Consider the following 57,671-nt stretch of genomic DNA (forward strand, 5'->3'; position numbering starts at 1 on the left):
GGGCATCGCGCTGGCGTGCGCGGCGGACGGGGAGAAGCTGACCGCCGAGTGCTTCGGCGACAGCGTGGTGTGGGTGCCGTGGCGGCGGCCGGGTTTCCAGCTCGGCCTCGACATCGCCGCCGTGAAAGAGGCCAACCCGCAGGCCGTCGGCTGCGTCCTCGGCGGCCACGGCATCACCGCCTGGGGCGACACCTCCGAGGAGTGCGAGCGCAATTCGCTGCACATCATCCGCACCGCGGAGGTGTTCCTCGCCGAACGCGGCCGCCCCGACCCCTTCGGTCCGGTACTGGACGGCTACGAGCCGCTGCCGGAGCCGCGACGGCGGGAACGGGCCGCGGCCCTGGCCCCGCACGTGCGCGCCCTGGCGTCGGCCGACCGGCCCCAGGTGGGGCACTTCGACGACAGCGAGGTCGTGCTCGACTTCGTCTCCCGGGCCGAGCACGGCAGGCTCGCGGCCCTCGGCACGTCCTGCCCGGACCACTTCCTGCGCACCAAGGTGCGCCCGCTGGTCCTGGACCTGCCCGCGACCGCGTCCCTGGACGACAGCGTCGCGCGCCTGAAGGAACTGCACACCGCCTACCGCGTGGAGTACCGGGCCTACTACGAGCGTCACGCCGGGCCCGACTCGCCGCGGATGCGCGGGGCGGACCCGGCGATCGTGCTGATCCCCGGTGTGGGCATGTTCTCGTTCGGCAAGGACAAGCAGACCGCCCGCGTGGCCGGCGAGTTCTACGTCAACGCCATCAACGTGATGCGCGGCGCCGAGGCCGTCTCCCGATACGCCCCCATCGACGAGTCGGAGAAGTTCCGCATCGAGTACTGGGAGTTGGAGGAGGCCAAGCTGCGGCGGATGCCCGAGCCCCAACCCCTCGCCACCCGCGTCGCGCTCGTCACGGGAGCCGGCTCCGGCATCGGCAGGGCCATCGCCCGGCGGCTCGTCGCCGAAGGCGCCTGCGTCGTCGTCGCCGACCTGAACGCCGGCAACGCGGTCGCCGTCGCAGAGGAGCTGGGCGGACCGGACCGGGCCGTCGCCGTCACCGTCGACGTCACCGACGAGGCGCAGATCACCGCCGCGTTCCAGGAAGCGCTGCTCGCCTTCTGCGGGGTGGACCTGGTCGTCAACAACGCCGGGATCTCCATCTCCAAGCCGCTGCTCGAGACCACGGCGCGGGACTGGGACCTCCAGCACGACATCATGGCCCGCGGCTCCTTCCTGGTCTCCCGTGAGGCAGCCCGCGTGATGACGGCCCAGCAACTGGGCGGCGACATCGTCTACATCGCTTCCAAGAACGCCGTGTTCGCCGGGCCGAACAACATCGCCTACTCCGCCACCAAGGCCGACCAGGCCCACCAGGTACGGCTGCTCGCCGCCGAACTCGGCGAGCACGGCATCCGCGTCAACGGCGTCAACCCCGACGGAGTGGTGCGCGGTTCCGGCATCTTCGCCGGCGGGTGGGGCGCCCAGCGGGCCGCCACCTACGGCATCGAGGAGGACGAGCTCGGCGAGTTCTACGCCCGGCGCACCATCCTCAAGCGCGAGGTGCTGCCCGAGCACGTGGCGGCCGCGGTCTTCGCCCTCACCGGCGGCGACCTGACCCACACCACCGGACTGCACATCCCCGTCGACGCCGGCGTCGCCGCCGCCTTCCTGCGATGAACCGCCGCCCTTCCGCGACGGACCGCCGCCTTCCCGCGACGAGCCGCCGCCCTCCCATGACGAGCGGACCGGCGAAGTCCTTCGCGGCGGTCGACCTCGGCGCGTCCAGCGGACGCGTCATGGTCGGCCGCCTCGGCCGCGGAACCCTCGAACTCACCGAAGCACACCGGTTCCCCAACCGGCCCGTCCGCGCCGGCACCACGCTCCACTGGGACGTCCTCGCCCTGTACGCCGGCGTCCTGGACGGTCTGCGTGCGGCCGGAGAAGCCGCCGGCGGACGGCTGGAGTCGGTCGGCATCGACAGCTGGGCCGTCGACCACGGCCTGCTCGACGCGGACGGACGACTGCTCGGCAATCCGGTGCACTACCGCGACGCCCGCACCGAAGGCGTCCCCGAGAAGGTGTGGGCCGACCTGCCGGCCGACCGGCTGTACGCGGCGACCGGCATCCAGCACGCGCCGTTCAACACGCTGTACCAACTCGTGGCGGCCCGGGGCACGGCGCAGCTCGCCGCGGCCCGCCGCCTGCTGCTGATCCCCGACCTGATCGCCTACTGGCTGACCGGGGAGCAGGGCACGGAGCTCACCAACGCCTCCACGACCCAGCTCCTCGACCCGCGTACCGGCGACTGGGCCCGCCCTGTCGCCGAGAGCATTGGCATCGACGTCGCGCTGTTCCCGCCGCTGCGACGGCCGGGCGATCCGGCCGGCACGCTGCTGCCGCACGTCCTCGAGGAGACCCGGCTGAACGGCCCGGTGCCCGTCACCACCGTCGCCTCCCACGACACGGCGTCGGCGGTCGCCGCCGTACCGGCGGCCGCCGGCGAACGCTTCGCCTACATCTGCACCGGTACGTGGTCGCTGGCCGGCCTCGAACTCGACTCGCCGGTGCTGACGGAGGCGGGTCGCCGGGCCGCCTTCACCAATGAGCTGGGCATCGACGGCACCGTCCGCTACCTGCGCAACATCATGGGCCTGTGGCTGCTCCAGGAGTGCCTGCGGGAGTGGGGCGACCCGGAGCTGACGCCGCTGCTCGACGCCGCCGCCGCGATCCCCGGCCCGGCGTCCGTGGTGGACGCCTCCGACCCGGCGTTCCTCGCACCCGGCCGGATGCCGCAGCGCATCGCGGAGGCCTGCCGAACCTCCAGGCAGCCGGCGCCGCGCACGCCCGCCGAGACCACCCGCTGCATCCTCGACTCCCTCGCGCTGGCACACCGCCGGGCGGTCGAGGACGCCCAGCGGCTCGCCGGCCACCCGGTCGACGTCGTCCATGTCGTCGGCGGCGGAGCGCGCAACGCACTGCTGTGCCGGCTGACCGCGGACGCCTGCGGGCTGCCGGTGGTGGCCGGCCCCGCCGAAGCGGCGGCGCTCGGCAACATCCTCGTCCAGGCCCGCGCCCACGGTCTGATCGGCGACCGCGACGAGATGCGGAGTCTGCTCGCCCGCACCCAGCACTTGACCCGCTACGAGCCGTCGGGCGACCGTGCCGCATGGGACGCCGCCGCCGAACGGGCCGTCCGGAGATGATGGTCCGGCCGACGGCGCCGCCGACGACCGTCGCGCCGGGGCCGGCCGGGCAGAGCACGGCCCGTCCCGTGTCCCGCCTGCCGACGAAGGAGCCGCATTGCGTGTCGCCCTGTTCATCACCTGTGTCAACGACACGCTCTATCCGGAGACCGGCCGGGCCGTGGTGCGGCTCCTGACCCGGCTGGGTGTCGACGTCGACCACCCCCTCGGCCAGACCTGCTGCGGCCAGGCGCACTACAACACCGGCTACCGGCACGAGGCGGAGCCACTGGCCCGGCACTTCGCCGATGTCTTCGGCGCCTACGACGCGATCGTCACACCGTCGGGGTCCTGCGCGGCGATGGTGCGCGAGCTGTATCCGCGGATGGGTGAGCGGGCCCGGGCGGAGGGCCGCGGCGACACGCTGGCCCGCACACTCGCGCCCGTGGTGCCGAAGACGTACGAACTCACCGAGTTCTTGGTGGACGTCCTGGGCGTCACGGACGTGGGCGCCCACTACCCGCACACGGTCACCTACCACCCGACGTGTCACGGACTGCGCGGTCTGGGGCTCGGTGACCGGCCCCGGCGTCTCCTGGAAGCGGTCGGCGGCCTCGAGCTGGCCGAGCTGCCCGGGGCGGAGGAGTGCTGCGGCTTCGGCGGCACGTTCGCGGTCAAGAACGCCGACGTGTCGGCCGCGATGGGCACCGACAAGGTCATGAACGCGGCATCGACCGGCGCCTCCGTGCTGTGCGCGGCGGACAACTCGTGCCTCATGCACCTCTCGGGGACGATGTCCCGGCTACGCGTCGGCATGCGCCCGGTCCACATCGCCGAGATCCTGGCGAGCACACGAGAGGAGCCTTCGGCATGAGCGGCACGTTCGTCGGGATGCCCGCGTTCCCCGAAGCGGCGCGCGGCGCCGTACACAACGCCACGCTGCGCGCCAACCTGCGGCACGCCACGACCACGATCCGCCGCAAACGGGCCGACGCCGTCGCCGAGTTGTCGGACTGGGCGGCCCTGCGCGAGGCCGGCAAGCAGATCAAGGACCATACGCTCCGTCACCTCGACCGGTATCTCGGGCAGTTGGAGGACGCCGTCACCGCCGCCGGCGGCACCGTCCACTGGGCAGCCGACGCCGACGAGGCCAACCGCATCGTCACCGGCCTGGTGAAGGCCACCGGCGAGACGGAGGTCGTCAAGGTCAAGTCCATGGCCACCCAGGAGATCGGCCTCAACGAGGCACTCGAGGCGGCCGGCGTCCGCGCCTACGAGACCGACCTGGCCGAACTGATCGTGCAGCTCGGCGACGACAGGCCCTCCCACATCCTGGTCCCGGCGATCCACCGCAACCGTGGCGAGATCCGCGACATCTTCCGCGCCGAGATGACCCGATGGGGCCGCCCCGCCCCCGACGATCTCACCGACACACCCGCCGAGCTGGCGGAGGCCGCACGGCTGCATCTGCGCGAGAAGTTCCTCCGCGCGAAGGTCGGCATCTCCGGCGCCAACTTCATGGTCGCGGAGACCGGAACCCTCGTCGTCGTCGAGTCCGAGGGCAACGGACGCATGTGCCTGACCCTGCCGGAGACACTGATCTCCGTCGTCGGGATCGAGAAGACCGTCCCCACCTGGCGCGACCTGGAGGTCTTCCTCCAGACGCTGCCCCGCTCCTCGACCGCGGAGCGCATGAACCCGTACACCAGCATGTGGACCGGCACCACCGACGGCGACGGACCACGCGCCTTCCACCTCGTACTCCTCGACAACGGGCGCACCGACACGCTCGCCGACGCCGTCGGCCGCCAGGCGCTGCGCTGCATCCGCTGCTCCGCGTGCCTCAACGTCTGCCCCGTCTACGAGCGCGCCGGCGGGCATGCTTACGGCTCGGTGTACCCCGGCCCGATCGGCGCGATCCTCAGCCCCCAACTGCGCGGCACGGACAGCGACATCGACGCGTCACTGCCCTACGCGTCGACACTGTGCGGCGCCTGCTACGAGGTGTGCCCGGTCGCCATCGACATCCCTGAAGTGCTCGTACACCTGCGGGAACGGGTCGCCCAGGGCGGTCAGGTGACCCGGGCGGGCACCAAGGTCGTCCTGAAGCCGGCCCGGGGCCACGCCGCCGAGCGCGCCGCCATGCGCGCCACGCGATGGGCCCTCACCCACCCCGGCGCGGTGCGTGCCGGCCAGCGACTGGCGTCCCGCACCCGGCGCTTCCACCCCAGCCGGCTCCCCGGCCCCGGCAAGGCGTGGACCGCGACCCGCGACCTGCCGGCGGTGCCGCCCGAGTCGTTCGGAGACTGGTGGAAACGCACGAACGGCGGAACACGCGACGAAAGGGGCGGAAGCCGTTGAGCAGCAGAGACCTGATCCTCGGCCGGGTGCGGCACGCCCTGGCCGACCTGGCGGACGACCCGGCGCCGTACGCACAGGCCGTCGAGCGCACCTACCTGCGCGAGCACGGCGAACGCACCGTCGGGCAGACCGTCGCCCTGCTCGCGGAGAACCTGGCGGACTACCGGGCCGTCGTCCACCGGTGCACCGGCCCGGAGGTGGCCGGCACAGTGGCGCGGCTGCTGTCCGCCCGGGGAGCGCGGACGGTCCTCGTGCCGGCCGGCCTGCCGCCCGACTGGTCGGCCGACGTCACCGCCGACCGCGTCCCGGACAGCCTGTCGAGCACCGCGTACGACCTGGACCGGGCCGACAGCGTGATCACCGGCTGCGCGGTCGCCGTCGCAGAGACCGGCACGATCGTCCTGGACGGCGGACCCGGCCAGGGCCGCCGCCGCATCACCCTCGTGCCCGACCACCACATCTGCGTCGTCCGCGTCCCCGGCCAGGTCGTCTCCTCCGTGCCCCAGGCGCTGGAACGCCTCGACCCGGCACGCCCCCTGACCTGGATCTCCGGCCCGTCGGCCACCAGCGACATCGAACTGGACCGGGTCGAGGGCGTCCACGGTCCGCGCACTCTCGAGGTCCTGCTCGTGGACGAGCAGCCGACGCCTTTGGACCACGGCTGACAGGTCCTGCCGCCGGCGAGCGCCTCCGCCACTTGGGCCCCAGAGGTGGCGGAGGGCGCAGCCGGGGGATACCGCTGAGGCATGGCTGGGATCGAACTGCACACAGCAGCATTCAACGACCACGCACTCGTCCCGCGACGTTACGCACGGGACGGCGACAACATCTCCCCACCCCTGACCTGGTCCGGCGTGCCCGACGGCACGGCGGATCTGCTCCTGCTCTGCGAGGACCCCGACGCACCCTCCGGCACCTTCGTCCACTGGCTCGTCACCGGCATCGACCCGGCCGACGGATCCGTGGAAGCCGGCGAAACACCCCCGGGCGGCACGCCCCGGACCAACGGATTCGGGGACACCGGCTGGGGCGGACCGCAACCACCCGTGGGCGACGAGGCACACCGGTACTTCTTCCGCCTCTACGCCCTCCCCGAGCCCGTGACACTCCCCGACAAGGCCACCGCCGACGACGTCCACCGTGCCGTGGACAAGACACAACTGGCCAGCGGCACGATCGTCGGCCTCTACCAGCGCTGACCGGAACGGCGCCGTACACCGCAGGACCGGTCCCCGACGACGGGGACCGGTCCTGCGGCGTGCGCGGCCGGCAGAGGTGCCTGGACCGGCTCAGGTGCCGAGGCGCGAACGCAGCAGCTCCTTGCCGAGCTCGGCCCCCTTGCGGCTGTCGGCCTGCGCCTTGCGGAACAGCTGGACGATCTCGGTGTCGTTGTCGCGTTCCGCGTCCTTGATGTAGGTCTCCATCCGCAGCGCGTTGTTCAGGCACGCCTCGACGTACCAGATCAGGTTGTAGTGCTTGTCCTTCGTGCCGGTGATCTCGCCGGTCTCGCTGGTGCTCATGGTGTTCGGTTCCCTTCCTTGTGCGATTCACGTGGTGAATGTGGTTGTGCGGTTCGTGCGGCGGTCGGAGAGACGGGAGAAGGCGGTGCGACCGGGGCCGGTCTCAGTGGTGACGGCCGGTGATCAGGTCACGGGCCCGGTCCACCAGACCGGCCCCGGGGGCGAGGATCCTGTTCGCGGGAGGCGTGTCCGGAGCGGCGGGATGAGGCCGGGTCGGCGCGGTCTTCTTCGCCCGTCGGATCTTCTCGCCCAGGTCGGCCAGCGTTTCAGGAGTGCAGGCGTCCGCCAGGAGCGGGAAGAGCCGGTTCTCCTCGTCCCGCACATGCTCGGCGACCTCGAGCTTCAGCTTCGCGACCAGATGGTTGAAATCGATGTGGTCGGGTTCGAGGCCCTCGAGCTCCTTCAGCATCCGCTCGACGCCGGCATGGTCCTCGATCTCCTTGTCGGCGAGACCGTCACCCCCGTCGACGTGGCGGCGCACTGCCGGATACAGGTACTCCTCCTCGGCAACGGCGTGCCGCACCAGTTCCACCGTCAGCTCGTCCACGAGCTCCCGGCGGCGCGCGTCCGCGACCGGCTGCATCTCGATCCGGGCGAACAGCGCGTCCACCTCTCGGTGGTCCGCCGTGAGTTCCTCGATGACGTTCCCGCCGTGTCCCATGCCGGTCCCTTCTTGATCCTCGGCCGGAGCCGAGCAGATCGGTTCACCGTGGCAGCGCGAGTACCCATAGTCCTGGCCGACACGCACGCGACCGGTGAAGCAGGGCAATTCGGGCGACATCGTCGTCCGAGCGGCCGCGCCGCCCGCCCCTGCCCGGGGACCGCCGGGAAGCGCGACACGCCCGGTCACCCACAGGAACCATTTGCGAGTCCGACCGTCCACCTGCGCCTCCCGCGCGACATGCCCCGGTATCGCCCGGGAGGCGACCTCCCGACCCTGGCAACGCTCCGAAGCGGAATGCATACCCTGAGGTGGGCCGCGCCGACTTCACGGGCGGCAGCTTTGATCACGGGGGCGGTATGGGTTTCGGCTTCGGGCAGCTTCATGGTGGGCAACTGCCCCTGGAGCGCACCAGTTTCGTCGGCAGAACCGGGGAGATCGCCCTGGTCCGGCGGACCATCGGGCAGTCACGGCTGGTCACACTGGTAGGACCGGCCGGCGTCGGGAAGAGCCGTACGGCGCTGCGCGCGGCGGGCGGGATGAGGGAGCGGTTCCCCGACGGTGTATGGCTGGTCGAACTCTCGGCGCTGAACGATCCGGAACTCATCCCCGCGATGCTCGCCGCGGTGCTCGAGCTGCCCGAACAGTCGGGCATGGAATCGCTCGCCGCCGTCGTCGCCCACCTCCAGGGACGGAGGCTGCTCCTGGTGCTCGACACCTGCGAGCACCTGGTCGACGCCTGCGCGATGCTCAGCGACACCCTGCTGCGCGAGGCGGCGGACGTGTCGGTCCTCGCGACCAGCCGCCAGCCCCTCGACGTACCGGGCGAACACACCGTGCCGATCGCGCCGCTCGCCGCCGACGACGCGCTGGAACTGTTCGTCCAGCGCTCGGCGGCGGTCGTCCCGGGATTCACGGCCACCGACTCCAACCGGGAGCAACTGCGGGCGCTCGTCGGACGGCTGGACGGGATTCCGCTGGCACTGGAACTGGCGGCGGTGCGACTGCGGGCCGTGCCACTGGCGGAACTGGTGACCCGGCTCGATCACCGGTTCGAGGTGCTCACCGGAGGCCGGCGCACGGCGCTCACCCGGCACCAGACACTGCGCACGGCCATCGGCTGGTCGTACGAGCTGTGCACACCGGCGGAGCGGCTCCTGTGGGCACGGCTGTCCGTGTTCGCGGGCTCTTTCGAACTGGCGGCGGCGGAGCGCGTGTGCGGCGGCGGTGAACTGCCGTTCGACGCCGTGCTGGAGACGCTCGTCGGACTCGTCGACAAGTCCGTGGTGCAGCGCGTCGGCGAGCAGGGAGAGCGCTACCGGTTGCTCGACTCGATCCGTGAGTACGCCGCCGACCTGCTCACCGCCTCCGGCGGCACCTGCCGGGTGGCGGAGGAACACCTCGCCCACTACCACGAGCTGGGCCGGCGCCTGTGGGACGAACTGATCACCGACGCCCAGGCCGGCCTCCACCGGAAGGTCCGGGCCGAGATCGCGGACCTGCGCGCCGCCCTGCACTACGCGTACGCGACCAAGGGCCGGGCCGCGCAAGGGCTGTCGCTGGCGGTGAAGCTCGCGCCGTACTGGCGCGCGGCCGGGATGCTCTCGGAGGGCAGGTACTGGATCGACAAGGGCCTCGGCCTGGTGACCGAGGAATGCTCGGAGCGCGCCTGGGGTCTGTTCATGACCGGGGTGTTCGCCGTGTGGACCGGAGACCTCATGGCGGCGTCCGAGCGGTTCGAGCAGGCGGACGAACTGGCGCGGCGCTGCGGCGAGGAACGCGTGGCGCTGTTCGCCGCGCCCTACCGCGGAGCGATGCGCGCGCTGTGCGGCGAGGTCGAAGAAGGACTCGCCGCGCTGGAAGAGGGCCGGCGGCGGATCGTCGCGAGCGGGGACGCCCTCGGCATCAGCATCGTCCACTACGAGGGAGCGCTGTTACGGGCCGTCCTCGGGGACGCGGACGGCGCCCTGCGACTGTGCGAGGCCGGCCTGCGCCATCTCGAGGGCACGGGAGAGCGGCAGTTCTACGCGTCCACGCTGGTGGTGCAGGGCCTGATCCTGTGGCTGGCCGGGCGGCACGAGGAGAGCGCGATCCCGCTGCGCAAGGCGCTGGACGCCGTGAGCGAGATCGGGGACGTACTGGTCGCCGCGCTGTGCTGCCTCGGTCTCGCCTGGCACGCGGCTCAGCAGGAACGTCACTCCCAGGCTGCCTGGCTGCTGGGGTACGCGGAGAGCGCGCGCCGCCTGAACGGCGACCCGGTGACGATGCTGCCGTCGCTGTCGGAGGAACAGGAGGCCGTGCAGAGAACGGTACGTGCGGCACTGGGCAGCGAGGAGTTCGAGCGCTGGCACGCGGTAGGGGCACACATGTCGGGAACCGAGATCCTGCGGGCCGTGCAGGCCGGCACGGACGTGCCTCCGTCGGCGGGACGTGTACCCGGCGCGCGGAACGCGGCAACCGCGGCGGACGTCCTGACACCGCGGGAGCGGGAAGTGGCCGCCCTGGTGGCCCAGGGGCTGTCCAACCGGGAGGTCGCCGAGCGGCTCGTGATCTCCAAACGGACCGCGGACACACACGTCGAGCACATCCTCACCAAGCTCGGCGTCACCTCGCGCGCCCAGATTCCCACCGTGCCGGACCCGTAGCGGCAGAGAGAGCGGACGTCCCCCCCCCGCGCTCCACGCCGCGTACATAGGCGCTGTGTACGTATGCCGGCCCGGTGTTCCCCGCCGTCTCCGCATACGGATCTTGCCCGGCGGCGGATGCGCGGGGCCGGCGTCGTCCGGAAGGATCGGTCCGTCGCCCGTACAGCCGGCAGCAGGCCGGCGCCACGAGTGGGGCGCCGGTACCCGGCGCGTCCAACTGCCCGCCGAGGCACGGGCGTACCGCGCCGCGACCCCCTCCTCGCGGTGCGGGCGAGCGTGTGGCTGCCCTCGTCGGCGGGGCAGCCGCACGTTGATTCACGGCGGACGGCCGTCCGGTTCCGCAGGCGCCACGGGTGGCCACCGTCACCACCCGCGGAGCCGGGACCACTGTCCGCCGGGCCCGGCGCCGACCCCCGCGTCCTGCCGCCGGGGCCCGGCAACGGCTCCGGGCCCCGGCGGACCCGCTCAGAGCGCGGCGCGCTCCACGGGGATCCACAGCTCCGCGTCCGCCTGCGCCCCGTCCGCCGACAGGCTCACCCGCAGGATCTCGGGCCCTGGCCTGCTCCGGTACGGGTTCGAGGGGAACCACTGCGTGAACACGTCCCGCCACAGGAACTGCAGGGCCTGCGGGAACGAGCCCGAGCTCTCGAACACGGCCCACGTCCCCGCCGGAACGGCGAGGACATCCGTGCCCTCCGGCGCCTCGGCACGGGTCACCACGCCGTGGTAGTAGTCGAGTTCCGTCCCCTCGGCCCGGCTCGGGTCGAGGTCGTCGCTCACCGCGACGATTCCCCTCGGCTCCTGGTCGGACAACTCCGCGAGCCGCCGCACCGTCTCCTTGTCGATGCCCCGGATGAACTCGGCGATGGCCGGGTTCACCCCCTCATGGACAAGAGGCACACGGGCCTTCATTCCGACGACGCGGAACTCCTCCCTGTCCACAACCCTGTACCGCATACTGCCGCTCCCTTCGACGGTGAGACGGAAGGACAACCGCTGCTGGGACCGCAGAGCCGCACCGGTCCGCCGGGCCTCGCCCGGACCGACGCCGTGCACGGCGCGGAACGCCCGCGCGAACGCCTCCCCGGAGCCGTAGCCGTAGCGCACCGCGATCTCCAGGAGCGTCCGCCTGCCGGCGAGCACCTCTGCCCCCGCGACGGTCAGCCGCCTGCGCCGGACGTACTCCGACAGTGACATCCCCGCGAGCGCGGAGAACAGCCGGCGGAAGTGGTACTCCGACGTCATCGCGACGCGCGCCAGGTCGGCCACGTCGATCTGCTGATCGAGACGGCTCTCGATGTGCTCCATGGCCTGGTTCAGCCGCTCCAGCACCCCGGCCTCCCTCCCTTGACGACACTCACGCTAGGAGGACCCCATCCTGTCGGACCCGACATCCTGTGCCCGGTCCGGTCGGGTACGGCGAGCCCTGATCGGCCCCGGCCCCGCCCATGGTGCGGCCGGCATCGGGACCTGGGCCCGGCCCCGGCCCCGGCCATGGTGGGTCCGGCATCGGGACCGGGCCCCCGCCTACGGTGGATCCCGCGTCGGTCGGCGGGCGCCCGTCGTACGCCGGGCCCGGCCGCGCCCACGGCGAGCCCTGGTCGGCCCGCCCCCGGCCCGCCTCCGGCCCCGGCCCCGGCCCGCCCCCGGGTCCGGGTCCGGCCCCGCCCCCGGTGGATCCGGCGTCGGGACCGGGGGGCGGCGGATGCGGCACCGAGACCGGGGCTCGGTTGACCCGGCGTTGGGACCGAGGCATGGCGAACCCCGGCGTCGGGCCCGCGACACGGCGGATCCGGCATCGGAACCGGGGCGCGGCCCCGGGGCCCGGGGCGGGCTCGCTCGCGCGGCCCCGGACCCGCCCCGCTCGCGGCCCCCGGCCGGGGGCGAGCCCGCTCGCGGTCCCGGGGGCCGGTCAGTACAGCGGCGCGTGGCTCCGGCGCGGCCGGCGCCGGCCGGACCACCGGCGCGGTCGGCGGACGCCCGTCGTACGCCGGGCCCGGTTCACCGTGGCGCCCTGCTCGCCGCGGCCGGGGCCGCGGGCACGCCGGTCCGTGGCAGCGGCGCGGCCGGCAGGCACAGCCGCCCCGGGATCCCGGCCTCGATGTCGGCCATCAGCCGGCGCAGGGCGGCGGCACCGTGTACGTCGGGCAGCCCTGGTTCGAGGGAGGCGAGCGTGCGGTGTGCCCGCCGCCAGGCACGGGCGCTGCGGCCGTGCCGGTGGTCGACGAACGCCCGGGCGTACCGGGCGACGACGGACGCCCAGGCGTCCTCGCGGACACCGGGACGGGTCAGGGCGCGCCGGGCGCTGCGCCGGGCGGCAACGGGATCGAACATGGCCTCGGCCACGGCGACGGCGGCCTGGCTGACCGCCGGTGAGGGGCCGCCGGCCGCGTGCGGCGGGACGGTGTCCGCGGCCTCCTGGAAGTGCCGGGCGGCGGCCTCCGCGTCCTGCTCCTGCAGCGCCAGCGTCCCCTGGACATGGGCGACACGGCCGATGGTGGCGTCGTCCCCGGCCATCACCGCGGCCGACCACGCCCGGCCCAGCAGCACCCGGGCCGTCTCCGGATCGGTCCCCGCGCTCAGCCACGCCGCGAGCCAGAGAGCACGGGTGACCAGGGGATCGTCGGCATCGTTCAGCGGCAGCAACCGCAGGAGGTACTCGCGGCCTTCCTCGGCCCGGTCGTGCACCACCCACCAGAACCACAGATTGACGACGGTCTCGAGGGCGTCCGCGGAATGCTCCGGCCGGTCCAGGGCGTACTCCACCATGGCCCTCAAGTCGTCCTGTTCGTCCAGGACCAGCCTCATCGCCTGCGTCTGGCCCCCGGTGCTCCACAGGCTCTCCGCGACGGCGGCCACACGCCGGCAGTGGACCACGAGCCGCTCGGCGGCCACCTGGAACTCGCCCGCGTCCCTCAGCCGCTCCTCGCCGAACTCACGGGCGGCCCTGGTCATCCGGTAGCGCGGCTCGCGCACCCCGCCCGGGTCGCCCACCGCTTCCAGGACCCCCGCCGCCGTCAACCGGGCCAGGCAGCCCGGCACCTGCCGGGCCTCGACGCTGCCCCCGGCGCACAGGAACACCGCCGTCCCCTCCGCGAAGGGGCCCGCGAAGACGCTCGCCCTGGCCCACACGATCCGCACCTCCCGCTCGCACAGCACATATCCGGCCCCGACCGCCTCCCGCAACGACCGGTGCCGCCGCAGGACGGGCCGAGGACTCGTCAACCACCCCTGCTGTTCCCTCAGCAGACCGGCGAGCTCGTCCACCGAGTGACGCACCGTCTGTTCGGCCGCCATCTCGATCGCCAGCGGCACACCCTCCAGCAGCCGGCAGACCTCCGCGACAGCCGGCAGGTCCGCCTCCTCGGCGCGGAAGCCCTCGTCCGCGGCCCTCGCCCGGTCGAGGAAGAGCTCCACCGCCGGAGCCCGGCCACCTCCGCCCACCGGTTCCTCGCCGCTCAGCTGCGTCAGGCGAAGGACGCGCTCGTCACCGAGTCCCAGCGGCCGGCGTGCCGTCACCAGCACCCGCACATCCGGCACCGCCATCAGCAGGTGCTGCACCAGGCCGATGCACTCCGTGTGGACGGGATCGACGTCGTCCAGGAACAGAAGGGTCCGCCCGTCGGGCAGGCCGCGCACCACTTCGGCGACACCCACCGTGTCCTGGGCCGGCCGGGCCCCGGTCAGGGCCAGCACCACCGTGGCCGCGAGGGCCCCGGACGACGCCGGACCGCTGCCCTGCCAGCGCACCTCGACGACGTGCTGCCACGGTCCGTCCGTCACAGAGGCCGCGACGGTGGCGGCCAGCCGGCTCTTCCCCATCCCGGCCCTCCCGGCCGTCGTCACCAGTCGGTGGCCGGTCAGGAGTTCTCGCAGGGCCGCGGCGTCCTGCTCCCGGCCGACCATGTGGCCGGGCCTCCGGACGCTGGAAGCGGGCAGGGCCTCGGGGCCGCCGACGCTTGTCCACACTGTTGTCGCTCTCCGTACCTTTTTCGACTGCGATCGACGGGCGACGCCACGGCCCAGGGGTCGGCAGCCCCGGGCACAGAACCGTCACTGCTGCGGCGCCACGGCAACCCCAACGCACCACCCGGCGACGAGTGGCGCTACCCGGCGCAGGATCACACCCCACAACGATTTGTCGAACTGCCGTACGGCACATACCTATTGGCGTGATGACAAACGTAGGTACGACAGTCCGGTGAATACGTATACGAGGCGGGGTGAGTACGTGTACCGGACTTTCCGGGATGCCTTCTCCGTGAGTTCCGGCACAGCGACGGGCTTTCAATAGGGGGAAGGCGTCGGAAGACGCGTTCCGGAGCGTTCCGTCCCGCCTTGCGGGCGGGTACCGAACCCTTTGCCGATAGCGGAGCCGTGATTGGCGTCTTCGAAGCGTGGAGAGTGTTCTGCGTGACCGAACCGACCACCGCAGAAAGGGGACGGATTTCCGTGCGACACCGATACCGGCCCGTGGAGGGTGTCCGATCTTGAAGTCGCTTCACGAGAGCAGCGCGTGGCCGGATCTCGGCTGCTGCCTGCTCGACCGCAATGTATTGACCGCGGACTGGATCCCGGCCTTCTCCCACGTGCGCCGGGCGGCGTTCCTGCCGGACGTGATCTGGCCCTACGACACGGGAACCTGCGGTTCGTTCCTGGTGGACCGTGCGCGGGACCCGCGGGAATGGCACGCCTACGCCGATGCCAACGTGCCCATCGTCACCCAGTGGGACGACGGTCGCCGCCACGGCGACCGCACGGCCGGTGAGGAATCCACCAGTTCGGCGTCCATGCCGTCGGTCGTCTTCGCCATGCTGCGCGATCTTCAGGCGTTACCGGGAGACCGGGTCCTGGAGATCGGCACCGGCACCGGATGGAACGCCGCCCTGCTCGCCCACCGGCTCGGTGCCGAGAACGTGACCAGTGTCGAGGTGGACCCGGACGTCGCCGATGCCGCGCGGCGATCGCTCGGCCGATTCGGGCTCCCGGTCGACGTCGTCACGGCGGACGGCACGGCCGGCGCCCCGCACCGGGCGCCGTACGACAGGATCATCGCCACCTGCGGCGTACGTGAACTCCCGTACGCCTGGGTGGAACAGACCCGGCCGGGCGGGACGGTCCTGGTGCCCTGGGGCACGTGCCACGGCACCATGGACGCCACGGTGCGTCTCGTCGTCTCGGACGATGGGCGCAGCGCTGCGGGCCGGTTCCTCGAGCCGGTGGAGTTCATGAAGCTCCGCTCGCAGCGGCCCGCCTGGCCACGGCACGCGGACTACGTCCCGGCGGACGGCCACGGTGCGGAGCGGTCCACCACGACGATTACGGAGAAAGCTTTCGGCACCGGCCGGTTCGACGACGCCCACTTCGCCGTCGGCCTGCAAGTGCGGGACTGCGTCCGGTCCGTGGCGCAGGAACGCGACGGCAGGAGACCCGTGTGGTTGTACAGCCTGACCGACCGTTCCTGGGCCGTGGTCGTCTTCCGCGACGACGGGCAGGACGCCGTCGTCCATCAGGCGGGGGCAAGGGCGTTGTGGGACGAGGTGGAGGCCGCCTGGCACTGGTGGGACCTGTCCGGCCGGCCCGGGATCGGACGGTTCGGGCTCACGGTGTCGCCCGAAGGCCAAACCGCCTGGCTCGACAGCCCGGACCATCCGGTCCCCGTCGTGGGCTGAGGAACTCGTCGGCCGTACTTCTGGCCCTGTGGCGGTCGGCGTTGACAGTCGGCATCACGTTGGTCATTCTTCGGAGAGCGCTCTCCGAAGAGCGTCTCAGAGGTCGAAGAGGGGCCCTATGGACGAGGAAGACCTCACCCGCCTGCTGGACAAGCTCGATCTGCGGCAGAAGGTACGTCTGCTGACGGGTGCCACCACATGGCGCACGGCCGCCGAACCGGCCGTCGCGCTGGGAGCGATGACGATGTCCGACGGCCCTGCCGGTGTGCGCGGGGAAGCCTGGGACGAGCGTGAGACGTCCGCGTTGCTGCCGTCCGCCACCGGGCTCTGCGCGATGTGGGACGAGGATCTGGTCGAGCGGCTGGGACAACTGCTCGCCGCCGAGGCCCGGTGCAAGTCCGTGCACGTCGTGTTGGCACCGACCCTCAACATCCATCGCTCGCCCCTGGCCGGCCGCCACTTCGAGTGCTTCTCCGAGGACCCGGTACTCGTGGGCCGTACCGGGGCCGCGCTGATCCGGGGCATCCAGTCGGCCGGTGTCGCCGCCACGGCCAAGCACTATGTGGCCAACGACTCGGAGACGGAACGGCTCACCGTGGACGTCCGCGTCGAGGAAAGGGTTCTGCGGGAGCTCTTTCTCGCCCCGTTCGAGTACGCCGTGGAAGCGGGCGTCCATGTGGTCATGTCCGGCTACAACGGCGTGAACGGCGACACCATGACGGAGAACGCTCTCCTCGCGGAGCCGCTGAAGCGCGAGTGGGGATTCGACGGGCCGGTCGTCTCCGACTGGGGCGCGGTGCGCTCCACCGTCGCATCCGCCCTCGCCGGCCAGGACCTCGCGATGCCCGGACCTCACAGCCCGTGGGGCGACGCCCTGCTCGACGCGGTCACCGGCGGAACGGTCGCCGAGGAGGTCGTGGACGACAAGGTCCGCCGCCTGCTCAGGCTCGCCGGACGGGTCGGCGCCCTCGGCCCGGCCGAGTCGTCCTCATCCCGATCTCCGGCGTCACCGGCCTCGGCCGCGCCATCCTGTTCGCCCGGCGCGGCCCCCTCTCCGATGTCCCCCGCCCCGCGCGATCCTCTGCCCGAGGACGACCGCAGGCGGCTGCTGCGTCGCGCCGTGGTCGCCGGCTCCGTCCTGCTGGAGAACCGGGGCGTGCTCCCGCTCGCCACCGACGCCCTGACGACGGTCGCGCTGATCGGCGACCATGCCGCAACCCCCCGGTGCCAGGGCGGTGGCAGCGCCGGGGTCTTCCCGCAGAGCGTCACCGGCCCGCTCGACGGGATCAGGGACGCGCTCGGGGATGCTGTGGGCGTCGTCCACGTGCCCGGTCCCGCGGTCTTCGCTCCGCCGCCGCTGGACCCCGCCGACTGCAGCGACCCCCGGACCGGATCGCCAGGGGTCCTTCTGCGCGTGCTGGACAAGGAGGGCCGGGAGCTCTGCGCCGAGCGCCGCATGTCCGGTCGTCAACTGGAGCCGCCACAGCCTCCGGGGGCGCACACCGTCGAGATCAGCGCCCGCCTCCTGCCCGGCACCGGCGGCGAATGGACCCTCGGCGTCGGCGGTTTCGGGCGCATGAGTCTCACCGTGGACGGCGCTCTGCTCCTGGACGGTGAGTTCCCGCGGGAAACGGACGATCCGGCCGTCGTCCATGTCAACCCGCCCTGCCACTACGGCCGCGTCTCCCTGGCGGCCGGAACGCCTGTGCACGTCGTGGCCCGCCGGGAACTCGCCCCCGACACCGGACGGGCCGTTCTGGTGAGCGCCGCGCCGCCGCGTCCGGAACCGGCTCAGGCCGTCGCGGACGCCGTGCGCGCAGCCCGCGACGCGGACGTCGCGGTCGTCTGCGTGGGCACCACGGAGGACAGCGAGTCCGAGGGCCGGGACCGCGAGGACCTTGCCCTGCCCGGCGGGCAGAACGCCCTCGTCCGGGCGGTGGCGGCCGCCAACCCGCGCACCGTGGTCGTCGTCAACGCCGGCAGCCCCGTGGAGATGCCCTGGCGCAAGGAGGTCGGAGCGGTGCTGCTGTCCTGGTTCCCCGGCCAGGAGGGCGGGGCGGGCCTCGCCGACATGCTCTTCGGCGCCGCGGAACCGCGAGGACGCCTGCCCACGACCTGGGGCGCCCGCCTGGCGGACGTGCCGGTGACCGCGACCACGCCCGACGGCGGAGTCCTGCATTACGCGGAGGGCCTGCACATCGGCCACCGGGCGTGGTTGCGCGAGGGACGCGAGCCGGCGTACTGGTTCGGACACGGCCTCGGCTACACGACATGGGACTACCGGGACATGACGGTGGATCCCACGGATCCCACGGACCCCGTCGAACCCGCTGGGCCGGGTGGCGCCGACGGTCTCACCGTGCGGGTGCGCCTCCGCAACACGGGCGGACGCGGCGGCCGTGAAGTCGTCCAGGTGTATCTGTCGAAGCCCGACTCGGTGGTCGAGAGACCGGCAAGGTGGTTCGCCGGTTACGCGGCGGTCGAGGCGGCCCCGTCGGAGAACGTCACCGCGGTCGTGCACGTCCCGGGACGGGCCTTGCGGCACTGGTGCGTACGGGAGCGGGCCTGGCGGCTGGAACCGGGCGTCTTCCAGGTGCTCGTGGGGCCGTCGGCGGGCCGGATCGCCCTCTCGGGGGTGGTGGCGGCGGGAGACCGCGGATCCGGTTGATCCCGGCTCGGGAGAGCGCTCCCGCACGCACGACGGGCCTCGATAGGGTACGGGCATGACGAGACAGACCCCCACTCTCGAGGACGTGGCCCGGGCGGCGGGCGTCTCCCGCGCAACGGTCTCGCGGGTCGTCAACGGCATCCGGAACGTGGACCCTGCCATCCAGGAGATGGTGCGTGACGCGATCCAGCGCACCGGTTACACCCCGAACCGGGCCGCCCGGTCGCTGGTGACCAAGCGGGCGGAGACCATCGCGCTCGTCGTGTCCGGTGCGGGAGACGAGTCCGAGAGTGAACAGAACGCTTTCGCGGCACGGGTGTTGGCGGATCCGTTCTTCGGCCGGGTCGTCAGCGGCGTGGTCGGATTCCTGCGTCCCCGCTCCATGTATCCGGTGCTGATGTTCGCCGAGACGGAGAACGCCAGGGGCGAGGTCGTGTCGTATCTGCGGCAGGGAAGCGCGGACGGGGCGCTCATCTTCTCCACTCACGCCGAGGATCCACTGCCCACGCTGCTCGCCGAAGAGGACCTGCCCTGCGTGTTGTTCGCCAGACCGCTCGCGCAGACACCGGTCAGCTATGTGGACGTGGCGCACCGCGACGGCGCACGGCTCGCGGCCGAGCACCTGCTTGCCCGCGGCTGCCGTCGGGTGGCCACCGTCACCGGGCCGCTCAATCTGCCCGCCGCTCAGGACCGGCTGGCCGGCTTCCGTGACACCCTGGCCCGCTACGGCCACCCGTACATCCCGATCGCGGAGGGCGGCTTCACCACGGAGAGCGGTACCGCCGCGATGGGGCGACTGCTGACGGAACACCCGGACATCGACGGGGTCTTCGCGGCCAACGACCTCATGGCCCTGGGCGCCGTCGAGACGTTGCTGGCGACGGGACGGCGGGTGCCGGAGGACGTGGCGGTGATCGGCTTCGACGACTCAGGGTTCGCCGCCGCCTGCCGGCCGCCCCTGACCACGGTCCGGCAGCCCATGGAGGAGATGGCGGCGACCATGGCGCGCCTGCTCCAGGAGCAGATCGAGGGAACGCTCTCCGAACCGACGTCGGTGATCTTCGACGCGGAGCTCGTCGTCAGGGCCTCCGCGTAACGGCGTCGCGGGGAGCCCGCGGAACGGTGCGTCGCGTGCGGCGGCCCGGCCCGTCCCGCGGTCAGGGAGCGGGACGGGCCGGGCGGTCTGAGGGAAGCACCGTCGGAGGGGAGTACGGTCAGGGCAGCCGGTAGTCGGCGGTCAGTGCCGCACCGGCCTCGGGGTGGCTCTGGTCGTAACCGCGGGCGTCGCACTGCAGCCCGCCCACGATGCAGTGATCGACCATGGCCTTCAGCGTCGGCTCGTGCCATGCGTTGAAGAAGTCGTAGTGGAACGAGTGGGCGCCGCCGCCGGCCAGTCTCACCTCGGACATGTCGCCGTCCACCGGGAACGCCATCTTGAACTCGACCATGGGCAGCGCGACCGGGTGACTCGCCGGGCAGACATTGTCGTTGGTGCCGGGCTTGACCACCGGATACGCCATGTGGCTCTGGTGGTCGGGTGTGTCGAGGTGCAGGCCGCTCCAGCAACTGGGCGCCTGCATACGGATGTTGAGCTGGGTCCCGGCAGGGCAGTGCTGCGGGAAGTCGACGTTGCCGAAACTGTCACCGCACTCCCAGCCCTCGACCCAGCCGGGGTGGGCACGGAACTGCTCGCGGCTCTGCGTCGGGTTCCCGACCACGTACCGCAGGCCCTTGGGGAAGGGACGGACGCTGGTGTAGTCGGTGACGCCGGCCTTGTAGTAGATGACCTGGTCACCGACCGGAAGGATCTTCCGGTCAGCGTCGTAGAGCGACGGCATCCAGTACGCGGACGGGTCCCCGGGGACCTTGCACGTCGTGGCTCCGCCGGACAGGGACGCCGTGGTGCTGGACGCGTCCGTCGAGCGGTTTCCCATGAAGGTGTGGTCGTGCGACCGGCCCGGCTGCCCGGGGTAGACGATCGGGTCGACCGGCGCGGTATGGGTCACCGCGCAGTTGGCCTGGAACTCGTGGAAGTAGCGCGGCGGCGGGGTCCGGTGCGACGGGGTCACGCCCGTCACCGGCGGGTTCGCCGGGATGTAGCCGTCGCCGTCGGGATCGTCACCGGACGCGAGCGCCGAACCGCTCATGGTGTGCCCGGCGTGCTCGGCCGACAGGGGCTCGGCCGCCACGGGGGCCGGGCCGGCGGGGTCGGCCGCCGACGCGAAGGACACCGTGCCCAGCAGGCAGGCGGTCAGCGCCGTGCTGACGAGCAGTGCGGACAATGACTTCGGACCGACTTTCACTGTGACCTCCGGGATGAGAGGGGTGGGGGAGGGGTGCGACGCCGTGCCCGGGCCCAGGTCAGCTGTAGACGCCGAACTCGTGGAGCGAGTAGCCCCAGCCGGTGCCGCGCGCCGTCAGATGAAGACGCACATGCCGGGCGGTCTCCGACACGTCGATCGAGTCGATGTCACCGTTGCCCGTGGTCGTGGAGTGCACCGTGCGCCAGTCGGTGCCGTTGTCGGACATCTGCACCTCGTAGGACGTGGCGTACGCCGGGTCCCAGTGCAGCTGGAGCTTGCGGATGGCGGTCCGGGCGCCGAGGTCGACCTGGATCCACTGCGGGTCGCTCCAGTCGCTGGCCCAGCGGGAGACCGCGTCACCGTCCGTCGCCTTGGCGGGTGTGCAGGGGCAGTCGCCGTACTCCCGCTGGTAGGAGCCGGCCGTCGTGGGCTTGTTCAGCGCCACGTTGGTGCCGCTGACCGGGGGCGCGACGACCTTGACGGACCTGGTCTCGATGCCCGCGTTGCCGCGCCCGTCCTCGGCCTGCACGTACACCTTCCAGACGCCGAGCTTCTCGGGGGCGGTGACGGCGAACGTACCGTTGCCGGTGGCCCGCCACCGGGCCTCCACGAGCCGCTTGTCGCCGTTGGCGTAGTTGCCGCTCAGGAGGATCTTGTACGTGACCGGATCGCCGTCCGGGTCGCGGACGTCGGCGCGGACGGTGAACTCGCCGCCGGCCGGCGCCGACGAGGCGGGTGAGACGGACATGTCGCTGATGACCGGTGGGGTGTTGTCGCCGGCCGTGGACCCGGTGTAGGCCTTCTTCACGGCGTAGTACGAGAGCCTCTTGTGGCCGCCGGGGAGCAGGTTGAACCAGACGCCGCCGAAGTCGTACTCGGTGCCGTAGTGGAAGAGCGTCGCGCCCAGGGCGACGCCCCGGTGTCCCACGGTGCAGTTCCAGGCGTTGGTGTAGCCCTCGGCCTTCTGCACGTCGGTCGGCTCGTCGGGGACGCCGTTGGCGTCGTCCGGGACCTCCCACTCACCGGCCGGGCCGGTCTCCGTGATGATGTACGGCTTGGTGTAGCCGCCCTGCTCCCAGTCCTCCTGGACGCCGCAGATGTCGCCGTAGGCGTTCATCGAGTACAGGTCGAGGTCCGGTGCGTTGCGCTTGTAGTAGGGCCAGGCGCCGGTCCACGCGTCGGTGGAGGTGACGGGGTGGTCCGGGTCGATGGTGTGGATCGCCTTGGCGACGTCGTTGACGAAGGAGGTGTACGCGTTGCGCTGCGCCTCGAGCCGGGTGCCGCTGTAGCAGTTCTGCAGCCCGAGCACGGACTCGTTGCCGACGTTCCACATGAGGGTGGCGGGGTGGCTCTTGTAGGCGTCGACCCACTTGGTGAATTCGGCGAGCATGGTGTTCTTGTACGTCGTGTCCTCGACGTAGTCGGCGCAGCCACCGCTGCCGGGGCCGCCGCCGGGCTGCAGCCAGAAGCCGTTGACCACGCGGATGCCGTGGGCCGCGGCGGTGTCGAGCAGCGGCCTGGTCGTCGCGTCGGTGCCCCAGGTGCGGACGGTGTTGACGCCCATCGACCTCACGTCGGGCATGTAGCGGGGGGCGTCGGCGACGGACGGTCCCCAGGTGAGCCCCTTGACGGTGTAGGGCTGTCCGCCGACGGTGAGCTGCCAGTCGCCCTGCGAACCGGTCACCTTCACCGCGCCGCCGGTGGCGGGCGGAGTGCCGTCCGTGTCTCCGAAGACCTGGAACTCCCAGAGGGAGTAGCCGTATCCGCCGGGGCGGGCGGTGCCGAGCATGCGGACGTAGCGGCCCTTGCCGGAGACGGCGAGGTCGTCGGTGCCGCCGTCGCCCTGGGCGACCGTCCTGAGGTCCGTCCAGTCGGTGCCGTTGTCCGACGCCTGGATCCGGTACTCCTTGCCGTACGCGGCCTCCCAGTGGAGCACCACCCGGCTGATGTCCGCGCTCTTGCCGAGGTCGACCTGGATCCACTGCGGGTCGCTCCAGGAGCTGGCCCATCGGGTGCCGGTCAGGTTGCCGTCGACCGCGGCGGAGGCGGCGTACGCCTCGCCTTCGTGCGAGGAGGCCGTGGCGGGCCGGCCCTGGGACAGCAGTGTCTCCGCGGCTTCGGCGCTCGGCGCTGTCGCGAGGGTGACGGTGGACGCGAGTACCGCGCCGAGGGTGAGGAGCAGCGTTCCGGCGCGTGGTCGGCCGGACACGGCTGAGGGGGGTCTGAACACGTCGGCTCCTGGCGGGGGGATAGGAGGCAAGCCCGACATCCCGTGGTCGGGCAGGATGGGAGAGCGCTCTCCGAGACTGGCGCGGTGAGCTGACCCTGTCAATGTCTTGAACGCCGACCGGTAGGAAATCGGCGCCGATCGACCGCTTGCCGCCATGAGGTGAACCGAGCGGCACGGCCGCCGACCGGAGTGGTCCCCGCCGGCCGCAACCCGTTCCACGGGGCGTCCACGGGACGTCGACCGGAACTCTGTTCGGCGTCATTCGGACACCGGTACGCTGCGCCGCAGTTGCGGACTGTCGCGGAGGCGCGCGGATGGGGGATCCGACGTTCGGGGTCCTGGGATCGCTCCAGGTGCGGGTGGACGGCATTCCGGTCCGCCTCGGCGGGCCGAAGCCGAGAGCGGTGCTCGCCACGCTGCTGCTGCAGCCGAGCGGCTTCGTCTCGCTCGACCTGCTGACGGAGGTCCTGTGGCCCGGTGGGGCGCCGCGGTCCGCCGTGGCCAATGTCCGCACCTACGTACGCACCTTGCGCCGGGCGCTGGCCGCGGCGGGCGCCGCCACCGACCGGCTGAGAACGGAGCCGTCGGGCTACGCGCTCGACATCGAACCCGGTGAGCTCGACATGCTGCTCTTCGAACAGCGCCTGGACCGGGCCCGCGGAGAGCGCGACCACGGCGACGACGCAGCCGCGCTGCGCGCCTACGAATCGGCCCTCGGTCTCTGGCGCGGCGGGGTGCTGCAGGACGTGCCGTCCAGTGTGGTGTGGGACCCGGCGGTCACGAGGATCGAGGGCCTGCGGTCCGCCGCGGTCGACGAGTGCCTCGAGGTCAGGCTGCGCCTGGGGGACCACATACCCGTGGTCGCCGGCTTACGGACCCGGCTGACCGACGATCCGCTGCGCGAGGACCTGTGGCGGATGCTGGTGCACGCGTTGCACGACTCCGGCCGCACCGTCGAAGCCCGGGCCGCGTACGCCGAGGCAGAGCGGATCATCGCCGCGGAGCTCGGTATCGAACCGAGCGCTCCGCTGCGGGCCATAGGGGAGCAGGTCAACGGCTACGCGGGCCGGCGCCGCAGCCCGGTGCCCGTACCGGTGTGCCAACTCCCCATGGACGTACCGGATTTCACCGGCCGTGCCGAGGAGGTCGCCGAACACGAGAGGCTGTTGTCGACCGCCGGCCGGCAGCCCGTCGTCGCCGTCCTGTCGGGCCCGCCGGGATCAGGAAAGACCACCTTGGCCGTGCATGTGGCGCACCGCGTGCGCGAGGCCTTTCCCGACGGTCAGCTCTTCGTCGACCTGGGCGGGACGAGCGATCACCCGCGCGAACCCGCCGATGTCCTGGGCGAGATGCTGCGCGGCCTCGGAGTGATCGACAGCGCCGTCCCCGGTGAGCTCAGCGAGCGCGCCGCGCTGTTCCGTTCGCGCCTGGCGCAGAGGCGGTTCCTCATCGTCCTCGACGACGCCGTCGGCAGCGCACAGGTGCGTCCCCTGCTGCCGGGGACCGGAGGTTCGGCGGTCCTCGTCAGCTCACGTCGCCGGATGCCGGGCCTGCCGGCGCACCACCTCGCCCTCGGTGTGATGCGACGCGACGACGCCCGCGCCCTCTTCGGCGCCGTCGTCGGCCCTGACCGGCTCCGCACGGAGGCGGCGGACGTCGACCGGGTGCTCGCCGCCTGCGGATCGCTGCCGCTGGCCGTCCGGATAGCGGGTGCCCGGCTGGCCAACCGTCCCGGCTGGTCCGTCGGCACACTGGCGGACTTCCTCCACGACGAGCGTGGACGCCTCGACCAGCTGCGCACGGGCGAGTTGGAAGTGCGGGCGAGCGCGGAGCTGAGCTATCGGCATCTGCCCGAGCCGGCGGCAAGAGCCTTCCGCGCCTTCGGCCGGCTGGCCGACGACGCGGTGGCCGGGTGGGCGGTCGCAGTGGCCACCGGCCACGCCGGCGAGGCCGCCCGGGCGCTGGAGACGCTGCTCGACGAACATCTGGTCGAGGTCGTGGGGGCGGACCGCCTCGGCCGGCAGCGCTACCGCATGCACGACCTGCTGCGCTGCTACGCCCGGGAGCTGGCGGAACGGGACGGCCACGAGGCACATGTGCACAGCCGACTACGGGTCGTCGAGGCCCTGATCGGGCTCGCCCGATCGGCGAACGCGGCCATGCCCACACGTTTCCTCGGCGTTCTCGGCGAGCCGGCACCGGTGACCGGGCCCGCCTCCGGCTTCGCGAGCACGGTGCGCGCCCTGCCGGTGGAATGGTTCGAGAGCGAACGCCGCATCCTCGTCGCCGCCGTGGACTCCGCGACCCGGCTCGGCCGCGTCCCCCTGGCCGCCGATCTGGCGATCGAGCTGGCGAGCTTCTTCGACATGCGGGGCTACTACGGCGACTGGCTGAGGACGCATCAACTGGTGCTCGACGCGATGCCGGACCTGTCCGACGCGCGGGCGGCGGCCCTGCTCCGCAACCTGGGACAGCTCCACCTGTACCAGGACCGGTACGCCGAGGCGCTCGCGTCGTTCGAGCGGTCGCGGGAGATCTTCGCCGGCCTCGGGCACGGGCCGGGCGAGGCGGTCGCGGCGGTGGGCGCCGGGTCCGTGTACCGGGTCGTCGACGATCTGGACGCCGCGCTCCAGGCCTTCACCGACGCGCTGGACGGCTTCGGCAAGGCCGGTGACCGGCACGGCGAAGCGGTCGCCCGCAACGCGATCGCCTCGGTATGGCTGGAGCGCAAGGACCCTGATACCGCGGCAGGGTGGCTCGACGGGGCTCTGGCACTCTCCCGTGACCTCGGCGACCGGCACCGTGAGGCACAAGTGCGCCGCCGGATCGCGGTGCTGCACGAGCTGCGCGGCGAACCAGGCGTCGCGCGGGACGAGTTGGAGCGCGCGCTCGACATCTTCGACGACCTGGCGGACACGCACTGCGCGGCCTATGTACAGCAGAGCATCGGGGAGCTGTGTCTGCGCCAGGGAGACGCGGGGCAGGCCTCCGCGCTGCTGGTCGGCGCGCTCGCCGTGCAGCAGCAGCTCGGTGACCGGCGCGCGGAGGCCCGCGTGGCCTGCCTGCTGGGCGAACTGCACCACGCGACCGGCCGGCACGGGACCGCACGACGGTACTTCCACCGTTCCCTGTCGACGTGGCGCCGTCTCGACGCCCGTGACCAGGCCGAACTCGTGGACGCCAAACTGAAGTCGCTGCGCTGATCCGGCCGGCGGGCGCGACGCCGGACAGCGGACGGGTACGGCGGGCGCGACGCCGTACCCGTCCGCTGTCCGGCCACGGCGGGACCGCCGTATCCGTGCCGCACCCGCTGCGCCGAGGGCGCGTCAGTGGAAGCTCACGCGCACCCCCACGCCGCCCGCATCAGCCGCATCTGTTGGTGCTGGTCTGGTAGCGCTTGAGGTAGTCGGACCAGGTGACACCCTGGACGACGGCGACCACGACCTGACCGTCGTGTATCTGCTCGTAGTGCAGATGCGGGGAAAGATCGTAGAGCGCCGACGACTTGCCGACCTCTCCGATCTTCTGGCCGCGTGACACCGTGGCGCCCTGCTGGACGGAACGGGTCTTCAGATGCGAATAGCGCGTCCGCCAGCCGTCGCCGTGACCTATCACGACGGTGTTGCCGTAACCGTTGCTCGTGGAGTAGTACGAGGACAGGACCGTGCCGCCGGCGCTGGCGAACACACGGCGGCCGTAGTCGTCCGGGGCGCCGGAGGCGTCGTAGTGGTTCCAGTCGATCGAATGCGCGGGGCTGTGTCCCTGCCAGTTGCTCCCGAGCCAGGTCTGGCCGCATTCGAAGGGCATCCTGAAGGCGGGCCGGCCGCTCAGCGCCGCCTCCGACGAGGTGTCCTGGGATGCCGCGGCGGTGGCCGGGGCTGTTACCGCGACGGCGACAACCGCACTGAAGGCGGCCAGCGACCGGCGAAAGAGCCTGTGCATGATTCTCCCCTTGTCGTCGGGTGACCGAGCGATTCAAGGGGGCGCGCATACAAAGCCGATACATTCGACGGCGGTCCGCACGGCACAGCGGCCTGGAAGGGGACGGTCCCGCCGCCAAATCCCCACCGGGCGATGGCCGATGGGGACTTACGGATCAACGTGGTCGTGAGGGATCAGGCGGAGCTGAGAGACCCGGCCCGTGCGGGACCTCGTTCCTCGAGGCGGTGGCGGCCCGGTGTGGGGCCAGGCGTCTGAGCGAGGCCTGCGGTGAACGCCGAGCGGTCCCGTATCCTGGCGCAGCGGTATCCGCAATGAGCAAAGGACAGCGCAAGTGGCACTCAACGCCCTCTCCGCCGACGAGGCCCGAGCCCGCCTTCACGAGCTGACCGTCATCGACGTGCGCACGCCCGGCGAATACGCCTCCGGCCACCTGCCCGGTGCCCACAACATTCCGCTCGACCATCTCGACGAGGCGCTTCCGATGCTGAAGTCCGCCGCCGACCGCGGTGACCTCCTCGTCGTGTGCGCCTCCGGCGCCCGCTCCGAGACCGCCTGCCGACGGCTCGCCGACGACGGCATCACCGCAGCCACGCTCACCGGCGGCACCACCGCCTGGTCCCAGCTCGGCCACGACACCCACCGTCCCGCCGGGAGCCGCAGCCCGTGGGCCATGGAACGGCAGGTCCGCCTCGCCGCCGGGTCGCTCGTCCTCACCGGCCTCGTCCTCGGGCGACGCCTGCCCAGGGCCCGGGCGCTCTCCGCGGCCGTCGCGGGCGGCCTTGTCTTCTCCGCCCTCACCGACACATGCGGTATGGCACGCGTACTCGCCAAGCTCCCTCACAACCGGCCCAAGTCGGCCGACCTCGAGGCCACTCTCGCCGCCCTTTCCCGCTGACGGTCGGCTGCAGCAGCCGACCGTCGAGGACCGGCCACCAGACCGGGGCCGGAGGGACGGCCCGGGCTGTGGCTCAGCGGCCCCCGGGCGTCAGCAGGCCAGGTGGGCCGACGTCACGTACCCGTCAGCGCCTGACACGCAGCGTCCTGAACGGGCGGCATCGTCCGTGGCCGGTCCGTGAAGCAGTGGCCGGTAAGTGAAGCCAGGGCCGGTCCGTGAACCGGGCCCCCGTCATGCGGGCATTCGCGTGGCGAGGACGGCGACGTCGTCGGTGGTCTGAGAGGCGAGACCGGTGAGGAGTTCGTCGCAGAACTCCTCCAGGGGTGTCCGGGCCACGGCGGCGGCCTGTTGGCGCAGCCGGGTCATGCCGCGGTGGACGGGTTCGCCGCGGCGTTCGATCAGTCCGTCCGTGTAGAGCACGAGGGTGGAGCCGGGCGGCAGCGCGCAGCGGCCGCTGTCGCGTGGAAGGTCGGGCAGGGCACCCAGAAGAGGGCCGTGGCCCTCTTCGAGGAAGTGGGTGTCGCCGTCGTGGGTGACGAGCAGCGGCGGCGGGTGGCCGGCGTTGGAGTAGTGCAGTTCCCACGGCCCGTCGTCGCCGCCCTTGAGGACGCCGTACACACAGGTGGCGGTGACGTCGGGGTAGAGCTGGTGATGTGCGACGTCGAGGCGGTTCAGGATGTGGCCGGGAGGCTCCTCGCGGTCGAGGGCGATGCCGCGGAGCATGTTGCGCAACTGTCCCATGGTGACCGTGGCACGCAGATCGTGGCCCGCCACGTCGCCGATGATCATGGCGATGTTCCCGTGCGGCAGCGGGAAGCTGTCGTACCAGTCGCCGCCGACCTCCGCGGTGGCCTGCGAGGGCGTGTAGCGGGCCGCCCGCTGCGGGGTGCCCGGCCCTGTCAGGTTCGGCAGCAGCGAGCGCTGCAGACGTTCGGCGATGCGAGAGGTCTCCCGGTAGAGCCGGGCGTTGTCGACCGCGAGCGCGACCCGTCGGGCAAGATCCTCGACGAGGGCGGAGTCCGCGTCCGTCAGCGGCCGCTCGTCGCTCGTCCGGCCGATCGTGATCGCGCCGAGGATGTCGGGCCTGGCCCGCAGCGGGGCCACGATCGCCGTGTCGGTGTCCAGCTGACGGAACAGCTCCAGCGGCCGGGCGTGGAAGGGGTCCGCGTGGGCCGGCGGGAAATCGCCGCGTCGAAGCAGCAGAGGCCCGGCGCCGCGCAGGACCCTGGCGACCGGCCCGCTCGCCACGTCGGCCGGCACCGGAAGTGTGCCCTCCAGCGGACTGGCGGTCGGGGGGCCCGCGTCACGATGTGTGACGGCCACACGCTCCAGTGTGCCGTCGCTGTCCAGGAGGTCGATCGCACACCAGTCGCCGAGCTGATGGACCACAAGCCGTGACACGCGCCGCAAGGCCTCCCGGACATCGAGGGTGGCGGCCAGGGCGGCGCCCACGTCGGCCAGCAGAGCCAGGCGGTCCAGAGCCTGCTGAAGCACGGCGTCGATGTCGTACGCGTCGCCTTCCACGGTCTCAGCCTCCCCGCGCTCGTACGGCAGGGATCCCGCCCGCCCGGTCGCCGCGAGCGAGGGCACCCGCATGCCGCATTCCCATTATCCGGGCGGGGGCGCGTGGTGTGCCCGCCCGACGTGGGGACCACGGACGGCGGACCGGCCTTCGGCACGGCGGCCGAGCCCGCGCGCTCCCGGGCCCGCCCGCCGGCCCCTCCCGGCACGGTCGGGCGGGCCTCCGGCACGGTCGCAAAAGAGACCGTGGGCCGTCACGCTGGAAGTGGACGAAGCCGCGCTCACCGGGCGCAGACAACCCGCACGCTGGCGGGCCAGAGCGCCCGGGGCCCACGATCGGGAGCGTCTGAGGTGGACCCGCCGGTCTTGCGCGTACGCCTGCTCGGGAGCATGGATCTGCGGCTCGGCAGCGATCCGCTCCCACCGCTCGACTCCGGGCGCGTCGAATCGCTGCTCGCGTACCTGCTGCTGCACCGCGACGCACCCCAGCCGCGCCGGCGGCTCGCGTTCCTGCTGTGGCCGGACTCGAACGACGCCCAGGCGCAGACCAACCTCCGCAAGGTCCTGCACCGTCTGCGCCGGGTGCTGCCGGACGCCGACCGCTTCATCGCCGTCACGCCGCGGACGCTGCAGTGGCGCGCCGACGCGCCGCTGTGGCTGGACGTCGAGCGGTTCGAGCGAGCACTCGCCGACGGGCGGCTCGAGGAAGCCGTGGAGACATATGGCGGCGCCCTGCTGGAAGGCTGCTACGACGGGTGGCTCGTCGAGGAGCGTGAGCGGCTCGCCGGGCTGCATCTGGAGGCGCTCGAGCGGCTCGCGCGCCGGCACGGGGAGCTGCGCCGGTGGCCGGAGGCCATCCGCTGCGCGGAACGGCTGGTCGCCCATGATCCGCTGCGGGAGCGGAGCCACCGGCTGCTGATCCGCCTCTGCGGCGCGGGCGGCGACCGGGTGCGGGCGCTGCGTGCCTACCACGTCTGCGCCACGACGCTCGAGCGGGAACTCGGGATCGATCCGTCCCCGGAGACACGGCACCTGTACGAGGCGCTGCTCACGACCGCACCCGCCGGCTCCGGCACCTCGCAGGACCCCGCCGCGGCCGGCACCCAGGGGCGCCCCGGGGTGCCCGCCGCGACGTCGCCGTTCGTGGGCCGCGCCGCGGAGCAGGCACGGCTGACCTCCGCGTGGCGGGCCGCGCTGGGCGGACGTGCCCAACTGGTGCTCGTCAGCGGAGAAGCGGGCATCGGCAAGACCCGCTTGGTGGACGAGCTGCGCGTACGTGCCGGCGTGACGACGGTCGAGGCGCGCGCCTACGCGGCGGAAGGCCCGATCGCCTACGGCGTCGCCACGGCGTGGTTGCGCTCCCGCCCGGTCACACGCCGTCTTGCGCGGCTCGAGCGCGGGCAGCTCACCGAACTCGCCCGTCTCCTCCCCGAACTGGGCGCCGGCATGCCGCCTCCCGAGCCGCTGTCCGAGCCGGAACTGCGGCGGCGGCTGTTCGGCGCGGCCACGCGTGCGCTCCTGACGGCCGGCTCACCGCTGCTGCTGATCGTCGACGACGCGCAATGGGCGGACGCGCAATCGCTGCGGCTGATCCACCACCTGATCCGGGTGGCGCCGTCGGCCAGGATGCTCGTCGCCGCCACCGCCCGTCGTGAAGACCTCGATCCCGGCCACCCACTGCCGGCGCTGATCCGGTCCCTCCAGGGGCTCGACCGGTGCACGGAGATCGAACTCGGCCGGCTCGACCGGAAGGAGACGGTGCTGCTGGCACAGCGCATCGCGGAGACGCCCCTGGACAGTGCCGAGCTGGAGCGCCTCTACAGTCGGAGCGAGGGCAACCCGCTGTTCGTGGTGGAGGCCTTGCGGGCCGGCACACCGGCCGGCAGGGCCTCCAGGGTGCAGGCCGTGATCGCCGGGCGCCTCGCGCGGCTTTCGCCGCCGGCGGGCGAGCTCGCGGGCATCGCCGCGACGATGGGACGCGCGTTCATCGCGGACGTGCTGGCCGTCGCCTCCGGGCTCCAGGAACAGGCGTTCGTGGCCGCGCTGGACGAACTGTGGCGCCGGGGCATCGTCCGCGCCCACGGGCCGGGTGCGTACGACTTCAGCCACGGCAGTATCCGGGACGCCGCCTACGCCGAACTCGGTCCGCCGCGCCGGCGTCAGGCCCACCTCACCGTCGCCAGGGCGCTCGAGCAGCACGGCGGGGCCGCCGCGGCGGCCCTCGCGCCGCACTACGAGAACGCCGGCGCGACCGCGGAGGCGGTGCGCTGGTATGCGCGTGCGGCGGAGGACGCCCAAGGGCTCCACGCTCATGCCGACGCCGTCGACGCGCTGGAACGGGCACTGGCACTGTCAGAGGACCTGCCGCCCGGCCGCCGGACCGCCGAGCTCCGGCTACGGCTGCTCACCGCCCTGCCCGCGCCACTCGTGGCCCACGAGGGGTACGGATCCGAGCGGATGAACCGTGTGCACGAACGGGCTCTGCGGCTCGCCTACCAGCTGGACACCGAGCCCGAACCGCCGCTCGTCTGGTCCCTCGCTCTGGCCGCGCTCACCCGTGGCGACTGGGCGTCCGCACGCGACTTCGGCGAGCGGCTGCGCGCCCGCGCGGAGCGGGACGACGACCAGGTCCTGTGGGTCGAAAGCGACTACATCCGCGGCGTGGCCGCGTACTGGCCCGGAGAACTGGAGCGGGCACGCGGCCACTTCGAGGCGGCCATGCGACGCTTTCGTCCGGCCCGCCGCCGGGCACACGTACTGCGCTACGGCCAGGACGTGGAACTGCTGGTCCGGCTGCGTCTCTCGCACACGCTCTGGCTCCTCGGCCACGGCGCCGACGCCGACCGGGAACGCGACGCCGCCCTTTCCGCCGCGCATGATTCCACCCACGCGTACAGCCGCTCGGTCACGTGGGTGTGGGCCGCGATCGTCGCCATGGACCGTGGTGACGGCGAGCGGTTCCGCCGTCATGTGCGACTCCTCGAGGAGGAGCCGTTCGAGGAGGCACCCGGTCAGGTCCGCCTTCCGGAGGAACTGTTCGCCGGCCACCTGGACGTCCTTGAGGGGCGCACGGCCACCGGGCTCGCGAGAGTCCGCCGTGTGCGCGAGCAGGTCGTACGGGGTGCGCCACCCGCTCCGGGACTGCCTGGCGTCGCGACCCGTGTGCTGCTGGAGGGATACGCGGTGGCCGGGAAGCCGGAGGCCGGACTGGCACTGGCCGAAGAGGCGCTCGGCACCGGCCGGGGCGTACAGCTCTGGGAGGCCGAGATCCGACGTCTGCGGGCTACGTTCCTCGCCGCGCTCGGTGCTCCGGACGGTGACGTGGACGCCGAGCTGAGCCGCGCTCTGGCGGTCGCGCGACGCCAAGGGGCGCGTGCGTTCGAGGAGCGGGTCCGAGGAACGCTCGCGGAACGCCTCGCGGGCAACGATCGTGCCGTCTGAATGAGCGGCAGTCGGACCACCGACGGCGGAGAAGAGGGAGGTAGCCATGGCCACGATCGATCTGGTGGACGCGCTGAGCGACCGGTTCTCCGGCGAAGTCATCGTGCCGGGGCAGCCCGGATACGACGAGCGGCGCCGAGTCTTCAACGCGATGGCCGACCGCCGTCCGGCCGTGATCGCCCGCTGCGCCGACGCCCCCGATGTCGCCGCGGCCGTCGGCTTTGCCCGTGACCGCGGCCTCGTCGTGGCGGTCCGCTGCGGCGGCCACAGCGTCGCCGGACTGGGGACCTGCGACGGCGGCGTACTGATCGACCTCGGCGGACTGAAGTCGATCGCCGTCGATCCCGAGGCGCGCACGGCCACGGCCGGCGGCGGCGTCCTGTGGGGCGAGTTCGACGCCGCCACGCAGGCCCACGGCCTGCACGTCCCCGGTGGCCGCGTCACCACGACAGGACTGGGCGGCTTCACTACGGGCGGCGGGTACGGATGGACCTCCTGCGCCTACGGGCTGGCGTGCGACAACCTCGCTTCTGTCGAGGTCGTGCTCGCGGACGGCAGCATCGTGCGGGCGAGCGAGGACGAACACGCCGAGCTGTTCTGGGGTGTCCGAGGTGGCGGTGGGAACTTCGGCGTCGTCACCGAATTCGAGTTCCGGCTTCATCCGCTCGGCCCGACGGTCCTCGCCGGAATGACCATGTTCCCGGTCGAGCGCGCCACAGAGGTGCTGCGTGGTTGGCGCGACTGGGCGGACGCCGCACCCGACGAGCTGTCCACGGCCTTCGTCGTACTGAACGCTCCGCCCGAGCCGTTCGTACCGGCGGAACTGCGGGGCGGGCCCGTCGTCGCGGTGCCGGCGCTCCACGTCGGCCCGCCCGGGGCCGGGGCCGGTGTGATGCGGCCGCTGAGGGATCTCGGGCCGGCTGTCGATCTCATCGCTCCGATGCCCTACACCGCCTTCCAGGCGATGCTCGACCCGTCGGCGCCGCCCGGCTTCCGCAGCTACTGGCGCGGGGAGTACCTCCGCGAACTGGGCGACGCCGCGATCGACACCTTCCTCACGCACGCTGTCGACCTGGCCGTGAGCGGAGCTCCGCTGAGCCAGGCGGTCATCTTCCGGATCGGCCAGGGAGTCGCCGCGGTGCCGGACGGGGCGACGGCCTTCTCCCACCGCGACGCCGCCTACCTCTTCCACCCGATCTCGGTGTGGTCGGACCCGGGCGAGGACGAGCGCCTGATCACTGCCAACCGGGCGTTCGCCGCCGCGATGCGCCCGTTCGGCACGGGGGCGGCGTATCTCAACTTCACGCCGGAGGCGGACCGTGTCCGTGACGCGTTCGGTGAGGAGAAGTACGCGCGTCTGGTGGCGATCAAGGATGCCTATGACCCCGGCAACCTGTTCCGCCTCAACCAGAACATCCGCCCCAGCGTGCCCGCGGCGACCGCGGTCGTGTGAGCGCACTGTGCCGCAACGGCGGGGAGCTGGTCATCGGACGGGCCGGCCCCCTGCCGTGCCCGGCCCGGTCACGGCTCCAGGATTGACCGCCCGGGCCCCTGCGGCCGACGCCGCGGGACGGCGAGAGCGGACCGGCGGCGAGTCCTGCTCAGCGACCGCGCGCCGGGCGCTGGGCCTGCACGATCAGCAGCACGCCGCCCAGCAGCACCGCGGCCCCGGACATCGTGACGGCGGAACGAAGGCCGCCGGCCTCGACCAGCACGGCGCCCGCGACCTGGATGACGAGCGCGAGAGCGATCGCCAACTGCGCCCACCCGAAGAGATGCGGACGGACGATGTACTGCCGCTGCACGGGAAGCAGCCAGCCCGAACGGAGCGCGGCCACCCCACTGACTGCGACGAGCAACGCCATCAAGCCGAGCGGTATGCCGAGATACAGAGTCATGTTTCGCCTTCCTTGTGGCGCGAGCATGGCACGCCGACCGCGCCCCTGACCAGACCGTTCTCGCACTTCGCGCGGGGTGCCGGGGGTGAGCCGCGGCACGGGCGCCGAGATCGATCTCCCCCGGGAACAGTTCAGAAGCGAGGAGAGGGTCACCGGCGGAGTCGTCGTTCGCCGCCCGCCCGTCACCGGGTGGCGGCGGCTCCGCGAGGAGCAGGAACTCCTACGTGATCAAGTTCAGGACGGCGTGCCGGTCGGCGGGGGGCCACAGGGTCTGGAGGATCCGGAGGAACGCATGCCCGGCCGGCACCCGCGGGACGCGCCCGCCCGCTACGAAGCGATGTCGGCGCGGACGTCACGGAACGCGGCCGCCGGGTCCGTGGCGCGCGTGACCGTCCGGCCCACGACGACATGGGAGGCGCCGCCGGCGACGGCCGCACGGGGGGTGTCCGGCCGGGCGTGCTCGGCCGGCGACTCACCGGGCAGCGCGACGCCGGGCGTGACGATCAGCGCACCGGCGCCCAGCACGCTCCGCAGCACCGCGACGTCCTGCGGCGAGGCGATCACACCGTGGCAGCCGGCCTTGTCCGCCAGCCGTGCCAGCCGGAGGACCTGCTGCTGCGCCGCATCGTCGACCCCGATGTCGGCAAGATCCGCATCGGTCATGCTGGTGACCACGGTCAGGGCGAGGACGCGCAGGCCGGGGAAGCCCCGGGCGGCATCGACGGCGGCCCTCATGATGCCCACGCCGCCCATGCTGTGCACGGTCACCATGGAGACCCCCAGAGCTCCCGCGGCCCTCACCGCACCCGCGACCGAGTTCGGAATCTCGAAGAGCTTGAGGTCGAGGAAGACCTGCTTGCCCTGCGCCACAAGGCGCTTGACGACGTCGGGACCGGCCGCCGTGAGCAGCTCCAGACCGACCTTGTAGAAACGGCACTCGTCGCCCAGCCGCGAGACGATCTCGTCCGCGGCCGCACGGTTGTCGCAGTCCAGGGCGACGATGATCCTGCTGCTCGGCTCCACGACGTCATTGTGCCTGTCCGGGGGAGGGGGACGTCGCACGGGTCCGGCACGCTGCTGTCCATGAAGGAAGGCGACCTGATCGGCACTCAGGCCCCGCGTCGCCGCATCAGGGAACCGGCAGAGGCCATCGCGGCGCTGGAGCGCGCCGTCCCCGCTCCAGCGCTGACGCGACCACGCCGGAAAGCACCGCGAACTGTTCGCTCCCCAACCCTCTGCCGAGCAGGCGCCGTTCAGGTAAGTTCCCTCTGTGCACGGCGAGTTGATCTCATGATGCGCGGCTGGCAGGGGGAGGCGGGGGAGCGCCATGGGCGGGAGACTGTACGGTCAGCAGGCCCTGCAGGAAGGCTTCGTCCCCCGGCTGGTGGGACTGCACCACAAGGACGGGTACCAGGTCCCCCTCGCGTATCCCAAGGGCGCGCCCGTGGTGCGGATCGTCGGCGGACGCGGGAGCGGCAGGACCGCCCTGCTGGGCGCCGTCCATGACGCGTACAACGGCCGGGTGCCGCTCGCGCGGGTCGACCTCGAGGCTCCCGGTTTCGGCGAGCCCGGCGTCGCCGACGGCGACGACGACGTCCCCAACGCCTCCCGCATCACCCACCTGCTGTATCTCCTCGCCTACAAACTCGGCCTGGAGGTACGGCACTTCGGCAGGCCCCTGGCCTTTCCCCGGCTGTCCCTCGGCCTCCTCGTCGTCACCGCCTGGCGCCCGCTGAACAGCGACGGGACCGATGTGCGGCCGCCCGACCTGCGCCGGGCGGAGGCCGATCTGCGCACCCTCATCACCGCGGAGGACCCCGACGTACGACGCCGCAGGGAGAGCCTCGGCCGCTGGTTCGACGTCGTCACCGACAACCTCCCGCAGGTCCTGTCCGCCGTCCCCGGGCTCGACAGCATCGCCGGGATCGTCCTCGACACCGCCCGGGCGCAGCTCGTCAAGAGCGAACCGGACAAGGGCGCGCTCGCCTGGTGGGGCGGACGGCTGCACCGCTCCCAGGGCTACCAGGGCGACTCGCTGCAACGGCTCTTCCAGTTCGTCCGCGGCTTCCGCAGGCTCGACGACCGCCGGCGCACCGCCGAGGAGCATCTCGTCGCCGCCGTCCTCGACGACATCGACGCCAACTACGGCACACTGCGCCGGCTCAACAAGAAGCCCAGGCCGCTGCTGCTCCTCGACAACGCCCACACCGGCGTCGGACGTACCTTCCTCGACCTGCTCGACGCCGGGCACGGCGCCCCGGGCAAGGACCCGACGCGGCCCGTGGTCCTCGCCACCCTCCTCGGCAGGGGCCACGGGCACCCGCCGCTGAGCGAGGTCGGCGGCGACGCCGTACCGCGGGCCCGGCCCCTGGTACTGAGCATCCCCGACATCGAACCGGCCCACATCGCGGAGATGCTCAGCCCCGTCGACTACCCCGACCATCTGCCACGTGTCGTCGCCCGCTACAGCGGCGGCCGGGCGGCGAGCGCCCGCATCCTCGCCGACGCGGCCGTGCGGCGCGTCCAGGAAGCGGGCACGATACGCAGCGGCGAGCTCCTCGACGAGGCCGCGCCCGCGCTCCTCGGCAAACTGCTGCCCGACCCCGTGATGCGGGAACGCCTGGTGCTGCTGTCCGCCGCGGCCGACCCGCGCACCCGGCGCGGACTGTGGACCTTCTCCCATCCCGAGGACCACTCCGAGGACCTGGTCGCCGCCCGTGTCCACGAGGCCGACGACTACCGCACGCGCTCCTTCCTCGACGGCGACCGCGCGCTCGACCTGCTGCTGCGCCACCGGCTGGCCGCCACCACCACCCACGAGCGGTGGCGCGACACCCAACTGCGCCTGCGATCCCTGTGCGACCCGAGAAGCGACACCTATCTGCACCACACGCTCGCCCTGGGCCGGGTCGAGGAGGTGGTGTGCGTCCTGCACCACCGGTTCACCGTCGCCCCGCCCGCCGAGTGGCTGACCACGCTCAACCTGATCTGCGCCGCACCCCACCCGCGCGAGGGCTACGAACCCCCCGCCGGTGGCCCCACCCTGTCGTGCACGGCCTGTGGCAGCGACGTCACCGGCCCGCACCACGAAGCCGTCGCCGCCCTGGTGCCTCTGCTCTGGCGGCTTTCCGACCCGCTCACCCTCGCCCCCCGCGAGGACGAACTGACCACCGTCCGCATCGCGTTGGAGACGCTGTACGGCAACAAGGCCGCGCACGCCGCCTACCGCGAGGCGTCCGCCGCCTGGCCGGCCCGTCTGCGGGCCGGAGCACAGGCTCCCGACCTGCCCGTCCAGGAAGGTGCCGCGTCATGACGTCGTTCATCGCAAGACTCCCCGGCGGACCGCTCACCAAGGCGGCCGGTCTCGTCGTCGCCCTGGCCGTGCTCGGCGCCGCCGTGTGGACCGGCATCGTCGTCTTCCGGCCGGATCCGGCCTGCGGAAAGGGCATCGAGGAACGGGGCCCCGAGGGCGCCCGGGAATGCACGGGCGTCACCGACGGCAGCTTCGTCTTCGCGGCCAACCTCAAGGAGGTCAGCGCACGGATCAAGGCCGAGAACGAGCGGATCAAGGACGAACCGCACGTCTCCGTCGCCGTGATGCTGCCGATGGCGCCCGCCCAGGCCTTCGAACAGCAGAAGACACTGCACGAGGTGCAGGGCGCCTACCTCGCGCAGTACCGCGCCAACCACGACTCCAACAGCAAGAAGCCGGCGATACGGCTGCTGCTCGCCAACCCCGGCCGCAGCCACAGCCATTGGAAGCCCGTCGCAGAACAGCTCGGCGCCATGTCAGAGTCCGAGGCCGACAACCTCCGGGCCGTGATCGGTTTCGACGTCTCCACCGCCACCACGCAGGCGGCCATCGGCTATCTCACCCGGGAACGCGGCATCCCCGTCGTCGGCGGCCCCATCACCGCCGACGACTCGGGCAACAGCCCCCAGAGGCCCGACGCCTACCCGGGCCTCGCGCGGGTCGTGCCCACCACCACCGACCAGGCCAAGGCCCTGTCCCACTTCAACAAGGACATCGACCCGAAGCACACCCTGGTCGTCGAGGACATCCGCACCGGCGACAACTACGTCGACGCCCTCAAGCGGGCCTTCGCCGAACGGACACTCGGATCGCCACGCGCACCCGAGCAGTACCGCGCGCCCGAGGAGTTCCACGAGGAGGGCACCACCGCCAACGCCTTCGACCAGATGGTCGACACCATCTGCACCTCGGCCGCGAAGGTCATCTACTTCGCCGGACGCCCCGTCCAGCTACGGCAGTTCGTCAACGAACTCGGCAACCGGGGCTGCACCGAGAAGAAGTACACCGTCATCACCGGCTCCGGCGCCTCCACCCTCTCCTCCGACAAGCTCCTCGACTGGGACGCCTTCCGCAAGGGCGTGACCCTCCAGTACGCCGCCGTCGCCCACCCCGATGCCTGGACCGGCCCCAAGGCGCCCGCCACCGGCGGCTCGGCGGCCGCCTACCGCACCCTGGCCGAACTCGCGACGAGCAAAGAGGTCGGAAACATCGGCCCCGTGGAACTCACCGACTCGCGGACCATCACCTTCTACGACGCCGGTCTCACCGCGATCACCGCCATCCGGATGCGCGACGACGGCGACCCCGTCATCCCCACCCTCGGCCGCATCAGCGACGCGTGGCTGAGGCTGCACGGCATGGGCAAGGTCGACGGCGCCAGCGGCTGGATCTGCCTGGACAACTACGGAAACCCCTACAACAAGGCGGTCTCCGTGGTGGAACTCGCGCCCGACGCACCCGGCCGCATCCGATTCGTCGGCCTCGCCTGGCCGACCGGGCGTCCCACACCCGCGGACTGCACCGCGAGCCGCACCTGACACGACACGGCGGCCGGACGCCCGGGGAAGGGCGCCCGGCCGCACAGCCCGTGCCGCTCAGCGCCTCCCGCCCGTGCGCCCGGCCGAGGCCGCACCCGGAACCGGAGCCGCCGCGTTCACATGACGTGGGATGCGTGTGATGGTCCGGACGGCGTCCGTTCGGCGCCGAAGGACGGCGGTGCGCCGCGCGGAAGGCACCTGACAGACGGAGGGAGTGGCGATACGATCACCGCGATGACTACTCATTCTGCTGGCAGATTGGGGGCCCCGTCCGCGCAAGGTGAGTGCTGATGCTCACGTGGACCGCGAACGAGGATTCCCGCCTTTCCCTCTGGCTGCGCGTGCGAGAGTTCGCCGTGCCGCCCTCCATGATCGAGACCGCTACAGCCCGCCGCCGTGCCGGGGACTGGGCGGGGGCGTGTGCCGCCGCAGGCTTCGATGTCGACCTGGATCTGCGTTCCTCGGCACGCACCCACGGCCGGGATCTCGCGGACCGGGTCCGGGCCGATCTCCGCCGTCTGGCACCCGACCTGCTGCGCTGGCACATGCCGAGGATCGCTCCCGACGGGCTGCTGCGCCCCGGCCTGACCATCTCCCTGGCCCGCTACGAGGCCGAGGGGCGCGACGGTGAACACCCGGTGCACCTCGTCGCCCGGACGCCGCCGGCCTGGGCGGACGCCGGGCAGCGGATCAGCCTCGCGCTGTGGGACGGGTCCCGCCCCGGGGCCGGTGACTCCCGTCATCCGCACCCCCGTCCCGACCGGCGGTTCCGTCTCGATCTGCACCGCCACCTGTGGGACGCGTGCAGGGCCGGCGAACTGCGGACGCGGTCCGGGGCCGATCCGCTGTCCGCGGACGGCAGTCCAGCGACGGACCCGGCTCTGCCGGCGGCGGTGCCCCAGGGACACCGCTGTGCCGTGGACCGATGGGCGGCCGAGGCGAGGATCCTGCTCCACGCCGAGGGCCGGCACAGCGGCCCCTTCACCGTGCGGCTCGGGACCCGGCACCGGCTCGTCCTCGCACTGGTCGCGGAGGAGGACGGCGACGGCCCGCCCGCGCCCGGGCCCACCAACTCACCGACAACCCATATCCGTTCGGCCGTATCGCGGGTCGCCGTGGCGTCGACGGACGGCGTCCGCCCGCCCGCGATCGTCGCGGTGCCGACGGACGGCGGCGCCTCCGCCCTGCCGGTTCTTCCCGACGCGGCGACCTGGGTGCTGCCCGACCTGGAGTTGGTCCGCACCGGTCTCATCGAGGCCGGCCGGCTGCACCCGCTGGTCGCCGCGGCACTCGTACCGGACCATCCACCGGTCCCTCCGTCCCGGAGCCCGCACGCAGCGGGACGGCCACGCCTCGTGGAGTGCCGTGGCGCTCGGCACCGGATCGGCCTGGCCGACGGGGTACTCGCCCCGCTGGACCACGATCCGGCGGAGATCCGGCGGGAAGAGCTGCTGGCCGCGCTGACCGGTACTCCGCTTCCGTGCCTTCAGGCCATCGACGAGGCGCACCGACGTCCGGACTGCCTCGACGGAGTCCGGGAGCGCCTCGCCCATGGCGACACCGCCGGTGCGCTGGCCGTCGTCGAGGGCCTGTTGGGCCCCGACGCACTGCTGCGCCGTGGCGCTCTGCGGGACGCACTCGAGGCTGCAGCGCTGCGGCGGATCACCTACGGCCTGTTCCGGGCGGGTCTGGTCGGGCCCGGGCCCGACCGCATCCCGCCGGGCCCTGCCCGGCCCCGTGACCACCGCTCGCGTCCGCGTCACACGATCTCTCGCTGACCCGGGGCCCCGCCCCGTCGTCCCGTCCTTCCGCCGACCGGCCTCACACGGCCCGCTCGGCTCCCCACGAACACACAGGTGACCGAACATGCCCACATACACGCCGTCCGCCGAGACCGGCATCCTCTCCGATCCGGCGGCCCACGCCGGCTCCCAACTCGACGTCGCCGCCGACCTGCTGGCGCTGCTGCGCGACACGGACACCGAACCACGTCCCGACACCCAGCTGGAGGCCCTGACTCTGGCCGTGGCCGCCGACCTGCCCGTACTCCTGTGGGGCGAGCCGGGGATCGGGAAGACCGCGGCCCTGACGCAGCTTGCCGCCGCCCTGGACCTTCCCCTGACAACGGTGATCGCCAGCGTTCACGAGCCCTCCGACTTCTCGGGCCTGCCCGTGGTCGGAGACGACCCCGCGGAGCAGGGCGTCCCGATGGCCCCGCCGGACTGGGCGGTGCGACTGGTACGCGCCGGGCGCGGACTGCTGTTCCTGGACGAGCTGTCCACCGCGCCGCCCGCCGTGCAGGCGGCGCTCCTCCGCCTCGTGCTCGAGCGGCGGATCGGTGCCCTGCGACTTCCGCCCGGTGTCCGCATCGTGGCCGCGGCGAACCCGCGGTCCTCGGCCGCCGACGGCTGGGAACTCAGCCCACCTCTGGCCAACCGGTTCGTCCATCTTCAGTGGACCCATGACCACGACGTGGTCGTACGCGGTCTCGGCGGCACCTGGCCCCGGGCGACCTTGCCGCGGCTCCACGCGGAGAAGCTGCCGGACGCCGTGGACTTCGCCCGCCGTGCCGTGTGCGGGCTGCTCGCCGCCCGCCCCGGGCTCGTGCACCGGCTGCCCAGCAACGAAACACGACGTGGCGGCGCCTGGCCGTCACCTCGCAGCTGGGACATGACACTGTGCCTCATCGCCTTCGCGACCGTGGCCGGCTCCTCAAGGGAAGTGCTCTCCCTGCTGGTCAGGGGCACGGTGGGGGACGGTCCGGGGCTGGAGTTGCTGGCGAGCCTGGACCGGATGGACCTCCCGGACCCCGAACTGCTGCTCGCCGACCCGGAACGCGCCGCGCTGCCCGAGCGGGGTGACTTGCGCCAGGCCGTGCTCGACGCTGTGGTGGCGGCCGTCCGCCGGCGCCCCGACAAGCCCCGGTGGGACGCGGCCTGGGCGCTTCTGGTCCGGGCGATGGAGACCGGGGCGCCGGACCTGGTGGTCGTCCCCGCGACCACGCTCGCCACGCTGCGCCAAGAGGCCTGGGACGTGCCGGCGTCGATCGAGAAGCTCGCCGGCGCGGTGTCCCTGTCGCGGCAGGCGGACCGGGCGGCGGCCCGCGCCGCGGCCGTCGCGAAGGCCGGACGATGACCCCGGCCGCAACGGAGGTGCCCGACCGCGACGAACCGGCGCTCGCCGCGAGGATGTCGGGCGGTGGCGAACCGGCGCCCGCCGCAACGACACGGGACCGTGACGAACCGGCCGCCACGAGGATGCCCGACCGCGACAACGCCCCCGCGCCGGGCGCACTGGACCGCGACAAGCTCTACGCCGCCCGCCTGCACGCCGCCCGGGTCCGGCCCTACCTGGCGACGGCGCTGTTCGCCCTGAACGCGATGGAGTCGCGGCGGGTGCCGACCATGGCCGTCGACCGGCACTGGCGGTGCTACGTCTCCGCGGCCTTCGTGGACCGGACACCGGTGGAGGAACTGGCCGGAGTATGGGTGCACGAGGTGTCGCACCTGCTGCGCGACCACCACGGGCGCAGCGACCGGGTCGCCAGGGAACGCGGGCTGACCGGCCCGGGGGAGCGGCTGCGGATGAACATCGCGGCGGACTGCGAGATCAACGACGACGTGTTCGGCGACGGGCTGGTCAGGCCGGAAGGGGCCGTCACGCCGGCGTCGTTGCAGCTGCCCGCGGGGGAGCTGATGGAGGACTACCTGCGTCAGTTCCGGCTCGGGCCGCGTACCCAGAGCATGAGCTGGCTGGACTGCGGCAGCGGCGCCGACGGACTGGAACGGGACTGGGAGCTGGGGCCGGACGGCGCCCACGGTCTCAGCGCCCACGAACAGGACGCGGTCCGCTTCCGCGTGGCGCAGGGCATCAACGCCCGTCCGGGAAACACCCCGAAGGGCTGGCGGCGGTGGGCCGAGGAGGCGTTCCAGCCGCCGCAGCCGTGGCGGGAGTTGCTGGGCGCGGCGGTCCGCTCGGCGGCCTCCGGCGCCGGAGCCGGCGAGGACTACACGTACGGCCGCCCTTCGCGTCGCTCGGCCGGGATGCCCGGCGTCGTGCTGCCGAGCCTCAGGCGCATGCCGCCCCGGGTCTGCGTCGTCATCGACACGTCCGGGTCGGTCAGTGACGCCGAACTGGGCAGCGCGCTCCGGGAGGTCGCCGCGATCTCCCGTGCCGTGGGCGGACGCCGCGACCTGGTCGGCGTGCTGCCGTGCGACGCGGCGGCCAGGACCGTGCACCCGCTGTGCCACGCCGAGGGGATCCCTCTGGTGGGCGGTGGCGGTACGGACCTGCGCACGGGCTTCGCCAAGGCGCTGCGGGCGCAGCCCCGGCCGGACGTCGTCGTGGTCCTGACGGACGGTCAGACGCCCTGGCCGGACACGCGGCCACCGTGCCGCACGGTGGTCGGCCTGTTCCCCCGGCACCCGTCCGCGTCGTGGGACGAGAACGACCCCGAGTACGTGCCCGACTCGCCGCCCGAGTGGGCGCGAGTGGTCGTCATCGGGTCGGCTCCCGCCGGTACGGCGGGTCGGTGACCGAGCCGGCCGTCGTGCGCCCGGGCGGCGCGGGCGAGCGTGACCGCGGCCGCCCCGGGCCGGCGCCTAGGACGGCGTCCGTACGGCGAGGACGGCCATGTCGTCGTGCCCTTCGCCGGGGTAGTTGTCGACGAGGGTCCGTACGAGATCCTCCAGCGGCATGCCGGGGTGGGCGCGCGCCAGTTCGGCGAGCCGGTCGAGGCCGGAGTCGATCGGATGGTCGGGATGCTCGACGAGCCCGTCGGTGAACATCACCAGGATGCTGCCCGCCGGCAGCACCCGGACGTGGTCGGGGCGGTGCTGCCTCGGGTCGACGCCCAGGGGCAGGCCCGGCTCCTCGACCAGGTACTCGGTCCGGCCGTCGGGGTGGATCAGCAGGGGAGCGACATGGCCCGCGGAACTCCAGTGCAGTCTGTACCCGTTGTCCCCGGTCTCGATGCGCGCCAGGCAGGCGGTGGTGAGCGGGAGGTCGGTGATGGCTTCGAGGGTCTCGTCCAGTTTCCTGAAGATCTCGCTCGGCGGTGTGCGGCGGTCGTAGAGCAGGGCGCGAAGCATGTTGCGGGTCTGGGCCATGGCGGCGGCGGCATGCATGTCGTGCCCGAGTACGTCTCCGATGACCGCGGCGCAGGCGTCGTCGGGCAGCAGGATCGCGTCGTACCAGTCCCCGCCCAGCCGGCCCGGGTCGGCCGCGGGCCGGTAGACGGCCGCGCCCTGGAAGGGGCTGAGGTCGGGCAGCGTGGGGAGCAGCAGGCGCTGGAAGTGTTCCGCGGAGTCGCGGACACTCCCGTACAGGCGGGCGTTCTCGATCGCGATGCCCGCGGCGCCGGCGAGCGAGACGATGACGGCCTCGTCCTCGCGGTCGAACGGCCGCCCGTCGCGGCGTTCCGACAGGTACAGGTCCCCGTAGATCTTGCCCCGGACGCTGACGGCCACCCCGAGGAGAGTGCCCATGTGGGGGTGCCCCGGCGGGAAGCCGACCGAGGAGGGGTGTGCGGCGATGTTCTCGACCCGCAGCGGTTCGGGATGGTGGATCAGGTGGCCGAGCACCCCGCGGCCGCGCGGGAAGTCGATCCCGGCGAGCCGTGCGCGCTCCTCGTCGGACAGACCGGCGGTGATGAACTGTTCCAGGGAGCGGCCGGACCGGTGCAGTACGCCCAGCGCGCCGTAGCGGGCACCGACCAGTTCCATGGCGGTGGTGACGATGCGGTGCAGCACCTCCGACAGCTCCAGCTCCCGGCTGATCGAGAGCACCGCGTCCAGGAGGCCCTGCATCCGGTCCTTCACGCGCGACAACTCCCGGAGCTGCGCGACGATTTCCTCCACCTGGGCATCCAGACGCCACCGCAGGTCGCGCTCCGGCCCCGAAGCTCCCTCGCCTGCCGCCATGACGGTCTTCCCTCACTCCGTACGCCACCACCGGCTGCCTCGCCGTGACCGGCCGGGCCGCCCGTCCGGCCCGTTCCGCAGGGGCGCCGGCGCCGATGTCACCGAGTCCGCCGGCAGCACATCGACCCTCGCACATCCCTGCCGCAAGCCGTGGCAGGCCCCGCCGGGGTGGGCCGAACTCATGGACCGTGGCGGGACGTGCTGCCATTCTTGGCCCATGGGAACGGGACGGCGGAGCCAGGCGGAACGGGACGACATCACGGTGGAGATCGGCTACGCGCTGCTCAGCGCCTGCTTTCTCGGCGGCGTGGTGTTCGCGGCGGTCGCCGGCCCGGCCTTTGTCTGGTCGCTTCCACCGGTGGCCGAGAGGTTCCTGCCTGCCGCGGGAGCTGTGGTCGCCGGCGTTCTCGCGGTGATCCGTGTCGTCCATGTCCTGTGGCGACACGCGGCTCAGCGCCGCTGACGCACCGGCGCCGCTCGGCTTCCAGCCTGGCCGCCACGGAGCGGGCCGCTCCCGACATCGCCGCCCGAGGGTGCGACCTCTTGACGTGCTCCTGACGTCGCGGCTTCATGGGAGCGCTCCCATAGGTCCGATGTCCACGTTTCTTGGCCCCCCACTACTGGAGTCACGGTGAGAACAGCGAGAGGCACGACAGGAACGAGCAGCACGAGCAGAAGCGCGATCAGAAGACCGGCGCGAGGTGCCACAGGGCAAGCCGCAGCAAGTGTCACCGCGAGAATCTCCGTCGTGGCCCTGCTGGCCGGACTCGCGGTGGTCCTCGGGCTGCTCCTGCCCGGCCCCTTCGGCGCCACCGCCGCACAGGCACAGCCATCCGATGTCCGTGCCCCCGGGCTCCACATCAGCGACGGCCGACTGCTGGAAGGCAACGGCAACGACTTCGTCATGCGGGGCGTCAACCACGCCCACACCTGGTACCCGGGGGAGACGCAGTCACTGGCCGACATCAAGGCACTGGGCGCCAACACCGTGCGGGTCGTCCTCTCCAACGGCCACCGCTGGACGAAGAACAGCCCCGCGGACGTGGCGGCCGTCGTCGCGGACTGCAAGGCCAACCGGCTGATCTGCGTGCTGGAGGTGCACGACACCACCGGTTACGGCGAGGAGGCGGCCGCCGGCACACTCGACCAGGCGGCCGACTACTGGATCGGTCTGCGCGAGGTGCTCGCCGGCGAAGAGGACCACGTCGTCATCAACATCGGCAACGAGCCCTGGGGCAACACCGACCCGTCGGGCTGGACCGCTCCCACGACCGACGCCGTCAAGAAGCTCCGCACCGCGGGCTTCGAGCACACGATCATGGTGGACGCGCCCAACTGGGGCCAGGACTGGCAGGGCGTCATGCGGGCCAACGCCCGGGCCGTGTACGACGCCGACCCCACCGGGAACCTGATCTTCTCGATCCACATGTACAGCGTCTTCGACACCGCCCAGGAGATCACCGACTACCTGAACGCGTTCGTCGACGCCGGACTGCCCCTGCTCATCGGCGAGTTCGGGGGCCCCGCCGACCAGTGGGGCGACCCGGACGAGGACACCATGATGGCCGCCGCCCAGCAGCTCGGACTCGGTTACCTCGCATGGTCCTGGAGCGGTAACACCGACCCGGTCCTCGACCTGGCCATCGGCTTCGACCCGAGCCGGCTCAGCTCCTGGGGCGAGCGCATCTTCCACGGCGCGAACGGCATCGCCGAGACCTCCCGTGAAGCCACCGTCTACGGCGGCGACCCGGGCGACACGCAGCCCCCGACCGCTCCCGGCGCCCCGACCGCCTCCGCCGTGACCGCCGACTCGGCCACCCTCGGATGGCCCGCCGCCACCGACGACGTCGGCGTCACCGGATACGACGTCGTCAGCGTCGGCGGCGGCTCGGAGACCAAGGTCGCCGCGTCCTCGTCCACCACGGCCACCGTGACCGGCCTCACCGCCGGCACCGCGTACACCTTCGCCGTCTACGCCCGCGACGCGGCCGGGAACCGCTCGCCCCGCTCGGCGACGGTGACCGTCACCACCGACGAGGGCGGCACCCCCGGCGCGGGCTGCGCCGTCGGGTACCGCGTCGTCAACGAGTGGCCGGGCGGCTTCCAGGGTGAGATCGCCGTACGCAACACCGGCGTCGCCGCCATCAGCGGCTGGACCCTGGTATTCCGCTTCGCCGACGGCCAGCGCGTCGCCAACATGTGGGGCGGGACCCCGACCCAGGACGGCGGCACGGTGAGCGTCACGCCCGCCTCCTACACCTCCGACATCGCTGCCGGCGGTTCGGTGACCGTCGGCTTCACGGCCACCAAGGGCGGCGCCAACTCCTCGCCGACCGCCTTCACGCTCGACGGCAGCCCTTGCGCCACCGCGTGACCTGACCGTTCGGTGACCGTCGGGGGCGTTCCCCGGCTGCCGGGCTGAGCGACCCCTCCCGCGGGGCGGGGCCGCTCAGCTTCGGGCGGGGTCCCCGATCGGTTCGCTGTTTTGTGCCACCCCGAACGGGTTGTCGATCGCGTAGCGCCAGTATCCGTCCGCGCCACGACGGGCCACGTCCGTCGCGGTGCCCTCGATCCGGACGGGCTCCCCGTCGGGCGTGGTGCCGGCGATGACGAAGTCGACGATCAGCAGCGCCAGATCACCGACGACATATGTCTGACGTGGCGCCACCCGGATCGGGACGCGCAGCCGGAGGAAGTCTCCGTTGGCACGGAGACGCCCTGCCCCGGTGACCATATGGCCGGGCGTCGGCACGAAGCCCGCACCGGGCTCGTAGAGCTGGTCGAGGACCTCCGGATCAAAGGTGTTGAAAGCTCGCTCGAAGACGTACGGGTGTTCGGCGGCGCTGGTCGCCGGCAGCACACTGGTGGAATGCGTCATGTGGCAAGCGAACAGCCCGCGGAAACAGGTAACCAAACGGAAACCCACGCCGCGTGGGACGTGGAGCTCGTGCCCGGCCCGCGGGGCCGCACCCGACGGCCGGAGGCCGACTGCCCGGTCGAGGTGGCCCTCGCGGCGGTCTCCGGCCGCTGGACCACACTGCTGCTGAGGGAGTTGATGGGCGGCCCTCGCGGCTTCACGGAGCTGCGGGAACTGCTCCCGGAGCTGTCGGCGAAGGTGCTGACCGACCGGCTCCGAGCACTTCAGGACAGCGGCCTGGTGGAGGTGGAACGCAGACGCGGCTTCCCCGTGCGCACGCGATATGCCCTCACAGAGGCCGGCCGGGCGCTGCGCTCGCTGCTCGTCGAGCTGTACGCGACAGGCGAGGAACTGCTGCGCCTGAGATGACCCGCGACGGGATCAACGGCCGGCTCGCCCCCGCGGTGCGGCGCTGCCTGACGGCGGAACCGCCCTGGAGGCGGACGGGGAAGCGGCCTCGGAGCCTCGAGAAGTGCGGCATGTGCGCCTGATGCTGCGCCCTACACTTTCTGCATGACGCAGAAGGACGAACCGCTCCTCACGGCGGAGGATGCCGGGCGGGCCCGTCTCATGGACGAGCTGCGCACCGCCTCACGCCGTTATATGGCCTCGTACGCCCTGTTCAACCAGGCGGTCGCCGACCATCTGCGGCTCCACCCCACCGACCTTCAGTGCCTGAACCTCCTCAGCCTGGAGGAGGAGCCGGTCACCACCGGCCGCGTCGCCGAGCTGACGGGACTGACCACCGGCTCGGCCACGCGCCTCGTCGACCGCCTGGAGCGCTCCGGCCATGTCGTCCGCGAGCGCGACACGAAGGACCGCCGACGGGTGCTGGTACGTCCGGTGCCCGAGCGGATGGCGGAGCTCGGCGCGCTGTGGCAGCGGTTGAACGGCGCGTACACGGCGATGTTCGACGCGTACGACGACGACGAGATCGCCCTGCTCATCAGCTACATGCGGCGTACCGTCGAGCTGTCGGCGGCCCAGACGGAGCGTCTGCGCGCCGGCGGTCCCGACCTCTAGTGACCTGAGTCGGAGATTCGTCGTTGGTTTGACATGAGTCGTCCGGGTCCGAAGATTCCGCCGTTGTGGGTGACCGATGCCCAGCGGGCCCTGCTGGAGGGCTGGGTGCGTCGACGCTCGACGGCCCAGGCTCTGGCCCAGCGTTCAAGGATCGTGCTGGAGTGCGCCGAGGGACACTCGATCATGGAGGTGTCACGCCGACTGGGTGCTTCTCCGGACACGGTCCGCACCTGGCGGCGGCGTTTCATCGAACGCGGCCTGGACGGCCTGTCCGACGAGCCGCGGCCCGGCGTCCCACGGACAATCACCGACGCCGACGTCGAGTGGGTCATCGTCAAGACGCTCGAGGAGACACCGAAAAACGCAACCCACTGGTCGACCAGGTCGATGGCGGTGGCCACCGGCATGTCGCAGTCCGCGATCTCGCGGATCTGGCGGGCGTTCGCGCTGGCCCCGCACCGCTCGCAGACGTTCAAGCTGTCCACGGATCCTCTGTTCATCGACAAGGTCCGTGACGTAGTCGGCCTGTACCTGGACCCTCCGGAGAAGGCCCTCGTCCTGTGCGTGGACGAGAAGTCGCAGATCCAGGCAGTGGACCGGTTCCAGCCCGTGTTACCGATGCTTCCCGGGGTTCCAGAGCGTCGCAGCCACGACTACGTCCGGGCCGGCACCAGCACCCTGTTCGCGGCCCTGGAGGTCACCACGGGGAAGGTGATCGGCTCATTGCACCGCAGGCATCGGGCCGTGGAGTTCAAGAAGTTCCTGGCCAAGCTGGACAAGGAGGTGCCCGCCGACCTGGACGTGCACCTGATCCTGGACAACTACGTCACCCACAAGACGCCGGTCATCAAGAAGTGGCTGCTGGCGCATCCCCGTTTCCATCTGCACTTCACACCGACGAGTTCGTCCTGGCTGAACCTGGTGGAGCGGTGGTTCGCCGAACTCACGCAGAAGAAGCTCAAGCGGGGCGTCCACCGCTCCGTCCAGGCCCTCGAACGCGACATCCGGTCCTGGCTCGCCGACTGGAACGACAATCCACGACCGTTCGTCTGGACGAAGACCGCCGACGAGATCCTCGACAGAGTCGCAGCCTACTGCCGACGAATCTCTGACTCAGGTCACTAGTGGAGCTCCTACGGTCAGGCCCGCCAACTGAAGCACTTAGCCATCATGTGAAGCGCTCAGTTACACGCTCCGCGGAGCTAGGACCTGCCTCTTTGACTTCATGTTGATTGGAGAACCTGCGAGGGTGGTGGCCATGCCGCAGCTTGGTCACCGTCTCCGGTCCTTCAGGTTCACGTTCGGGCTTACCCCGACCCGCTTCGCGGCGTGCCAGAAGACAGGTGCCCCAGCTCTGAAGCATGCCCTGGCGGATCAGTCGACGCTCTGTGGCATCCCTTCGGGCCAGGTGACGGTGTATCGGCACCTGTTCGTTGCGAAGAGGTCCGGAACGTGCTCGGACTGCCGGGTGAAGGCAGCCGATGTCTCGTCCAGGCTCTGAGTCAGGACTTCCCTGACGAGCGGGCGCCCTTGGCGTTCCGTGGCCGCGTCCAAATCAAGATAGATCATCTCAGTCGTGGGCGGCCTGGCATCCCCGCACGGGTCCAGACCTGCGGGCCCTGGATCTGCCTGGCCGAGGTCAGTAGAGCCAGCGGTCCAGAAACCCTGACCAGAGATACCCCTCGTAGCCGTTAAAGGCCGTCGGGTCGATCTCCTTCAGCTCCTCGGCCTACCGGTTCAACTCGGCGAAAGCCCGCTCTTCCTCCTCTTCAGAGAGGTACTCCTCGGGGCCGTCCGGCTCGCTGAGAAGCGGTGAGGCGGTGACGCGACTGCCGTAACGGTGAAGGACGTCGAGCCACACGCCGACACCCGAGTTGGCGAACCACGCCTCCCCATCCGGCATGACGAAGTAGACCGCCCCGGTCCCCGGCTCAACACCGAACGATGACCGCTCGGCCTGATCATCAGAGTCCGCCTGCTCGGTGAGACGGTAGAGCGGGCCCCGGGACGTGCGCAGGACCGGATCAGCCTCGCTCTGCATCACGACTCGCTCGATGAGGCGCGGAGCCGGCGGGATGCCCACCTCGACGAGCTGTGCCTTCATGAAGCCCGGTATCCGCCAGCCGGCCACAATGTCCCGTCCGGCTCGCGTGACGTGTCCCAGACCGGCCCACTCGGTCAGCTGGGCGTACGTCGCCATCGAACGATCCTCTTCGGTCGGCTGTGGTCCTGACCCTATCGAGCCGGTCTCAGCTCAAGGCACGGCCGCACTTGCGGGACAGCCCTTAGAGGTCCTAACAAAGGCGTTGGACGTGTCGGTGGGTGATGAGACAGGTGGCGAGGCCGAGGAATGCTTCGTGGATGTCGTCGCGTCGTTCCCATCGGATGCGGAGCCGACGGAAGCCGTGCAGCCATGCGATCGTGCGCTCGACGACCCAGCGGTGAACTCCGAGTCCGGATCCGTGAGTGACGCCACGGCGGGCGATCACGGGCTTGATGCCTTGCGCCCAGACGAGCCGGCGGTACTTGTCGTGGTCGTAGCCACGGTCTCCGAGCAGGACATCGGGGCGCCGTCGCGGTCGCCCGACCAGCCCCGGAACGAACGGGACCTTAGCGAGCAACGGCAACAGCTGAGTGACGTCGTTGCGGTTCCCGCCGGTCAGCGACACCGCGAGAGGGATGCCCTGTCCGTCGACGAGGACGTGGTGCTTGCTGCCCGGTCGTGCACGGTCGACCGGGCTGGGACCGCTTTTGGGCCCCGCCGAGCGGCCCGCACGTGGCTGGAGTCGATCACCGCCCGAGACCAGTCCAACTGCTTCGCCGCCCGCAACTTTGTCAGCAGCACAGCGTGCGGCCGGTCCCACACGCCGGCCTCGTTCCATGCGGCAAGGCGCCGCCAGCACGTCATCCCGGACCCGAAGCCCAGTTCCTGAGGCAGGTACTCCCACTGGATCCCGGTGTGCAGTACGAACAGGATCCCGCACAAGGCCTGCCGGTCAGGCACCCGCGGCCGCCCCGCAACCAGCTTCGGCCCCGGCTCCGGCAGTAACGGCTCGACCAGCGACCACAGTTCGTCCGAGACGATCCACGGCCGCGCATCCCTCTTCCCCACGGACAGACCAACGAGCATCCAAGCCGACAGTCACACGATCAACGGCTTCTGTTAGGACCTCTTAGGCGCCCGGGCGTTCCCGTCGGCCCCGTCGACGCCGAGCAGGCGGAGCCGGCGCGCCGGACACCCTCACGCCGTCTGCTCCGCACGGAAGGCGTCGGCGTGTTCCTCCGCCCACTCGGCGAACGTGCGGGCAGGGCGGCCGGTCAGTTCCTCGACGGTCCGGGTGAGGACGGCGGGCGAACCGTCCGTCGAGGCCCAGTAGTCGAGCAGAGCCCGGGCGAACTCCCCCGGCAGGAAGGCGGACACGGACCCCAGCCATTCCTCGCGGGTCACCGTTCGTATGTCCACGGACGCGGTGCGGCCGGCTGCCCGTGCCAGCGTCCCGATCTGCTCGGCGAAGGTGATGGACTGCGGCCCGGTCAGATGGTGGGTGCCGCCGCGCGGAGCCTGCCCGGTGAGCACTGCCGCCGCCACCCTGGCGACGTCGTCCTCGTGGATCGGGTCACCGTGGCTCTGCGGGTACGGCAGGTCGACGGTGCCGGTCGAGCGCAGCGCACCCGCCCACTGGAGGGCGTTGCCCGCGAACGCTCCGGGGCGGAGAACGGTCGCCTCGACCGGGCCGGCGGCCAGTGCCTGCTCGACCTGGAGGTGGGAGGCGGCGATCGGGTCGTCGGCCGCGTCCGGGCTCATGACGGCACTGGACGACAGGAGCACGATGTGCTCGACACCGGCCGCGTGGGCCTGTGCGACAAAGGTGTCGCTGTGCGCCGGCTCGGCGTAGAGGAAGACGGAGGCGACGGAGTCGAGGGCCGCGGGAAACGTCGACGGGTCGTCGAGGGCGCACCGCACGGTCTCCACGTCCGCGGGGAACGTGAGGTCGCCGGGGCTCGCGGACCCGGCTCGTACGGGAAGTCCTTGCCGGTGCAGGAGCGTGACGAGGGCGGAGCCGACTTTGCCGCGGCTTCCGGTGACAAGCGTGGTCATGGAGAGGTCCTTACGACGGTGCGGACGGCAGGCGCGTCCTGCCGATTGAACTGTGCCACGCAGAAGCTGCGTCGCGCAGCTTAATTTCCCGCAGCCCTGACCGGACCGTGACGGGGCTCCGCCGGTGACGGCTCCCGCGCCGGCTGGGGCCCGCAAGCACGTGCGGGGGCGGGCCGACGCGGTGCCCGGCCGCGGGCCGCGCGGCCACATGCCGCACGGCGATGCGCCGCTCGCGAGGCGCTCGCCCGTATTGTGCGGGTATGAGTGCACACTTCGATGTCGTGGTTCTCGGGGCCGGTCCTGGCGGCTACACGGCGGCGGTCCGCTGCGCCCAACTCGGAATGTCGGTCGCGGTGGTGGAGGAGCGCTACTGGGGCGGTGTGTGCCTCAATGTGGGGTGCATCCCTTCCAAGGCGCTGCTGCGCAATGCCGAGTTGGCCCATCTGTTCACCCATGAGGCGAAGACCTTCGGGATCCGCGTCGAGGGCCAGGTCACCTTCGACTACCGGGAAGCGTTCCTGCGGAGCAGGAAGGTGGCCGACGGACGCGTCAAAGGCGTGCACTACCTGATGAAGAAGAACGGCATCACCGAGGTCGACGGAACGGGCGTTTTCGCCGACGCCCACACCATGCGGGTCCGAGGCTCCGACGGCACGGAGCAGACCGTCGATTTCGATCACTGCATCCTCGCCACCGGTGCGACGACGAGGCTGCTCCCGGGCACGAGCCTGAGCGAGCGGGTGGTGACGTACGAGGAGCAGATCCTCAGCGACCGGCTGCCGGGGAGCATCATCATCGCCGGCGCGGGCGCCATCGGCGTCGAGTTCGCGTACGTGCTGCACAACTACGGCGTGCAGGTCACTCTGGTGGAGTTCATGGACCGGGTCGTTCCGCTGGAGGACGAGGACGTCTCCGCGGAACTGGCCCGCCGCTACCGCAAGCTGGGCGTCAACGTACTGACGTCCACGAGGGTCGAGGCGATCAACGACGAGGGCCCGCAGGTGCGGGTGCATGTGACGACGGGCGGACAGCGTCAGGTCCTCGAGGCCGACAGGGTGCTCCAGGCGATCGGCTTCCAGCCGCGGGTGACCGGCTACGGTCTGGAGAACACCGGCGTACGCCTGACCGACCGCGGGGCGGTCGAGGTCGACGGGCGCTGCCGCACGAACGTTCCTCACATCTTCGCGATCGGCGACGTCACGGCACGGCTCATGCTCGCGCACGCGGCCGAGGCCATGGGCATGATCGCCGCCGAGACCATCGCGGACGCGGAGACGATGGAGCTCGACTACACCATGATCCCGCGCGCCACCTACTGTCAGCCGCAGATCGCCAGCTTCGGCTGGACCGAGGCCCAGGCGCGTGAACGCGGCTTCGACGTGCGGGTGCAGAAGTTCCCCTTCACCGCCAACGGCAAGGCCCACGGACTGGGAGATCCCGCCGGCTTCGTGAAGATCCTCAGCGACGGCCGGCACGGGGAACTGCTGGGCGCCCACCTCATCGGCCCGGAGGTCACCGAACTGCTGCCGGAACTCACCCTGGCCCAGCAGTGGGACCTGACGGTGCACGAGGTCGCCCGCAACGTGCACGCGCACCCCACACTCGGCGAGGCCGTGAAGGAAGCGGTCCACGGGCTGGCCGGCCACATGATCAACATGTAGCCGCCCCTCGCGTCGCCCGGTCCTGGTCAGCCGGTCGGTCGGCGGTCCGTTCCGCCTCAGCCGCCGGTCGCTCGGTCGGTCTGCTCCGGGTCAGCCGGTCGCGTCGGCGGTCCGTTCCGCCTCAGCCGCCCGTCGCTCGGCCGGTCCGCTCCTGGTCAGCCGCCCGTCGCATCGGCGGTCCGTTCCGCGTCGGCCGATCCGCGTCGGTCGTCCGCGGCGCCGTCGGTCTCCCAGCGCAGCAGGTCTCCTGGCTGGCAGTCCAGTGCTTCGCAGAGCGCGGCGAGCGTCGCGAAGCGCACCGCCTTGGCGCGGCCGTTCTTGAGCACCGCCAGGTTGGCGGGGGTGATCCCGACGCGTTCCGCGAGCTCGCCCACGGACATCTTGCGTTTGGCGAGCATCACGTCGATGTCGACGGCGATCGGCATCAGATCACCTCGTCCAGCTCGGCCTTCATCCGGGTCGCCTCGACATCGCGCGCCACGGCCTGGGCGAGCAGCATCCGCATCACGAGCACGACGAGCGCGACCCCCAGGACAGCCAGGCCGGCCCCGCCCACCAGCAGGACGATCCCGGGAGCGACGGCTTCGCCCGGCGCCAGGACGGCCCCGAACGTGAACACCAGCAGGGCGGCCGCCACGACCGCGCCGATCACGATGTCCACGTACCGAAAGGCGGCGTGGGAGAACAGCGTCCCGCGCCGCACCATCGTCACCAGCCGCCACACGCAGACCAGCACGACCTCGACCGTCACGATGCCGAGGACCATGATCACCAGGACCGGGGTGCGCAGGTGTGCGACGTCCGCGTCCAGCTCCCTCATGTCGATGGCCAACAGGGGCACCATCACCGCCTGCACGAACACCGAACCGGCGAGCAGCGCCACGATCACGGCGCGGAGCGCCAGCACTGTCAACTTTCCCATCGCTTCCCCTTCAATCGAACTGCGATGGAAATCTATCGAGATTCGATAGGCGTGACAAGCTGATCGCGCCTGCCTCGGGGTTTCGCGACTCCCTCCACGCTCTCGTTGTCCGACCCGTCGGGGAGCGTTTCCGCATGCCTGCTCGGCGGCGGATCCGTTCAGGTGGCGGAACATCGGACCGAAACCGATATATAGAAAGCGCTTGCGAGAATCATTGACATGCCCACACCCTGACGCCACTCTGGGTCGCACCATCAGGGGCTCCAGCCGGGGAATCGCCTGAACCGGTTGACGTATTGACCGTCCGTCAGTCGTGGCGTACCTTCCTCCGCAGTTCTCATATACGAACAAGGTTCAGTATCTAGAACGACTTGAGTCCGTGACGGTCTCAGCAACTGCCACCCCCACCACCCACCGACTGGTACCTGCGGCCGACACCGCAGGTGGTGAAAGGAACGCCGAGTGAGCACACGGAACCACCATCGAAGAAGGCGCGGTCGTGTCGCCGCCTCTGTCGCAGCCGTCACGGCCCTGATCGGCGGCGGCCTCACCGCGCTGTGGATGACCGGCTCCGCGTCGGCCGCGGCGGCGGCCGGCTCGTACAGCGTGAAGAACGCCAACAGCGGACTGTGCCTGACGGTGCCCGGCGCGAACACCTCTGCCGGCGTCCAGCTCGTCCAGGACACCTGCGACGGCGCGGCCGATCAGACCTGGAAGCTCGCGGCCTCAGGCAGCGGCTGGACCCTGACCGCCGCGCACAGCTCCAAGTGCGCCGGTGTACGGGACGCCTCCACCAGCGCGGGCAAGCCGGTGGAGCAGCAGAGCTGCGGCGGCACGGCGACCCAGGTCTGGAAGCTGACGCAGGTCAGCGGCGACACCTACCAGGTCGTCAACAGCAACGGCGGCAAGTGCCTGAACGTCAAGGACGGTTCGAAGACCGCAGGCGCCCTGGTCCAGCAGAACTCGTGCGACTCGGTGACCAGCAAGAGGTGGACCCTGACCGCGTCGGGCACGGTCCCCACCGACCCGCCTACGGAGCCGACGGACCCGCCCACCGATCCGACGGACCCGCCCACCGATCCGCCGGGGTCGTGGCCGACGGCCAACGGCAGCCAGGCGGTGACCTCCACCATCTCGGTCACGGGCACCTACGACGGGGGCATGAAGCGCCTGTACGGCAGTGGTGACCTCGGCAGCGACGGTCAGAGCGAGAGCCAGCCGCCGATGCTCCGGCTGGCCGACGGCGCCACCCTGCAGAACGTCATTCTCGGCGCCCCCGCCGCGGACGGCGTGCACTGCGACGGAACCTGCACGCTCAAGAACGTCTGGTGGGAGGACGTCGGCGAGGATGCCGCGAC

Annotated in this window: 43 protein-coding genes and 1 pseudogene (2 of these 44 only partly in view); 27 read left to right on the top strand and 17 right to left on the bottom strand. The window is 71.9% G+C overall.

Annotated features, from left to right (window positions below):
• From AB0K36_RS12580 to AB0K36_RS12605, 6 genes are all read left to right on the top strand, one after another.
• Positions 1–1,657, top strand: partial view of a bifunctional aldolase/short-chain dehydrogenase gene (locus AB0K36_RS12580; RefSeq protein ID WP_364592209.1) — the 3' portion only. 389 nt of this gene lie to the left of the window's left edge; only the last 1,657 of its 2,046 coding nucleotides appear in the window; its start codon lies off the left edge, out of view; it ends in the stop codon at positions 1,655–1,657.
• A gap of 56 nt (positions 1,658–1,713) precedes the next feature.
• On the top strand, positions 1,714–3,183 hold the full coding sequence (locus AB0K36_RS12585) for a rhamnulokinase (protein ID WP_364592212.1): 1,470 nt from the start codon (positions 1,714–1,716) through the stop codon (positions 3,181–3,183).
• A gap of 97 nt (positions 3,184–3,280) precedes the next feature.
• On the top strand, positions 3,281–4,036 hold the full coding sequence (locus tag AB0K36_RS12590) for a (Fe-S)-binding protein (protein WP_364592215.1): 756 nt from the start codon (positions 3,281–3,283) through the stop codon (positions 4,034–4,036).
• Complete coding sequence (locus tag AB0K36_RS12595) at positions 4,033–5,523, top strand: lactate utilization protein B (protein WP_364592218.1); 1,491 nt, start codon at positions 4,033–4,035, stop codon at positions 5,521–5,523. The genes AB0K36_RS12590 and AB0K36_RS12595 overlap by 4 nt, the downstream gene beginning before the upstream one ends.
• Positions 5,520–6,188 (top strand): LutC/YkgG family protein, encoded by a 669-nt coding sequence (locus AB0K36_RS12600; protein ID WP_364592221.1) that lies wholly within the window; start codon positions 5,520–5,522, stop codon positions 6,186–6,188. Before AB0K36_RS12595 ends, AB0K36_RS12600 begins: the two co-directional genes overlap by 4 nt.
• 81 nt (positions 6,189–6,269) lie before the next feature.
• A complete protein-coding gene (locus AB0K36_RS12605; RefSeq protein ID WP_364592224.1) occupies positions 6,270–6,722 on the top strand; it encodes a YbhB/YbcL family Raf kinase inhibitor-like protein in 453 nt (150 codons plus the stop codon).
• Positions 6,723–6,812: 90 nt separating this feature from the next.
• Here AB0K36_RS12605 and AB0K36_RS12610 read toward each other — a convergent pair whose 3' ends face one another.
• Together AB0K36_RS12610 and AB0K36_RS12615 are read right to left on the bottom strand one after the other, a co-directional pair.
• Positions 6,813–7,043, bottom strand: coding sequence for a hypothetical protein (locus AB0K36_RS12610; protein WP_364592227.1), 231 nt, complete (start codon positions 7,041–7,043; stop codon positions 6,813–6,815).
• Positions 7,044–7,146: 103 nt separating this feature from the next.
• Complete coding sequence (locus tag AB0K36_RS12615) at positions 7,147–7,704, bottom strand: hemerythrin domain-containing protein (RefSeq protein WP_364592230.1); 558 nt, start codon at positions 7,702–7,704, stop codon at positions 7,147–7,149.
• 359 nt (positions 7,705–8,063) lie between these two features.
• Here AB0K36_RS12615 and AB0K36_RS12620 point away from each other — a divergent pair, with 359 nt between their 5' ends.
• Entirely contained in the window at positions 8,064–10,349 is a 2,286-nt protein-coding gene (locus tag AB0K36_RS12620) for a LuxR C-terminal-related transcriptional regulator (protein ID WP_364592233.1), read from the top strand.
• Positions 10,350–10,814: 465 nt separating this feature from the next.
• Here AB0K36_RS12620 and AB0K36_RS12625 read toward each other — a convergent pair whose 3' ends face one another.
• Positions 10,815–11,681, bottom strand: coding sequence for a GyrI-like domain-containing protein (locus tag AB0K36_RS12625; protein WP_364592236.1), 867 nt, complete (start codon positions 11,679–11,681; stop codon positions 10,815–10,817).
• 669 nt (positions 11,682–12,350) lie between these two features.
• Positions 12,351–14,318: an ATP-binding protein gene (locus AB0K36_RS12630; protein WP_364592239.1), complete on the bottom strand. Its 1,968-nt coding sequence runs from the start codon at positions 14,316–14,318 to the stop codon at positions 12,351–12,353.
• Positions 14,319–14,839: 521 nt separating this feature from the next.
• Between AB0K36_RS12630 and AB0K36_RS12635 the strand changes: the two genes are divergently transcribed.
• From AB0K36_RS12635 to AB0K36_RS12645, 3 genes are all read left to right on the top strand, one after another.
• On the top strand, positions 14,840–16,021 hold the full coding sequence (locus AB0K36_RS12635) for a methyltransferase domain-containing protein (protein ID WP_364592242.1): 1,182 nt from the start codon (positions 14,840–14,842) through the stop codon (positions 16,019–16,021).
• 118 nt (positions 16,022–16,139) lie between these two features.
• Positions 16,140–18,689 (top strand): glycoside hydrolase family 3 C-terminal domain-containing protein, encoded by a 2,550-nt coding sequence (locus AB0K36_RS12640; protein WP_364592245.1) that lies wholly within the window; start codon positions 16,140–16,142, stop codon positions 18,687–18,689.
• A 55-nt stretch (positions 18,690–18,744) separates the two neighbouring features.
• Positions 18,745–19,785: a LacI family DNA-binding transcriptional regulator gene (locus tag AB0K36_RS12645; protein WP_364592248.1), complete on the top strand. Its 1,041-nt coding sequence runs from the start codon at positions 18,745–18,747 to the stop codon at positions 19,783–19,785.
• A gap of 118 nt (positions 19,786–19,903) precedes the next feature.
• Here the strand turns inward: AB0K36_RS12645 and AB0K36_RS12650 are convergent, their stop codons facing one another.
• Positions 19,904–20,992: a DUF1996 domain-containing protein gene (locus tag AB0K36_RS12650; protein WP_364592251.1), complete on the bottom strand. Its 1,089-nt coding sequence runs from the start codon at positions 20,990–20,992 to the stop codon at positions 19,904–19,906.
• Between the two features lie 58 nt (positions 20,993–21,050).
• Positions 21,051–23,261 carry a discoidin domain-containing protein gene (locus tag AB0K36_RS12655; protein ID WP_435877850.1) on the bottom strand — a complete coding sequence of 737 codons (2,211 nt, stop codon included), beginning with the start codon at positions 23,259–23,261 and terminating at the stop codon, positions 21,051–21,053.
• A gap of 275 nt (positions 23,262–23,536) precedes the next feature.
• Between AB0K36_RS12655 and AB0K36_RS12660 the strand changes: the two genes are divergently transcribed.
• On the top strand, positions 23,537–26,425 hold the full coding sequence (locus AB0K36_RS12660; protein ID WP_364592257.1) for an AfsR/SARP family transcriptional regulator: 2,889 nt from the start codon (positions 23,537–23,539) through the stop codon (positions 26,423–26,425).
• A 160-nt stretch (positions 26,426–26,585) separates the two neighbouring features.
• On the opposite strand, the gene AB0K36_RS12665 is transcribed toward AB0K36_RS12660, so the two are convergent.
• Positions 26,586–27,164, bottom strand: coding sequence for a M23 family metallopeptidase (locus AB0K36_RS12665; RefSeq protein ID WP_364592260.1), 579 nt, complete (start codon positions 27,162–27,164; stop codon positions 26,586–26,588).
• Positions 27,165–27,495: 331 nt separating this feature from the next.
• Here AB0K36_RS12665 and AB0K36_RS12670 point away from each other — a divergent pair, with 331 nt between their 5' ends.
• On the top strand, positions 27,496–28,059 hold the full coding sequence (locus AB0K36_RS12670) for a rhodanese-like domain-containing protein (RefSeq protein ID WP_364592263.1): 564 nt from the start codon (positions 27,496–27,498) through the stop codon (positions 28,057–28,059).
• Positions 28,060–28,290: 231 nt separating this feature from the next.
• Here the strand turns inward: AB0K36_RS12670 and AB0K36_RS12675 are convergent, their stop codons facing one another.
• Complete coding sequence (locus tag AB0K36_RS12675) at positions 28,291–29,655, bottom strand: PP2C family protein-serine/threonine phosphatase (RefSeq protein ID WP_364592265.1); 1,365 nt, start codon at positions 29,653–29,655, stop codon at positions 28,291–28,293.
• Between the two features lie 276 nt (positions 29,656–29,931).
• Between AB0K36_RS12675 and AB0K36_RS12680 the strand changes: the two genes are divergently transcribed.
• Both AB0K36_RS12680 and AB0K36_RS12685 read left to right on the top strand, forming a co-directional pair.
• A complete protein-coding gene (locus tag AB0K36_RS12680; protein WP_364592268.1) occupies positions 29,932–33,021 on the top strand; it encodes an ATP-binding protein in 3,090 nt (1,029 codons plus the stop codon).
• Between the two features lie 46 nt (positions 33,022–33,067).
• Positions 33,068–34,474 (top strand): FAD-binding oxidoreductase, encoded by a 1,407-nt coding sequence (locus tag AB0K36_RS12685; protein ID WP_364592271.1) that lies wholly within the window; start codon positions 33,068–33,070, stop codon positions 34,472–34,474.
• A 148-nt stretch (positions 34,475–34,622) separates the two neighbouring features.
• On the opposite strand, the gene AB0K36_RS12690 is transcribed toward AB0K36_RS12685, so the two are convergent.
• Entirely contained in the window at positions 34,623–34,919 is a 297-nt protein-coding gene (locus tag AB0K36_RS12690; protein ID WP_189465265.1) for a hypothetical protein, read from the bottom strand.
• Between the two features lie 327 nt (positions 34,920–35,246).
• The gene (gene pyrF, locus AB0K36_RS12695; RefSeq protein WP_364592274.1) at positions 35,247–35,942 is read right to left on the bottom strand and encodes an orotidine-5'-phosphate decarboxylase; all 696 of its coding nucleotides are present in this window, start codon (positions 35,940–35,942) and stop codon (positions 35,247–35,249) included.
• Positions 35,943–36,246: 304 nt separating this feature from the next.
• Between pyrF and AB0K36_RS12700 the strand changes: the two genes are divergently transcribed.
• From AB0K36_RS12700 to AB0K36_RS12720, 5 genes are all read left to right on the top strand, one after another.
• Entirely contained in the window at positions 36,247–38,232 is a 1,986-nt protein-coding gene (locus tag AB0K36_RS12700) for a hypothetical protein (RefSeq protein ID WP_364592277.1), read from the top strand.
• A complete protein-coding gene (locus tag AB0K36_RS12705) occupies positions 38,229–39,770 on the top strand; it encodes a hypothetical protein (RefSeq protein WP_364592280.1) in 1,542 nt (513 codons plus the stop codon). Before AB0K36_RS12700 ends, AB0K36_RS12705 begins: the two co-directional genes overlap by 4 nt.
• A gap of 290 nt (positions 39,771–40,060) precedes the next feature.
• The gene (locus tag AB0K36_RS12710; RefSeq protein ID WP_364592283.1) at positions 40,061–41,548 is read left to right on the top strand and encodes a hypothetical protein; all 1,488 of its coding nucleotides are present in this window, start codon (positions 40,061–40,063) and stop codon (positions 41,546–41,548) included.
• Positions 41,549–41,636: 88 nt separating this feature from the next.
• A complete protein-coding gene (locus AB0K36_RS12715; RefSeq protein ID WP_364592286.1) occupies positions 41,637–42,905 on the top strand; it encodes an AAA family ATPase in 1,269 nt (422 codons plus the stop codon).
• Between the two features lie 122 nt (positions 42,906–43,027).
• Entirely contained in the window at positions 43,028–44,305 is a 1,278-nt protein-coding gene (locus tag AB0K36_RS12720; protein WP_364592420.1) for a vWA domain-containing protein, read from the top strand.
• A gap of 66 nt (positions 44,306–44,371) precedes the next feature.
• Here AB0K36_RS12720 and AB0K36_RS12725 read toward each other — a convergent pair whose 3' ends face one another.
• Complete coding sequence (locus tag AB0K36_RS12725) at positions 44,372–45,691, bottom strand: PP2C family protein-serine/threonine phosphatase (protein ID WP_364592289.1); 1,320 nt, start codon at positions 45,689–45,691, stop codon at positions 44,372–44,374.
• A gap of 217 nt (positions 45,692–45,908) precedes the next feature.
• Between AB0K36_RS12725 and AB0K36_RS12730 the strand changes: the two genes are divergently transcribed.
• Together AB0K36_RS12730 and AB0K36_RS12735 are read left to right on the top strand one after the other, a co-directional pair.
• On the top strand, positions 45,909–46,154 hold the full coding sequence (locus tag AB0K36_RS12730; RefSeq protein WP_364592292.1) for a DUF6332 family protein: 246 nt from the start codon (positions 45,909–45,911) through the stop codon (positions 46,152–46,154).
• Positions 46,155–46,430: 276 nt separating this feature from the next.
• Positions 46,431–48,065 carry a cellulase family glycosylhydrolase gene (locus AB0K36_RS12735; RefSeq protein ID WP_435877853.1) on the top strand — a complete coding sequence of 545 codons (1,635 nt, stop codon included), beginning with the start codon at positions 46,431–46,433 and terminating at the stop codon, positions 48,063–48,065.
• A 75-nt stretch (positions 48,066–48,140) separates the two neighbouring features.
• Here AB0K36_RS12735 and AB0K36_RS12740 read toward each other — a convergent pair whose 3' ends face one another.
• Complete coding sequence (locus AB0K36_RS12740) at positions 48,141–48,569, bottom strand: YybH family protein (RefSeq protein ID WP_364592297.1); 429 nt, start codon at positions 48,567–48,569, stop codon at positions 48,141–48,143.
• On the opposite strand from AB0K36_RS12740, the gene AB0K36_RS12745 reads away from it, so the two are divergent.
• From AB0K36_RS12745 to AB0K36_RS12755, 3 genes are all read left to right on the top strand, one after another.
• Positions 48,561–48,977, top strand: a complete 417-nt coding sequence (locus AB0K36_RS12745) for a winged helix-turn-helix transcriptional regulator (protein WP_364592300.1) — start codon at positions 48,561–48,563, stop codon at positions 48,975–48,977. The two genes, AB0K36_RS12740 and AB0K36_RS12745, sit on opposite strands and share 9 nt — an antisense overlap.
• Positions 48,978–49,121: 144 nt before the next feature.
• Positions 49,122–49,631 (top strand): MarR family winged helix-turn-helix transcriptional regulator, encoded by a 510-nt coding sequence (locus AB0K36_RS12750; RefSeq protein ID WP_364592303.1) that lies wholly within the window; start codon positions 49,122–49,124, stop codon positions 49,629–49,631.
• Between the two features lie 33 nt (positions 49,632–49,664).
• Entirely contained in the window at positions 49,665–50,756 is a 1,092-nt protein-coding gene (locus AB0K36_RS12755; protein WP_364592306.1) for an IS630 family transposase, read from the top strand.
• Positions 50,757–51,360: 604 nt separating this feature from the next.
• Here AB0K36_RS12755 and AB0K36_RS12760 read toward each other — a convergent pair.
• The 3 genes from AB0K36_RS12760 to AB0K36_RS12770 all read right to left on the bottom strand — a co-directional run bounded on the left by AB0K36_RS12760 (position 51,361) and on the right by AB0K36_RS12770 (position 53,730).
• Positions 51,361–51,831, bottom strand: a complete 471-nt coding sequence (locus tag AB0K36_RS12760; RefSeq protein ID WP_364592309.1) for an SUKH-4 family immunity protein — start codon at positions 51,829–51,831, stop codon at positions 51,361–51,363.
• 94 nt (positions 51,832–51,925) lie between these two features.
• Positions 51,926–52,761 (bottom strand): IS5 family transposase gene (locus tag AB0K36_RS12765; protein WP_435877851.1). Its coding sequence is split into 2 segments (ribosomal slippage): positions 51,926–52,398 and positions 52,398–52,761, totalling 837 coding nucleotides; the frame shifts between segments, so codons are not numbered across the junction.
• Positions 52,762–52,872: 111 nt separating this feature from the next.
• Positions 52,873–53,730, bottom strand: coding sequence for an SDR family oxidoreductase (locus tag AB0K36_RS12770; protein WP_364592315.1), 858 nt, complete (start codon positions 53,728–53,730; stop codon positions 52,873–52,875).
• A gap of 260 nt (positions 53,731–53,990) precedes the next feature.
• Here AB0K36_RS12770 and lpdA point away from each other — a divergent pair, with 260 nt between their 5' ends.
• Positions 53,991–55,391 (top strand): dihydrolipoyl dehydrogenase, encoded by a 1,401-nt coding sequence (lpdA, locus tag AB0K36_RS12775; protein WP_364592318.1) that lies wholly within the window; start codon positions 53,991–53,993, stop codon positions 55,389–55,391.
• Positions 55,392–55,546: 155 nt separating this feature from the next.
• Here lpdA and AB0K36_RS12780 read toward each other — a convergent pair whose 3' ends face one another.
• Both AB0K36_RS12780 and AB0K36_RS12785 read right to left on the bottom strand, forming a co-directional pair.
• A complete protein-coding gene (locus tag AB0K36_RS12780) occupies positions 55,547–55,816 on the bottom strand; it encodes a helix-turn-helix domain-containing protein (protein WP_364592321.1) in 270 nt (89 codons plus the stop codon).
• Positions 55,816–56,313 carry a DUF2975 domain-containing protein gene (locus AB0K36_RS12785; protein WP_189465300.1) on the bottom strand — a complete coding sequence of 166 codons (498 nt, stop codon included), beginning with the start codon at positions 56,311–56,313 and terminating at the stop codon, positions 55,816–55,818. The genes AB0K36_RS12780 and AB0K36_RS12785 overlap by 1 nt, the downstream gene beginning before the upstream one ends.
• A 561-nt stretch (positions 56,314–56,874) precedes the next feature.
• On the opposite strand from AB0K36_RS12785, the pseudogene AB0K36_RS12790 reads away from it, so the two are divergent.
• Positions 56,875–57,312 (top strand): annotated as a pseudogene (locus AB0K36_RS12790) (RICIN domain-containing protein); the annotation flags it as partial.
• Positions 57,310–57,671, top strand: partial view of a pectate lyase gene (locus AB0K36_RS12795; RefSeq protein WP_435877854.1) — the start only. It continues 418 nt past the right edge of the window; only the first 362 of its 780 coding nucleotides appear in the window; the start codon lies at positions 57,310–57,312; its stop codon lies beyond the right edge, outside the window. The pseudogene AB0K36_RS12790 and the gene AB0K36_RS12795, both read left to right, overlap by 3 nt.

This window comes from Streptomyces kurssanovii (assembly GCF_040677245.1).
GTDB classification, from domain to species: domain Bacteria; phylum Actinomycetota; class Actinomycetes; order Streptomycetales; family Streptomycetaceae; genus Streptomyces; species Streptomyces kurssanovii.

What these genes read in the sequence shown, in the direction of transcription:
- AB0K36_RS12645 (WP_364592248.1), top strand. Translation starts at nt 18,745, where the DNA reads ATGACGAGACAGACCCCCACTCTCGAGGACGTGGCCCGGGCGGCGGGC.
- AB0K36_RS12605 (WP_364592224.1), top strand. Translation starts at nt 6,270, where the DNA reads ATGGCTGGGATCGAACTGCACACAGCAGCATTCAACGACCACGCACTC.
- AB0K36_RS12725 (WP_364592289.1), bottom strand. Translation starts at nt 45,691, where the DNA reads ATGGCGGCAGGCGAGGGAGCTTCGGGGCCGGAGCGCGACCTGCGGTGG.
- AB0K36_RS12705 (WP_364592280.1), top strand. Translation starts at nt 38,229, where the DNA reads ATGACGTCGTTCATCGCAAGACTCCCCGGCGGACCGCTCACCAAGGCG.
- AB0K36_RS12685 (WP_364592271.1), top strand. Translation starts at nt 33,068, where the DNA reads ATGGCCACGATCGATCTGGTGGACGCGCTGAGCGACCGGTTCTCCGGC.
- AB0K36_RS12615 (WP_364592230.1), bottom strand. Translation starts at nt 7,704, where the DNA reads ATGGGACACGGCGGGAACGTCATCGAGGAACTCACGGCGGACCACCGA.
- AB0K36_RS12755 (WP_364592306.1), top strand. Translation starts at nt 49,665, where the DNA reads ATGAGTCGTCCGGGTCCGAAGATTCCGCCGTTGTGGGTGACCGATGCC.
- AB0K36_RS12610 (WP_364592227.1), bottom strand. Translation starts at nt 7,043, where the DNA reads ATGAGCACCAGCGAGACCGGCGAGATCACCGGCACGAAGGACAAGCAC.
- AB0K36_RS12750 (WP_364592303.1), top strand. Translation starts at nt 49,122, where the DNA reads ATGACGCAGAAGGACGAACCGCTCCTCACGGCGGAGGATGCCGGGCGG.
- AB0K36_RS12760 (WP_364592309.1), bottom strand. Translation starts at nt 51,831, where the DNA reads ATGGCGACGTACGCCCAGCTGACCGAGTGGGCCGGTCTGGGACACGTC.
- AB0K36_RS12780 (WP_364592321.1), bottom strand. Translation starts at nt 55,816, where the DNA reads ATGCCGATCGCCGTCGACATCGACGTGATGCTCGCCAAACGCAAGATG.
- AB0K36_RS12690 (WP_189465265.1), bottom strand. Translation starts at nt 34,919, where the DNA reads ATGACTCTGTATCTCGGCATACCGCTCGGCTTGATGGCGTTGCTCGTC.
- AB0K36_RS12715 (WP_364592286.1), top strand. Translation starts at nt 41,637, where the DNA reads ATGCCCACATACACGCCGTCCGCCGAGACCGGCATCCTCTCCGATCCG.
- AB0K36_RS12640 (WP_364592245.1), top strand. Translation starts at nt 16,140, where the DNA reads ATGGACGAGGAAGACCTCACCCGCCTGCTGGACAAGCTCGATCTGCGG.
- AB0K36_RS12785 (WP_189465300.1), bottom strand. Translation starts at nt 56,313, where the DNA reads ATGGGAAAGTTGACAGTGCTGGCGCTCCGCGCCGTGATCGTGGCGCTG.
- AB0K36_RS12675 (WP_364592265.1), bottom strand. Translation starts at nt 29,655, where the DNA reads ATGCGGGTGCCCTCGCTCGCGGCGACCGGGCGGGCGGGATCCCTGCCG.
- AB0K36_RS12770 (WP_364592315.1), bottom strand. Translation starts at nt 53,730, where the DNA reads ATGACCACGCTTGTCACCGGAAGCCGCGGCAAAGTCGGCTCCGCCCTC.
- AB0K36_RS12740 (WP_364592297.1), bottom strand. Translation starts at nt 48,569, where the DNA reads ATGACGCATTCCACCAGTGTGCTGCCGGCGACCAGCGCCGCCGAACAC.
- AB0K36_RS12585 (WP_364592212.1), top strand. Translation starts at nt 1,714, where the DNA reads ATGACGAGCGGACCGGCGAAGTCCTTCGCGGCGGTCGACCTCGGCGCG.
- AB0K36_RS12660 (WP_364592257.1), top strand. Translation starts at nt 23,537, where the DNA reads ATGGGGGATCCGACGTTCGGGGTCCTGGGATCGCTCCAGGTGCGGGTG.
- AB0K36_RS12595 (WP_364592218.1), top strand. Translation starts at nt 4,033, where the DNA reads ATGAGCGGCACGTTCGTCGGGATGCCCGCGTTCCCCGAAGCGGCGCGC.
- AB0K36_RS12665 (WP_364592260.1), bottom strand. Translation starts at nt 27,164, where the DNA reads ATGCACAGGCTCTTTCGCCGGTCGCTGGCCGCCTTCAGTGCGGTTGTC.
- lpdA (WP_364592318.1), top strand. Translation starts at nt 53,991, where the DNA reads ATGAGTGCACACTTCGATGTCGTGGTTCTCGGGGCCGGTCCTGGCGGC.
- AB0K36_RS12720 (WP_364592420.1), top strand. Translation starts at nt 43,028, where the DNA reads ATGCCCGACCGCGACAACGCCCCCGCGCCGGGCGCACTGGACCGCGAC.
- AB0K36_RS12730 (WP_364592292.1), top strand. Translation starts at nt 45,909, where the DNA reads ATGGGAACGGGACGGCGGAGCCAGGCGGAACGGGACGACATCACGGTG.
- AB0K36_RS12655 (WP_435877850.1), bottom strand. Translation starts at nt 23,261, where the DNA reads ATGTCGGGCTTGCCTCCTATCCCCCCGCCAGGAGCCGACGTGTTCAGA.
- AB0K36_RS12745 (WP_364592300.1), top strand. Translation starts at nt 48,561, where the DNA reads ATGCGTCATGTGGCAAGCGAACAGCCCGCGGAAACAGGTAACCAAACG.
- AB0K36_RS12620 (WP_364592233.1), top strand. Translation starts at nt 8,064, where the DNA reads ATGGGTTTCGGCTTCGGGCAGCTTCATGGTGGGCAACTGCCCCTGGAG.
- AB0K36_RS12700 (WP_364592277.1), top strand. Translation starts at nt 36,247, where the DNA reads ATGGGCGGGAGACTGTACGGTCAGCAGGCCCTGCAGGAAGGCTTCGTC.
- AB0K36_RS12710 (WP_364592283.1), top strand. Translation starts at nt 40,061, where the DNA reads ATGCTCACGTGGACCGCGAACGAGGATTCCCGCCTTTCCCTCTGGCTG.